Below are 57,671 nucleotides of genomic sequence, written 5' to 3'. Positions count from 1 at the left end.
CACGCGTGCCCGTCACCGGTCAGCGACAACCCGAACAACAGCGGGACGAGGCCGGCGCTCAGGGTCAGGACGCCGAGGACGTCGATGTCCTGCCAGCGGCCCCCCACCTGCTTGAACGGTACGGCGGTCACGGCGAGCAGCGCGAGAGCGGCCAGCGGCACATTGATCCAGAAGACCCAGGGCCAGCCCCAGTTGTCCGTGATGACACCGCCCAGGGGCGGGCCGGCGACCATGCCGAGACCGGCGACGCTGAAGAAGACACCCTGGATCTGCGCCCGGCGCTCGGCGGTGTAGATCTCACCGATGAGAGTGAAGATGTTGGCGGTGAGCAGGCCCGCGCAGACGCCCTGTACCGTGCGCGCCACGATGAGGAGCGCCATGTTCTGGGCGAGGGCGCCCAGCAGGGAGGCGAGGACGAACCCGCCGAGCCCCGCCATCAGCAGCGGTTTGCGGCCGAACAGGTCACCGAGTTTCCCCCCGATGGGGATGACCACCGCGGCGGCCATGCCGTAACTCACGCCGACCCACGAATAGAGGCTGAGCGCTCCGAGGTCGGCCGCCATCCGGGGAAGGGCCGTTCCGACGATGGAGACGTCCATCGACGAAAGGATCAGGGCGAGCAACGCCCCCGCTGTGATGATATGGCGCGCGGCGGGGGGCGCTTCGGCTCCCGGTTCGGGCGTCTCTGCGGTGGTGCCTGCACCAGTTGCTGTCACGCGGTGCCTCCAACGAGCTGTGGTGACCGGTCGCCGCTACATTACGTGTACGCGACATCTTAGGCGGCGATGCCAACTTCCGTGCAACGTAGGCACGTTGTAGCGTGATCGGGTGAGTATGGCTGGGGGCGCCGGCGTTTCGGTGCTCAGTCCTGCGCAGTGCGGCGGAGCCGCGAAATCTAGGGTCGGCGGCCATGACGTCACCTCCCGCCACCGCCCGCGACCCCCGCTCCCACAGCACTGTTCCCCGTCTCGTGGGCGAGTACATCCGTGAGCGGCCCCGCCATGTCGCCCTGGTCGTCGACGGCCGGCGATCCCTCACCCTCGGTGACTGGGACACCGCCGCCACGTCGCTCGCCCGCGGGCTGCACGCCCGTGGCGTCCGCCGCGGCGACCGGGTCGCAGTGCTCTGCCCGCCCGGCGGCTGGTGGGACCATGCCGTCGCCACCCTGGCCCTGCACCGCCTGGGCGCCGCGGCCGTGCCGCTGCCGCCCGGACTTCCCGCGGGGGAGGCCGGACGCAGGATGGCCCATTGCGGTGTCGTCGGGCTCATCCGTCCGTCCGGCGCGCACGAGAGCTGCCCCGGCGGCTGGACCGACACCCTCGGGGAGCTGACGCGGCGCAGCGGCGGCGCCGCGCCGGCGGACGAGGCGTTCCCCGGCGACGTCGCGGACATCCTCCACACCTCGGGAACCACCACCGGGCGGGCCAAGCCCGTCGCGGTCACCCACGCCAACCTCACCCACGGGCGTGCCGCGCGCGGCAGGTTCACCGCGGACGCGCCGCACGTGCTGTGCGCGGTGCCGGTCGGCACCAACGCCGCCCACAGCGCCCTCATGATGGCGTTGACCTCACCGGCCACCGTCCACGTGCTGAGCGCCCCTGACCCCGAGACGGCCGCCGAGGCCGCCGCCGGTCTCGGGACGGCGACCGTGGTTCTGCCGCCCCATGCCGTGCGGCATTGGGCCGCCACCGACATCACCCGCCAGCACGACCTCGCGGGGCTGGCCGCCCTCATGGTGGGCTCGGGACCCGTGGCCCCGGCCTCGGTGGCACGGCTGCACCGTGTGCTGCCCCAGGCGCGGATCCTCGCCGGATACGGCTCCACCGAATCGGCGCCGGCCTTCCTCAACAACCCTCTCCCGACCGGCTACTTGTCGGGCCTCACCCCCTCCGCACGCTCCGCCGTCAGCCTGGGCTCGCCCGCGGACGGCACCGAGGTCATGGTTACCGACGAGACGGGGTCGCCCGTCGGCGCGGGGGAGCGGGGCTGGATTCACCTGCGCCATCCCGCGCCCCGCCGCTCGTACGTGGCGCTGCCCGAGGAGGAGGCGCATACCTTCCGTCCGGACGGCTGGACACGGACCGGGGACCTCGGCCACATCGACGGGGAAGGGAAGGTGCACTTCTTCGACCGGGCGGCCCACGTGCTCGTCAGGGACGGCCACACCCTCTCCTCCTCGGAACTGGAGAACACCCTGTTGTGGCTGCCGGAGGTCGTGGAGGCCGCCGTCTTCGCACTGCCTCCCGCGGACGAGCAGGGGAACGGGCGCGGGCAGATCGTGGCCGCGGCGACGGTCAACGGCCCGGTCCACGAAGGCCGGCTGCGGGAACGCATGGAGGACATGCTCGCCCGGGAGGACCGGCCTGACCGGCTCGTCGTGCTCGACACGCTGCCGCGAGGAGACCTCGGCAAGGTCCTGAAGTGGCGCCTCGCCCGCGAGTGCGCGGACCGGGCGCTCTGACCCCTCGCACCTGGCGCACCCGGGTCGCATCCAGGCGCCTCGCGGTCCGGCTCGGCGCTTCGCTGTCCGGCTCGGCCCTCGGAGAGGATTCCGAGCGCCCTCAATCCAACAGGCCTCGGCCGCCGCGCCCCCCCCGCCCGTGCCCCTGCCTCGTGAGCCCCCGGCCCCCCGCTCACCCCTCCGCAGACGGCGCAGACGGCGACCGATCAGCGTTCCACTCCCGGTCGTACTCCCGCGCCCGCAGCGATTCCTCCGCATTCTGCTCCACCCGGCGCATCGAGAGACGCAGTACGGGCGGTGCCATCAGTGAGGTGGCGACTGCCACCAGCACCACCACCGTGTACGACGTGGTGCTCAGGATTCCGATCTGGAGCCCCACCGTGGCCACCACGATCTCCACCACGCCGCGTGCGTTCAGGCCCGCGCCCAGTGCGATCCCCTCCCAGTGGGTGAGCCGGCTCGCGCAGGCCCCCAGGTACGCGCCCAAAAATTTACTGGCGACGGCGACCACGAGCACCGCGAGCGCCGACAGCAGCACCGGCGGGTCCGCCAGCGCCGTCAGATCCATCCGTAGCCCCGCCGCGGCCAGGAACACCGGCGCAAGAACCGAGAGCACCACCGCGCGCAGGGGAGCCAGCCGGGCCCGCACCTCGGGGCCCGCCGCCCCCACGCACACACCGGCCACGAACGCGCCGAACACCGCCTCCAGGCCGAGTGCCTGGGTCGCCGCGGCGCCGAGCAGGACGACGACGGCGGCGGACGCCAGGACCGGGCCCTGGTCCGGGGAGTCGGCCGATCGCCGCAGTACGGCCCGTACGAGCCGCAGGCCGACCAGTCGCATCAGGAGCAGGAAGCCGACCAGGCCTGCCATGCGCAGCGTCAGGGAGCCGCCGGCCGTCGTCGTCGCCATCGCGGAGATCACCGAGAGCAGCAGCCAGCCCGCGGCGTCGTCGAACATCCCTGCCGCAAGGGTGAGTTGCCCGACGTCCCGGTGGAGAAGGCCCATGTCGGAGAGGGTCTTGGCGATCACAGGGATGGCGCTCACGCACAGCGCGACCCCGAGGAACAGGGCGAACAGCGGCCGTTCGGCATCCTCGGGGGCCAGCGCGGAGAAGAAGGCGAAGCCGACGCCGAGCCCCGCGGCGAGCGGTATCAGCAGAGCGCCGAGGCCCACGCGCACGACGGTTCCCATGCGAGTTCGCACGGCCTTGACATCGATGTGCGCCCCGGTGACACCCACCAGCAGGATCACGGCGAACTGGCTCATGGCGTCCAGGAGATGGGCCTGTGACGGCTCGTGCGGGAAGAGCCAGGCCTGGAGCGACGGGCTGACGTTGCCCAGCAGGGACGGACCGAGCACCACGCCCACCAGAAGCTCACCCGCGACCGCGGGCATTCCCACCCGGTTGGCGAGCCGACCCAGCACACGGGCCAGCAGAAGCAGGAGCGAGACCTGGAGCAGGAACAGGAGCAGTTGATGGGAGGAGAGCGAAGGGACAGGGGCGTACGCGAGCACGGAGTGCCTCCTGGACGAGCTGGACGGGCGGGACGAGGTCGTGCCGAGTGTCCGGTCCGAGCGGGGGTCGGTCTGCTCAACCCTGTGCGCTGGAAGGCCGTGCCCCCTATTGAGCAGCCGGTCGCCGTGCCCCGCCGTAGCGTCGCCGCTGCCCAGAGGTGACGCGACCGAGGAGAACCCGCCCATGAACGCATCGGTCCACGAGCTGACGACCTTCCCGGCGGTACGGTCCGCCGCGCAGCCCTTCGCCGTACCGGACACCTACCGGCGACTCTTCGGCGAACGCCGGCTTCCCCGGGTGCGCCTGCCCGCCGGCCGCACCGCTCACCTGGCGGGCCGGTACGAGGACGTACGGGCCGTGCTGGCGGGCCCCTTCAGCGCGGACGGAAGCCACCCGGGCTTCCCGACGGCGCGCGCCGGCTCGGGCTCGTCCTCGCAGCAGCTCTCCTTCTTCCGGATGGACGGCGCCGACCACCGCCGCTACCGGAGGCTGACCACCGCCCACTTCGCGGTGGCTCGGCTGGAGAGGCTGCGCCCGGTCGTGCGCGGCACTGTCGAGGAGCTGGTGGCCGCGTTGAAGCGCGAGGGCCCGGGTACGGATCTGGTGAGCGCCTTCGCCATGCCGCTGCCTAGCCTGGTGATCTGTCACATCCTCGGCGTTCCGTACGGGGACCGCGAGCGGTTCGGCGTGCTCATCGACGTCATGGTGCGGGCCCCGCAGATGAGCCGCGAGGCCGTCGTCGACGCGGTCACCCAGTTGCAGGAATATGTACTGCGGCTCGCCGACGCCAAACGACGCGACCCCTCCGACGACCTGCTCTCCGACCTGGTGGCGAGCTTCGACGCCGACTCCTCGCTCGACCCCCGGCAGCTCCCGGCGATGGTGCTGCTGCTCCTCGTCGCAGGCCACGAGACGACGGCCAGCATGATCTCGCTCGGCGCGCTCGCGCTCATGCGGGACGACGCCGCGCGGGAGCAACTGACCGCGGACCCCGCCCTGGTCACCGGCGCCGTCGAGGAACTGCTGCGCTACCTCGCCATCGCGCAGTGGATTCCCCGGGTCGCCACCGAGGACACCGAGATCGGCGGTTCGCCCGTACGGGTCGGAGAGGGAGTCGTCGTCCTGCCCATGGTGGCCAACCGGGACCCGGCCGTCTTCGCGGAGCCCGACCGTCTCGACCCGCGCCGTCCCAACGCCTCGGCCCATGTGGCCTGTGGCTTCGGCCCGCACCAGTGCCTGGGGCTCCAACTGGCCCGCATGGAGCTCCAAGAGGTCTTCGCTGTCCTCTTCCGCGAGCTCGTCGGGGCGCGACCCGCCGTCCCGGCCGAGCAGTTGCCCTTCCGCCAGCGCTCCGCCTTCTTCGGCCTCGACGCCCTGCCGGTGACCTGGTGAGGTGAACGCGCAATCTTGAGCGGCCCGCTCGCACACCGGTCTCTAGCGTCACCTACGACACCGATCGTGACGGAGGGCCGTTCATGCCGACCGCACCGCACACACGTCACGGAACGGGGCAGCAGGCAAGCCCCGCGCCGGACGGACGCAGCCTCAGCCAGATCGTCTTCCGTCCCTGGGACTGCCAGGTGGTGGCCACGGCGGTACGGTTCGAGATCCCCGAGCGGCTCGCCTCAGGACCGCGCAAGAGCGCGGAGCTGGCGGTCGCGATCGGCGCGGATCCCGCGACCTTCACCCGCTTCCTGGACGCCTGCGCGATCCTGGGACTCGTCGAGTCCGACGGCGAGGGCACCTACACCCTCACCGAACTCGGCGGCACGCTCGCCCGGGGCTCCGGCCCCTTCCCGGCCATGGCCCTGATGAACATGGGCGAGGGCATGTGGAACCGCATGGCCAAGCTGCACGAGACGATCCTCACCGGCAGGCCCGCCAAGGACGACCGGGGGGAGGACCTCTACCAGCACTACGACCACCACCCCGAGGAACGCCTGTGGCACGCCGAGGCCATGGCAGATCTCAGCAACGACGCCGGCCGCGCGCTCGCCGCGGGCTTCGACTTCGGCCCCTACCACCGGATCGTCGACATCGGCGGCAGCCTGGGCATACTCCTCTCCCACATCCTGACCGGGGCGCCCCACGCCCACGGCACCGTGTTCGACCTGCCGGCCGTCGTCGAACGGGGACGCGCGGCCCGAGCGGACTCCCCGGTCGCGGACCGTCTCGACTTCTTCGGCGGCAGCTTCTTCGAGGACGCCCCGCCCAGCGCCGACCTCTACCTGATCAAACAGGTGCTGTGCGACTGGGGCGACGAGGACGGCGCCCGCATCCTGCGCAACAGCCTGCGCAACGCCCCCTCCGGCAGCAGGCTGCTGGTGGTCGAGTGGACCCGGCCGGCCGGCGGACAACCCGATCACCTCGACCTCATGAGCCTGTGCCTGCAGACCGTCACCGGCGGCCGGGCGCGGACCGAGGACGAGTTCATCACGCTCATCGAGAGCGTCGGGTTCCGCTACGAGAAGACGACCCCGGTGCCGAGCGCGACCAGCCCTCGCCCCTGGCAGGTGCTCCAGGCGGTCCGGCCCTGACCTCCCGCACACCCCGCCGTGACCCCGGACCGGCGGGCCCGTAGACCTCGCGGGGCGGCAGCCCCGCAGAAGTGGAGACAGGCATGATCGCAGAGCGGCTGGTCAGTCTCGGCAACAGGCTGATCTCCGGCTATCCGCCGGAAGGCAGGGAGTACTGGGCCGCCCGGTTCTGGGACCGTGACAGGGCGGAACTGGACCCGGTACTCGGCGACCACTACCGCGCGCAGAAGGCGGTACTGGGCGATCTGATCGACAAGTACGGAGCACGGGCCGACCGCGTCATCGAATTCGCCTGCGGCACCGGCGAGTTCACGAAGATCGTCGCCGATCGGGTCGGCCCGAGCGAACTGATCGCCGTGGACATCTCCGCCGAGGGCCTGGCCCGTACGAAGGCCCGCGTCGCCGACGACCGGCTCCAGGTGGTGCAGGGCGACTTCTGGCAGGACCACGGCCTCGAACCGGCCCCCCTGGTGGTGTGCGTCGACGCCATCCACCACCTCGGCGACGTTCGCACCGTACTGGAACGGCTGCGCACCTTCGTCGCACCTGGCGGCTACCTGATCGGCAACGTCTGGACGCGTGACCACTTCCACGAGTTCCAGCGGCAGCGCTACGGAGCACTGCGCCACGCCGCACGCTCGGCGCTGTTCCTCGCCTCCGCCGTGACCCTGCGCGCCACGAAAGGCCGGATCCGCTGGGCCTCGTACCGCACCCAGCTGCTGCCTTCCGAAATGGTGCTCAGTCTGCTCGGCGACACGTTCCCCACCGTGCTGGAGACCGCGCCGGACCGCTTCTTCTTCGGCTTCGTCTGCCCCGCCTGACGCCGGGAGAAGCGATGAAAGCACTGGTCCTGGCGGGCGGCACGGGCACCCGGCTGCGCCCCTTCAGCGACAGTACGGCCAAACAACTCGTGCCGGTGGCCAACAAACCTGTCCTGCTGTACGGGCTCGAGGCCATCGCGGCGGCGGGGATCACCGAGGTCGGCATCGTCGTCGGCGACCGCGGGGCTGAGATCCGGGCGGCCGTCGGCGACGGCGCGCGACTCGGGCTGCGGGTCAGCTACCTGCCCCAGGACCGGCCGGCCGGCCTGGCCCACGGCGTGCTCATCGCCCGGGACTTCCTGGGCGACGACGACTTCGTGATGTACCTGGGCGACAACGTGTTCACGGACGGCATCGGCGACCTCGTCGCCCGTTTCCTCGCCGGCGGCTGCGCGTCCATGCTGCTGCTGGCCAAGGTCGAGGACACGAGCGAGTACGGCATCGCCGTCGTCGACGGGCAGGGCAGGGTTCGCGGCCTGGTCGAGAAGCCCGAGCGGTCGGTCAGCGATCTGGCGGTCACCGGGGCGTACGCGTTCTCGCCCGCGATCCACGAGGCGGTACGCGCCGTCCGTCCCAGTACCCGAGGGGAGCTGGAGATCACCGACGCGGTGCGCTGGCTGGTCGACAACGGGCACCACGTCCGCGCCGAGATGTGCACCGGATACTGGCGCGACACCGGACGCATCGACGACTGGCTGGACTGCGACCGCACCATCCTCGACACCGTGGAGCGCGATGTTCGCGGACAGGTGGACGCGGAATCCGTCCTCATCGGACAGGTCGTCGTCGACCCCACGGCCCAGGTGGTGCGCTCACGGGTCACCGGACCCGTCGTGGTCGGCGCGGGAGCCACACTGCGCGACGCCGACGTGGGCCCGCACCTGTCGGTCGGACCGCACTCCCTGGTGGAGCGCAGCGCCGTCGCACGCTCCGTACTCCTGGAGAGGTCCACGGTCAGCGGCGTTCGCGGCCTCACGGACTCGATCATCGGGCGCGGCGCCGAGGTCCACGGCACCCGCTCCACCGCGACGCTGATCCTCGGTGACGCGGGCACGGCGACGGTCACGGAATGAGGGACGACCGATGAGAGTTCTCGTGACCGGGGGCGCCGGGTTCATCGGCTCCCACTACGTACGGTCCATGCTGGACGGCCGCTACCCGGGCTGGGAGGAAGCCTCCGTCACCGTCGTCGACAGCCTCACCAACGCCGGCGACCCGCGCAGTCTGCCCGCCTCGCACCCACGGCTGACCTTCGTCCTCGGAGACGTGTGCGACCAGGCGCTCCTCGACCGGATCGTGCCCGGCCACGACGGTGTGGTCCACTTCGCGGCCGAGTCTCATACGGACCGTTCCCCGACGGGCGCCGGAAGCCTCGTCCGCACCAACGTCCTCGGCAGCCAGACGCTGCTGGAGAGCTGCCTGCGCGCCGAGATCCCGAGGCTCGTGCTGGTTTCCACGGACGAGGTCTACGGCACCGTCAGCAACGGTTCGTGGACGGAGGACGCCCCGCTGGAGCCCAACTCGCCCTATGCGGCGTCCAAGGCGTCGGCCGATCTGCTCGCCCGCGCCTACCACCGCAGCCACGGGGTGCCCGTCACCATCACCCGCTGCTCGAGCACCTACGGACCCCGCCAGCTCCCCGAGAAGATCATTCCGCTCTTAGTGACACGACTGCTGACAGGCGGCACCGTCCCGCTCCGCGGCGACGGTCTGCACGTACGCGAATGGCAGCACGTCGACGACCACTGCCGGGGAATCCAGCTCGCCCTGGAACACGGCAGACCGGGCGCCGTCTACAACCTCGCGGGCGGCGCCGAACTCACCGACCGCGAACTGACCGAACGCCTGCTGGCCCTGTGCGGCGCGGACTGGAGCCACGTCGAGTACACGGCCGACCGCAAGGGACACGACCGCAGATACGCCCTCGATGGAACGGTCGCCCGCGACGAACTCGGCTACGAGCCCCGCGTGTCCTTCGAACACGGACTCGCCGACACCGTCCAGTGGTACCGGGAGAACCGCTCCTGGTGGGCCACCTCGGTGGCCGCGCCCGTCCCCGAGCCCCGCCGCCGGGGCACCGGCCGGCCCCGCCCCACCGCCGCGATCGTAGGCGCCGACGGATTCATCGGAGGCAGACTGCTCACCCACCTCGGCCGGGACCACGGGGTCGCGCCCTTCACCCGGGAACGGCCCGCCGTGGACGACGACGGCGCCCCGGCGCCGGAGCTGCGCACGGCCGACACCGTCTACTACCTGGCCACCAGCGTCAACCCCGCCACCGCCGGGCGGGACCCGGCGGTGGTGGCCGCCGACCATGACCACTTCCTCCGCCTCATGGACGTGCTGGCCGCCCTGGAGCGACCACCGCTCCTGGTCCTCGCGAGCTCGGGCGGCACCGTCTACGACGTGGCAGCCCCCTGCCCGTACGGCGAGGACGCCGCTCTGCTCCCCTCCAACGCCTACGGGGCGGCCAAACTGGCCCTGGAACAGGCGCTGTTCGCGCGCCGCGCCGAACTCCCCGGGATCGCTCTGCGGCTGTCGAACGTCTACGGACCCGGCCAGCGCACCGGCACCGGACAAGGAGTCGTCGCCCACTGGCTGCGAGCTGTCGCCGAGGGAACCCCGCTGCGCGTCATCGGCGACCCGGCCACTGTCCGCGACTACGTGTACGTCGACGACGTCTGTGCCGCGCTCGCAGAGGTCCGCGCCGCCCACACAGCGGGCGTGTCACTGCCCGCCGCCCTGAACATCGGCTCCGGCGAGGGCATCTCGCTCAGCGACCTCCTGGCAGTCCTGGAGGCCACCGTCCAACGCGAGTTGTCCGTGGAGTACGCCCCGCGCCGCAGCTTCGACCGCCGCGACGCGGTGCTCGACACGAGCAGGACGCACCAGGTGCTCGGCTGGCGGTCGAGCACCCCACTGCCCGAAGGGCTGGCCCGCACCTGGCGGTCCGTCGCCGGCCCGCACGCCGTGACCGTCGGCACCCATGAGGAGAAACGATGAGGATCCTGGTCACCGGAGGAGCCGGATTCATCGGCAGCCGGGTCGTCGCCGCCCTGCTGGACGCGGGGCACGAACCGCGGATCCTGGACTCCCTCGTGCCCGCGGTCCACCCGGACGGCCCGCCCGCCCTGCCGGACGGGGTCGACCTGCACCACGCCGATCTCACCGACCCCGTCGCCGTGCGGGCGGCCCTGCGCGGAGTGGACCTGGTCAGCCATCAGGCCGCAATGGTCGGCAGAGGGCGCGAGATCCTCGACGCGCCCGCCTACGCGAGCAGCAACGTCCTGGGCACCGCCACTCTGCTGACCGCCATGACGGAGGCGGGGACCGGGCGGATGGTCCTGGGAAGTTCGGTCGTCATCTACGGCGACAGCAGGTACCACTGCCCGGCGCACGGGCGGGTACGGCCCGCCCCGCGCGAGCGCGCCGACCTCGACGCGGGCCGCTTCGAGCCGCGCTGCCCGCGCTGCGGCACCGACGTCACGGCGAGCGCCGTGCAGGAGGACGATCCGGTGGACCCGCCGCGCAACGTCTACGCGGTCACCAAGCTCGCCCAAGAACACTTGGTCGCAGCCTGGGCCAGAGAGACCGGCGCGAGCGCCACCGCGTTGCGCTACCACAACGTGTACGGCCCCGACATGCCGCAGGACAGCCCCTACTCGGGCGTCGCCGCGACCTTCCGTTCCGCGGTGGCCCGCGGCGAGGCGCCCCGCGTCTTCGAGGACGGCGAACCCCGCAGGGACTTCGTGCACGTACGCGACGTCGCCTCCGCCAATGTCGCGGCGCTCGCCCGCGACACCCCCGGACTGCGCGCCTACAACATCGCGAGCGGTACACCCCGCAGCATCGGCGAGCTGGCCGAGGCGCTCGCCACGGCCGGCGGGGCGCCCGCCCCCCGGATCACCGGCGAGTACCGGATCGGTGATGTACGCCATGTGTTCGCCTCGGCCGAGCGGGCGGCGCTGGAGCTCGGCTGGCGGGCGGGGACCGACTTCCTCGACGGGGTCAAGGAGTTCGCGACCGCGCCGATGCGGTCGGCCAGGCAGGGCCACGATGGGTGAGGAGAGGGCATGCGGCTGAGCGCGGACGAGGAACGCTGCGTAGGGGCAGGCCAGTGCGTGTGGGCGCTGCCCGAGGTATTCGCGCAGAGCGAGCGCACCGGCACGGTCGTGCTGCTGCGCGAGCGGCCCGCGCGGGAGAGGGGGGACCAGGTGCGGGCGGCCGTGCGCGCCTGCCCCTCAGGAGCGCTGCGGCTCATCGAGGACTGACCCGGCCGCTCCGGGCCGGCGCGTCCGGCCCGGATCTCGGGACATGCGGCCGGTCAGTCGTCCTTGGCGAAGACGCTCAGCGGGGACCACCACTGGAGCGGGCGCGGGCGCGCGGGCTCGGGCAGCGCCCGCAACGCCGCGATCACCGGCTCCACCAGTTCGCGCCAGACCGGCTCGGGCACGTCCCACAGATACGGGTACTGCCGCGCCTCCATGGCGCCGGCGAAGTCCTCGGGCGAGAAGCCGCGTTCGTTGGGCCCGAGGGCGTACTGCGTGACGGTCCGCAACCCCGCAGCCCCAGCCGCGTGGGCCAGGCCATCGAGGGTGTCCGGGCGCTCCCGCAACGGGTCCAGGGGCGTCATCGCCTCCGTCACATCGGCCTGCGGATCGGCGTAGGTCTCCCCGTGCACGGCCACCAGCCGACCACCCGGTGCCAGTACCCGTGCCGCCTCCCTCACCGCCGTGTCCATGTCGCCCACGAGGTGCAGGACATGGGCGCAGAGCACGTTCGGCACGGAGCCCGGCGCGTACGGCAGGGCCCGCGCGTCACCGCGCACGATCCGCGCACCGAGCCGTTGTCTCGCCTGTCGCAGCATCTCGGCGGAGATGTCCACCCCGTGGGCAGGGTGGCCCGCCCGGGCCAGCGCGGCGGCGACGGCACCGGTCCCGATGCCGACTTCGAGCACCGGACCCGGCACCAGGTGAGGGATGACGAGTGCGGCCACCGCGCGGCCCCGCGCGTCCCCGTCACGGGTCGCGTCGTACGTCTTGGCGATGCGGTCGAAGCTCTTGGCCGGGGCGCTGGTCGGAAGCGAGTCGGTCATGGACACAGCATCGCCGTTCAACGCACGCCCCACTGCGCAGAATTGGGCAGCCGGGGCGGTGGAGACTGCCTAGCTTGCGGGGTGTGAGTACACCGTCAGCGAAGAGCACCGAGACCACGACCACCTCCGGGTTCGCTGTCCCCGATCTGCTGCGCATGCGGGTGTCGGAGGATGCCGACCGGACCGTCATGCGGGTCGACGGGGCGGCGACCATGACCTACGCCGGCTGGAACGCCCGGTCGGACGCCCTCGCACACGGACTCCTCGACACCGGGGCCGCCCGCGGTGACGTGGTGGCCCTGCTGTTCGGGGGAATGGACTGGGTCGACTACGCGGTGGCCTACATGGGGATCCTCAAAGCCGGCTGCACCGCCATCCATCTCAACGACACCATGCCGAAGGCGGAGATCACCCGCCGCCTCGCACAGTGCCGCCCCAGCGGTATGATCCGCGGCAGCGGTATAGCTCCGCCCGACGACCCAGGCTGCTGGGTGAGGACCGTCTCCGCACTGGAGACCGGCGAACAGTCGCCCGTGGACGTGCGGGTGGGGCCAGAGGACATCAGTGACCTCCTGTACTCGTCGGGCACCACGGGCGACTCCAAGCCGGTACGCGTCCCGCACGGCAATCTGACCTTCGGACGCGGACCCGAGGCGTTCGCGCAGTTCGGCGACCCCCGCCCGCTCATCGTGCCCATGCAGCTCGGCACCACTGCCAGCGTGACCACCACCAACGTCGCGCTGTCCCTTCGGGCCACCCTCATCGCGACCCGGCCCGGGGACGTGGAGCGAATGGGAGAACTCATCGCCGAGCACGGCGTCGGTTCCGTCATGGTCAATCCGATGATCGCCGCCCGAATGGTCGCCGCGAAGATCCACGAACGGTACGACCTCAGTTCCGTGCACACCCTCGCCTCGGCCGCCGCAGCCATCGCCCCCGCGCTCGCGGACCGGCTCCTTGCGATGTTCCCCGGAGCCCGCCTCAACAGCTCCTACACCGAGGTCGAAGCGGTTCCCGGTGTCGTCGTCAACACCTACGACCCGGCGCGGCCGCTCTCCGTGGGACGCCCCACCCCCAGCACCGAGGTCCGCGTGGTCGACGAGCAGGATGTCCCCGTACCCGACGGCGACCTGGGCCGGATCCAGCTGCGGTGCGCGGCTCCGCGGCGCCGCTACCTGCATAACCAGCAGCCACCGGGAGACGACTGGACTCGCACCGGCGACCTCGGTTACATCGGCGACGACGGCGACCTCTACCTGTTCGACCGGGCCGAGGACGCCATCCACACTCCCACCGAGATCCTGTCGACCATCGCTCTCGAAGCAGAGGTGTACGAGCATCCCGCGGTCCTGGAAGCAGCTGTCTTCGGCGTCCCGGACGGGAGCGGCGGGCAGCGGGTGGCCGCCGCCGTCGTGCTCGCTCCGGACAGCACTCTCGACGACCTGAACACCTTCCTCGAGCGCCGGCTGCCCCCGCATTGGGTGCCGCGACAGATCGAGCTACTGCCCGAACTCCCCTTCTCACCCAACGGCAAGGTGCGCAAGCGGGTCCTGCGGGACCGGTTGCGGGAGACCGCCGCGCGCCCGGACCAGCCCTGATCCTCAACACACCGCACAGCACACACATCCCTGGCGCCCCACAGCGGCAGGACCCACAACGACGGAAGGACATCCGCCATGGCTGGACAGCAGGCGGCGAAGGCGACGTTTCGAATGCTGTCGTGGGACGAGAAGCCCCTCGGCGAGGAGCAGGAGGGCGGCCCACGCATCGTGCATGCCTCGACGACCCAGAGGTTCGAGGGTGAGATCGAGGGCGACGTCCGCGCCGAGTACCTGATGGTGCGGCCCGACGACACGTTCGCCGACATCGCCGGCATGCTCACGGTTACCGGCACCCTCGGCGGCCGGAGCGGCGGCTTCGCCCTGCGCACCAATGGCACCTTCGACAAGGGCACCCTCCAGGCCGAGCTGTGGGTCGTCCCCGGGTCCGGCACCGGGGAGCTGGCAGGGCTCTCCGGAGGCGGCAACTACCTCTCCCAGGAGGAGGCCGCGGGCACCGTCTCCCTCAGCTACCGCTTCGACTGACCCCCGCTCACCCCGTCATTCCCCGTACGTACAGGCAGGAGACCACGCACATGCCCGTTCCGACGTCCCAGGATTTCTTCATCCCGTCCGCCCAGCACCAGACCACCCTCCCTCCTGAGAAGATCCTGCATTCTGCGAATTCCGGCGTCATCGTCGAACGGGTCGGTCAGCTGCGGGCCGAATTCCGTTCGGAAGGGCGCCAGTTCGGCCGGGAACTCGCCGAATACCTGAACACCAACTATGCGGGAATCGTGTCCGTCTTCGTGTACGAGGAGACGTTCGGCGTCAAGGACCGGCTGCATTTCCTCATGCACCTGAAGTCCTTCGACGCGTACGAGACGCTGGTGCAGATGGGCACCCAGGACGCGGGGTGGCGCGACATCATGATGCGCCCCCGCATCCCCGAGGAGCGCGGCGGCGGCACCTGGGACCGCATGTTCCTCGACGGCGGCCTCAAGGAAGAGGTGCTGATTCCCTCGACCTTCGGCATGTACGGCACGGCCGACAGCAAACTCGACACCGTGCGCGAGGACGGCAGCGGCGGTGTGCGCTTCGACGTCCCCACCGCGCAGTTGCAGACGGACGTCCCGGCCGACGAGATTCTGCACTCCGCCAACTGCGGCATCCTCATGCACCGCACCGGCGAGCTGAACTACGCCTTTCGGGGCGAGGGCCGCATGTTCGCACGGGCCCTGTGCGACGCCTGGAACGAGAGCCTCAAGGGCCACGCGACGATCTTCCTGTACGAGGAGGCCTTCGGGAAGTCCGACCGCATCCACCACTTCATCCACCTGAAGTCGCTCAGCTCCTACTACACGCTGATGGGGCTGCGCGCGGTCAACACCTCGGCCACCCGGGAGGTGTTCACCAAACAGTGGATATCCGACGAGCGGGGCGGCGGCGGGTGGGAGCGCATGTTCGTCCAGGGCTCCTTGGGAGATCTGGCACTGACGCCGCAGCACTGGGGCATGTACGCCACCCAGGCCGCCGAGGGCGAGTGATCGGGTCGTGTACGACGTCATAGTCGTCGGGGCCCGCGCCGCCGGTGCTCCGGCCGCCATGCTGTTCGCCCGTTCCGGCCACCGGGTGCTCCTGCTGGAACGCTCGGTCTTCCCCGCGGACACCCTCTCGACGCTCTACATCCAGCAGCCGGGCGTGGCCCGCTTGGCCCGCTGGGGCCTGCTCGACGCCGTGCGGGCCACCGGCTGCCCGCCACTGGACCGCGTCCTCTACGAGGTGGGCGGTGTCCGGGTGACCGGCTGCTCCAGCGGCATCGACGGCATCCGCGAGGCGTACGCGCCCCGGCGGTACCTCCTCGACCGCATCCTCGTCGAGGGCGCTGTCGCCGCGGGGGCCGAGTTCCGGGACGGCAGCGAGGTCACCGGCCTCGTCCACGACGGTGACCGGGTGGCCGGCGTCCGCTGGAACGGCCCGGACGGCGCCGTGCACACCGAGCGGGCCCATCTGGTGGTGGGAGCCGACGGGATGCGCTCCACGGTCGCCCGGCTCGTCGGAGCCGCCAAACAGGTCGAGCACCCCGCCCTCACCTGCGCCTACTACACTTTCTGGCAGGGGCCGCGCACGGACTTCGAGATGTACGAGGGGCCCACGGGATGGATCGCCGCGGTCCCCACCAACGACGCCACCCTGATCGCCGCCTACCACCCGCAGCACCGCTTCGACGAGGTGCGGCGGGACGCCATGAACGCTTACCTCGAAAGCGTCCGGGTCAACGCCCCGGCCCTGCACGCCCAACTCGACGACGCGGAACGCATGGAACGCCTGTACGGAACGGGCGACCAGCAGAACTACTTTCGCACCGCCACGGGGCCAGGCTGGGTGCTCATCGGTGATGCCGGCCACCACAAGGACTCACTGACGGCCCAGGGCATCGGCGACGCGCTGATGCAGGCGGAGCTGCTCGTCGAAGGGGTCCGGGAGCACGTCGGCGACCCGGTCGCGCAGGCCGCCGCTCTCAGCGCTTTCGCCACCGAGCGGGACGCGAGGCTCGGCGGCCCGTTCCAGGCCACCTTGGGGGTGGCGCAGGCCGATGCCCAGGGCCGCAGGATCGCCCTCCTGCGCGCCGTCTCCACCTCGCCCGAACTGACCCAGCGGTACTTCGACACGCTCTCGGGCGTCGCCCCGCTCGACGGTCTCTACACCCCGGAGCTGCTGCGGCTGATGCAGGAGGTGGCCGCCACGGGCTAGGTCCGCGGGAGCGGGGAGGGGTGCCCGGCGGCCGGACGGAATCCGCGATTCCGTCCGACCGTCGCTGAGGTTGTCGCCTCGTCGGAACCCGCTCAGTGGCGTGCGAACGCGGCCAGCACCTGCTCGGTGCTGCGCACCCGGCCGAGCAGTGGCATGACCCGGGACACCGAGTCGCGGTGGGCCGCCGCGTCGAACGCCGTGGTCGCGTCCTCGATCAGCACCTGCTCGAAGCCGCGGTCGTAGGCCTCACGGGCGGCGGACTCGACGCCGAGATTCGTCGCGACCCCGGCGAGCAGCAGCGTCGTGACGCCGTTGCGACGCAGCAGCACCTCCAGGTCCGTTCCGTAGAAACTGCCCCACTGGTGCTTGGTGACGACATGATCGGCGCAGTCCGTCAGCCGGGGGACGATCTCGGCCCAGTGCGGCGGGACGGGGACGCCCGCGGGCACGCCGGCGTCCGTGCGCGGCGCGGGAAACGGCACCCCCGACAGGCCCATCGACCCGCGGACCATGACCACCAGGCCGCCGAGTTCGCGCAGCGCCGTCGCGGTCCGACGCGCTCTGCCGACCGCGTCCTCGGCGGTATGCGGTCCGAGTGCGGTGGCACCTCCCATTCCCTCGACCACGCCGCGCTGGAAGTCGACCAGCACGAGAGCGGTGGTTTTCGGGTCGATTGCCAAGGCGTCCTCGGTGCTCATGCAATTCCCTTTCGCTCCGTGTGGGCCCGCGAAAAGGCCCGCTGGAAAAGGCTAGGGAATTGCGCGAGACCGCCCTGCTCAACACTGAGCAGCCCGGTCCGGAGCGCCCCCCTAGCCTGCAGGCAAAGCCCGGCCGGAAAAAGGAGCTGACGAAAGAGTGCTCAGCCTTGAGACACGGCGCGCTGTGGCCGAACTGACGAAAGCGGTGAAGGACGTCGGTCCGCTGGCCCACGCGTTGGCGCCTCCCCTGCACGTGGCGCCCGCCGATCGACGAGGGCTCCAGCGTGTCCTGGACCGGGTCACGGAACGGCTCCACGTGCCGCCGATGCGGCTGACCAACCGCAAGAACCTGAGCCCCTTCGACCGGGTCGTCAGCGCCCGTCTCGCACTGGAACGGCTGGCGGCACCGCTCGCGGCCACGACCACGGACGAGCATTCCGACGAGTTCGACGCGACAGTGGACTCCGCCCTCGCCCTCGACTTCGACAGCTTCTGTGAGCGGGACACCGTGCACGCCGCGGACGGCGTCGCGCTCCCTGGCTACGCGGCCGGCGATACGGACGCCCCCGGGGTGGTCCTCGCGTCGGCCTGTGGAATGCCGGCCCGGCTTGCCGAGGTGTGGATGCGCAGACTCGCGGTGCACAACCGAGTGGTCACCTGGGAGAGCCGGGGACTGTTCGTGGACACGGGCGGAGGCGGCGGCGCGACCGACGTCGCCACCCAGGTAGGCGACCTGTTCGCCGTCATGGACCACTTCGGCCTGCGGCGTGCCCACGTCGTCGGCCTCTGCGGCGGCGCGGTCCTCGCGGTGCGTGCCGCCGACGCGCGTCCGGAGCGGGTCGGCTCCCTCAGCCTCTGGCACGGCGACTTCGAACTGGGCGAGCACGCGCCGAAGACGAGCCATCAGCGCAATCTCCAGGCGTTCATGGCCATGGCCGCGGAGAACCGGGTGAGTGCGAGCAGCGTGCACGCCGTGCTCTGCCGGTCGATGCTGACCACCGTCCCGCCGGGCCTCGCCCACCTCGTGCTCTACCCGTACGCCACCCCCGAACTGCTCTTTCGCTACTGCCAGCTCAACGGCGCTCTCATGGGCGCCGACCTCGCCACGCAACTGCCCCGCATCGAACAGCCCGCGCTGGTGGTGACGAGCGTGGACGACGACACCGCCCACCCCGACGGCTCCCGCTACGTCGCCGCGGCGCTGCCCCACGCACGTCTGGTGGTGGCCGACAGCGGAGACCATCTCGGGCTCTTCCGGGCCGGGAACGCGATGCTCGACCTCGCCACGCGCTTCATCACTCAGGGGGAACCGTGAACCGCGACCAGGCCGCCGTCCCGCACGCCCTCGTCCTCTCCGCCTCCGACCCGGCCGGGCTCAAGGCGAGCGCCCGCCTCCTGCGGGAGCACCTCGTCGAAGCCGCCGCGCGGGACGGGCACCGGGAACTGTCGCTCGCCGACGTGGCGTACACCCTGCAGACCGGAAGGGCCGAGCTGGAACACCGTCTCGCGATCACCGTGACCGAACTGACCGATGTGGACGAGGCTCTTGACGCCTACCTCGCGGGCCGGTCACACCCCGCACTGGCTACGGGCACCTCCGACGACGGGGGCGGCGGCGTGAGCGGCGCGGTCCGTGCGTCGGTCAGTGCGGTCGGTACCGCCGCGACGACGGAATGCGAGGCGGCCCGCGTCTGGGTGCACGGCGCGCCCGTGGACTGGCGCGCGCACTGGACGCAGCCGGCCAGACGCGTCTCACTGCCCACCTCCACCTGGGGCGACGAGACGGACGACGCCGGGCGGGAGACCCCCCTTCGGACGACGGCCCCGAACGACAGGGGAGACAGGAATCACGCCGTCGACGCGTCGGCCGCTCTCGCCTGGCTGACCCGGACGTACGCGCAGGTGTCCGGTCTGTCGCCGGAGCAACTCGAACCCCGTACGCCACTGGACCGGTACGGCCTCAGCTCCTTCCTCGTCTCGCGACTGAACTCACGGCTGGAGGAAGAACTGGGCGAGCGGGACCGCACGCTGTTCTACGCCCACGCCGACCTCGCCGGTGTGGCGGACGAACTGGCCCGCCGCCACCCGCACCTGCGGACGGCGGACCGCCCGGGCGACGACACTCGGCACACCACGACACCCGCCGCGGCACGCGGCACCGGCCGGGCCGCGGAGGGGCCGCACGACGACGGCGCCGTGGCTGTGATCGGCATCGCGGGACGCTACCCCCAGGCACCCGACCTCGACATGCTCTGGCAGCGTCTGGTCAGCGGCACCGACTGCGTGACGGCCCTGCCCGCGGACCGGACGCGGGACGACTGGCCCGCCGACCTCGCGCACGGCGGCTTCCTCGATCGCATCGACGCCTTCGACCCCCTGCTCTTCGGCATCACCCCGCGCGACGCCGACCTGATGGACCCTCAGGAGCGGATCTTTCTCGAAGTGGCGTGGGAGGCGCTGGACGACGCCGGATATCCGCGCAGCCGGCTGCGCGAGCGCCACTCCGGAAAGGTGGCCGTCTACGCGGGCGCCATGTACAACGAGTACCCCTACTTCGGAGTGGAGTCGACGCTGCGCGGCGATCCGCTCGACACGGGGACCACCCTGGGCGGGATCGCCAACCGGGTCTCCTACCACTTCGACCTCAACGGCCCCAGCCTGACGGTCGACACGATGTGTTCGTCGTCGCTGGTCGCCATCGGCCTGGCGATACGGGCCCTGCGCTCCGGCGAGGTGGAGGCGGCCCTGGCGGGAGGCGTGAACCTGTCCGTCCACCCGAACAAGTTCCGCCAGCAACAACGCATGCGGCTCACCGCGCAAGGACGGCGCTGCCGCAGCTTCGGCGCGGACGGCGACGGCTTCGTGCCCGCGGAGGGGGCGGGCGTGGTGCTGCTCAAGCCTCTGCGCACCGCGCTGACCGACGGCGACCGCGTCCACGCGGTACTGCGCGGCAGCGCGACCGTCCACGCCGGCCGGACCAACGGCTTCCTCGTCCCGAACCCACGCGCACAGGCCGCCATGGTCGCCGCCGCCCTGCGGGATGCGTCGGTGCCCGCCCACACCATCGGCTACATCGAGGCACACGGGGCCGGTACGTCGCTGGGCGACCCGGTCGAGATCGCGGGGCTCGGCGAGGTCTTCGACGGCCGGGGCCTCGCGCCGGGGACCATCCCCATCGGCTCCGTCAAGTCCAACCTCGGCCATGTGGAACCGGCGGCGGGCATCGCCGGACTCACCAAGGTCATCCTTCAGATGCGGCACGGCCGCTTCGCGCCGTCCCTGCACGCGGAGGAGTTGAACCCCGGCATCGACTGGGACTCCGTGCCCTTCCGGGTGCAGCGGACGGCCGCCGACTGGCCCGCCGGCGAACACCCCCGCAGGGCCGGGATCAGCTCCTTCGGCGCGGGTGGCACACTCGCGCACCTGATAGTGGAGGAGGCACCCCCCGCCGCCCCGCGCGAGCAGAGCGCGGCCACCGCCGCCGGACCGCTCCTCTTCCCGCTCTCGGCCTACGACGAGCGGAGCCTGAGAGCGGTGACGGGACGCCTGGCGGCAGCGCTCGGCGAGCGGGACGGGCACAGCGCGGCCGACCTCGTCGATCTTGCGTACACCCTGCACGTGGGGCGGGAGCCGCTGCGGGAGCGGCTGGCAGTCGTCGCCACGGACCTCGCGGGACTGCGCGAACGCCTGGAACGCTTCGCCGACGGCGGCCCCGAGGCCGTCAGGGACGATCCGCACGCCTTCCACGGCCGCACCCGCGGTGGCCTGGCGTCCTCCTCGCCCGCCTCGAACGACACAGCAGCCCTGGCCCGGCACTGGGTCGACGGCGGCCGGGTCACGTGGACGGACGTGCGCCCGGACGACACCCCGTACGCGCCGCGTCTCGTGTCGCTGCCCTCGTACCCGTTCGCCCGGATGCGCTGCTGGCCGCCACAGCTGGACGCGGCCAATGCGACCGCCACCACCGCCACCGCCGCGGCACCGGTGGTCGCCGACACCCGCGTCGCCGAGCCCCTCCGGGACGACATCCCCCTGTACACCCGCGGCTGGCGGTCCGTCGGGGCCCTGCCCACGGTGTCGGGTGCACCGGACGAGGTGCTGCTCTGCCTTTTCTCGGACGCCTCGCAGCCGGTGGCCCGCGCTCTGGCGCAGCGGCTCAGCGGGCGGCGCGTGCTGCTGGTCCGTGAGGGCAGCGAACTGCGGGACGGTGTACCCGGCTACGTCGACGAGGCCGGGGCGCAGGACATCGTCCGCGGCTTCCTCGACGACCACACCGGGCCCGTCGGCCTGCTCGACCTGGCGGATCTGCACCGTTCGCCCGCCGAGTGCGGACTGTGGCGGGCCCGGCTCGCCGTACTGCGGACGCTGGTGCGCGAGCGGGCGGTCGCCGGACTGCGTGTCCTCCAGGTCACCTCGGGGCTGCAGAGCGTCGACGGACCGTCCACGAATCCGGCGGGCGCCAGGACCGCCGCCTTCGTCCGCGTCATCGGTGCGGAGTACCGCCGCCTCCTGGCCTCGGTTCTCGACACCGACACCGGCACCGGCCACGAGGAGGACCTCGTGACCCAGATCCTCGCGGAATGGTCGGCGAAGGAGGTCGTGGGGGAGGTGTGCCATCGGGCGGGGGCCCGGTTCCTTCCCGAACTGCGCCCGGTCCGCGCGCCCTGGCAGCCCCTGCGCACCGACCCTGACGCCGCCTACGTGATCACCGGCGGAACGCGCGGGATCGGCGCCCGCGTCGCCCGGCTGCTGGCGGAGCGCGGTGCCCGCACCCTCGTCCTGTGCGGAACGCCCCGGCCAGGGGGCGCGGCCGACGACGACCCTGTGGCCACCGAATCGGCGTCGACGGTAAGCGAGTTGCGGGAGCGGGGCGTGGACGTGCGGGTGCACCGGGCGCCGCTCACCGACCGGCAGGCGCTCGGGGCGATGCTCGCGGAGCTGCGGGGGACCGTCTCCCGCATCGGCGGCATTGTGCACTGCGCGGGACGGCCCGCCCGCGCCACCGACGGTTTCGCACACCTGGACCTCGAAGAGGCGCGGGAAGTGCTGGACCCCAAGGCCGACGGCCTGGAAGCACTGCTCGCCACCTTGGCGGACTCGGCGGACCAGGGCGACGACCCGGACTTCCTCCTCCTGTTCTCCTCGGTGTGCAGCGCGGTGCCGTCTCTCGCGGCGGGGTGCACCGATTACGCGGCGGCCAACGGGCTGCTCGACTTTGCCGCCGCGAGCCGATCCGGTACGGACCGCCCCCGAGTGATCTCCGTCGACTGGCCCCAGTGGGCGCAGAGCGGCGGCACCCGGCACCTGCCCAACCCATGCGCCCCGGTGGGTATCGGCCCGCTCACCGACGCCGAGGGACTTCGTGTCCTGGAGCGGGCGCTCGCCCTGCCCTCCGGTTCTCGGATCCTGCCGGCCGCCCCGCAGGAGGGCGCACCGCCTCCCGATCCCGACCGGCTGGTCCTGCTGCGAAGGGACGCCACCGTCGCCATGCCCGAGTCACCTGAACCGTCCGAACCACCCGAGTCCCTGATGGTGCCGCCCCGTTGGCTGATCGACATCTTCGCCGACACGCTGCGCATTCCGGCCGACGGCCTCGACACCTCGACGTCCTTCGGCGACCTCGGAGTGGAATCGATCATGCTCGGCGAACTGCTGCGCATGATCGAGGACCGGATCGAGAGACCCCTGCACCCGGCCGCGTTGCTCGAGCACCCGACCCTCGACGCCCTCGCCGCCCACCTCGGCGTCCTGCGGGCCGAGCCTCCGGACCACGCTGCACCGCCCGAGGAGCGAACCCCGTCCGACCGTCCGCCGTCGCGCCAGGAACGTACGCCGGACAACCGAATCGCGGTGATCGGTCTTGCCACCCGGTTCCCCGGCGCCCCGGACGTGGACTCCTTCTGGGCGGGGCTGCTTGCCGGCCGCGACGCCGTCACCGAGGTGCCTGCCTCCCGGTGGGACGTACGCCGGTGGTACCGGCCGGAGCGGGCCCCGGCCCGCAGCATGAGCAAGTGGGGCGGGTTCGTCGAGGGCATCGAGGACTTCGACCCGGCCTACTTCGGTTTCGGCGACGAGGAAGCCACTTGCCTCGACCCCGCCATCAGGCTCTTCCTCGAAGGCTCCGCGGCCTGTCTCCGTGAAGCCGGGTACGACGACGGCGAACTCGCGGGCCAGGACGTGGGCGTGTTCGTCGGCGCCCGGATGTCCGACTACGGGGCACGGGCCGGCACCTGGTCGGGCGCGCTCCGCTCCGACCAGAACTTCATCGCCGCGCACGTGGCACACCACTTCGACTTCCGCGGCCCCAACCTCGTGGTCGACAGCGCCTGCTCGTCGTCGCTGGTGAGTGTGCAGCTCGCCGTGCGCAGCCTGCTGGCGGGGGAGTCGCGGCTCGCCCTCGCGGGCGGCGTCGAGATCCTGTTGGACGAGAAGCCCTACCTCGAACTGAGCGCGGCCCGCGCGCTCTCCCCCTCCGGCAGATGTGCCACGTTCGACGAGCGCGCCGACGGTTTCGTACCGGCCGAGGGATGCGGGGTCGTCCTGCTCAAGCCGCTCGCCGCGGCCCTCGCCGACGGAGACCGCGTCCACGCCGTCATCGAAGCGGTGGCCGTCAACAACGACGGCCGCACCATGGGCGTCACCACCCCCAGCCCGGAGGCCCAGGCGCGCGTCGTGCGGCGCGCGCTGGAGGACGCGGGTCGGCGCCCCGAGGAGATCGGGATGGTGGAGGCACACGGCACCGGCACCCTGATCGGCGACCCCATCGAACTGCGTTCCCTCACCGACGTGTTCGCCGGGGTGCGCCCGGGATCGTGCGCCATCGGCAGCGTCAAGACCAACCTGGGCCACCTCCTGTCCGCCGCGGGCATCGCGGGACTCGCCAAGACCGTCCTCGCCCTGGAACACGGACTGATCCCCGCCACGCTCTCCTGCGAGCGCCCCAACCCGCGCTTCGACTTCTCCGCCTCCCCCTTCTTCCCCAACACCCGCCTGTCGCCGTGGCCTTCGGGAGCGGCTGAGCGCGTGGCGGGACTGAGTTCCTTCGGGCTGGGTGGCACCAACGCCCACCTCATCGCCGCCGCGCTCGACCCGGCGGAGCGCGAGGGGAGGCCGGTGCGACGCAGCCCTCTGCCGCCACCCCGCTTCCACCGCCGCCGATTGTGGCTGGAACCGCGGCGGGAGGAGCGGACGGCGCCCGCGCCCGCCCCCTCCTCGTTCCTGGACCTTGAACTGACCGTCGACGGACGCGACATCGCGCCCGCCCACCGGTCGAAGGCTGTGTGAGGGAGTCCCATGACCGCAGTTGAGTGCCGCACGACGGTGACCACAGGCGACTTCGTGCTCGGTGCGCACCGGGTGGACGGCGTCGCCGTACTGCCTGGCGCGGCCTTCCTCGACCTCGTGCACCGCATGCTGGCCGCGGCGGGCGAGGACCGGGCCCGAGCGGTCCTGCGCGACATCGTCTTCGTGCGACCGCTGACCGCCGTGGACGACCGCGACCGGCAGATCCACTGCACCGTGTCGGACCCCGACGCGCGCGGCGTCCACGACGTACGGGTACGCAGCCGCGCCCTGCGCGAGGACGGCCAACCTGCCCACGGGCAGGACTGGCAGGAGCACCTCACCGCTTCGCTCCACTACGAGGACGAGCCCCGGCCGCCTGACATCGACCCCGGTGCCCTGTCCGCGCCCACGGCGACCACGACGACGGCCATGGCGGACCGCTACCGGGCGGCCGCCGCCAGGAAAGTGGTGCACGACGCGCCGATGCGCTGTACCGGCACCCTCCACCGGACCGCGACCCACACCCTCGCCGCGCTGCGCCTCGAACAACCGGACACGGCGGGCGCGGCCGGGTTCGCCCTGCACCCCGCGCTGCTGGACGCCGCCACCCTCGTGGCGTTTCCCGAACCCGAGGGCTCCGCACCGGGCGAGCCGTATCTCCTCGTGCACATTCGCGAGTTCAGGGCGCCGCGTACCCCCACGGGCAGCTGCCATGTTCTTGTGCCCGCACCGGCCGGACCCACGGCGGCCGGTGGCGGCGCGGCCCTGACGCGCGATCTGACGCTCTACGACGACGACGGACGGTTCGTGGCCGCATGCACCGGCGTGACCTGGAAACGCGCCGAGTCCCCCGGTCCCCGACGCGGCGCCTCCGCCGAGCCTGCCGCGCCGCCCGCCGGGCGAGCCACCACCACGGACGTAGTGGCGCTCCTGCGGGGGCTGGTCGGCGCCTTCCTCGAACGCGCTCCGGAGACCGTCGACGCCCGTACCGGCTTCTACGACCTCGGCCTGGACTCCGTCGCGCTGCTCGCCCTGGGCCGGGAACTGGAACAGGTCGTCGGCGCACCCCTGTATCCGACCCTGCTGTTCGAGTACAGCGACATCACCAGCCTAGCCGCGCATCTGGCGGCCGAGTTCGACATCAACATCCCGGCGGCCCCTACTGACGTACCCGCCGAGGCACCCGTCGTCGGCGCAGCCGACCACCCCCAGGGCCGGGAAGCCCGCACCCGCTGTCTGGTCGACCGCTGGCAGCGAGAGGAAGTGCCTCGCCGCGACGTGGGGAGTCTCGGCCCACTCGTCGTCATGGGACCGCGCCGCTACACCACGGAACTCCTGCACGGGCTGGTCCCAGCGCTGCGCACCGTCGATACAGCGGAACAACCGCTCGACCAGGACAGTCACTCCACCGCGGCGGCCGAGGCCGCCCGCGCTCTCGACATGCTCGTGGACCTGGACAGTGGCGCGGCGGCCGAAGTCGCTCTCGTCCTGCCCGGTACCGCCGACGAAACCTGCGTCACCGACGTGTGCGTCGCCCTCTGGCGCACCGCACGGGCCCTGAGCGACCGCGGCGGTACCGCAGGCGTACGACTGCACGTCATCTGCCCTGACACCGACGAACACGCGCCCGTCCCCGCCGCCCTCGCGGCCCTGGCCCGTACCGTCACCGCGGAGACACCCCGCCTGCGATGCAAAGTTGTGTCGGCCCCCGCCGCGAGTGGCGGCGCCGCCACCGCCGAGGAAGTCCGCGAACTCATACGGGCGGCGGTGCTCGATCCCTCCGACGAGTCGGAGGTCCGCCACGAGGGCGGTCGCAGGATGGTCCGGCGCTGGCTGCCCGCGCCCCCGCCGTCCGTGGACGTCCCGGGAGCACTGCGCCACCAGGGCGTGTACCTGATCACCGGCGGGGCCGGCGGACTCGGCAAGCTGGTCGCACGACACCTCGTCGAGCGGTACACAGCCCGCGTGGTCCTGGCCGGCCGCGGTTCCTTGCCGGCGGACCTGTCAGCCGAACTCGGCAGCTGGCGCGGGGGAGAGGCCCGGTACGTCCAAGCCGACATCACCGACCCTGAGCAGGCCGTCCGCGCCGCACAGGAGACACGGGCCGCTTTCGGCCGTATCGACGGCGTACTGCACCTGGCCGGTGTCCGCGCGGACGGGGTGTACCCGCGCAAGCGCCTGGAGGAGATCACCCGAGTCCTGGCGCCCAAGGTCCTCGGTGCGCTGCACCTGGACGCGGCCACCGCCACCGACGACCTGGACTTCTTCGCCCTGTTCTCCTCCCTGTCCGCGATCGTGCCCAACCCCGGTCAATGCGACTACGCGGCCGCCAACGCCTTCCTGGGCGCCTTCGCCCACCGGCGCGCCGCGCGTACCGACCGGCGCGGCCGCACCATCGCCATCGACTGGACCTACTGGGCCGAGGGCGGCATGCGGCTCTCCGCCGGCCGGCTCCTCGGCGCCGGCCGGACCACCGGAGTCCTACCGCTGCCCACGGACAAGGGCCTGCACGCGCTGGAATGGGTGCTGCACTCCGGCCATGCCAGAACGGCCGTCCTGCACGGCCTCCCCGACGCGCTCGGCTCGTTGCTGCGCGAGGCGCTGCCGGAGGAGAGGACGCTCGCGCCGGAGAGGCGGCCGCTCATGGCTCCGCCCCCCGCACCGGACCCGGACGATGGCGCGGTCGCCGTCATCGGCATGGCGGGGCGCTACCCCGGGGCGCCGGACCTCGACGCGTTCTGGCAGCGCCTGGTCAACGGCGACGACTGCGTGACCGAGATCCCCGCGGACCGCTGGGACCACAGCCTCTACTACGACCCTGCCAAGGGTGCGGCGGGGCGCACGTACGGCAAGTGGGGCGGCTTCCTCGACCGCGCGTACCACTTCGATCCGCTGTTCTTCGGGATCTCCCGCCGCGAGGCCGAACGGATGGACCCGCAGGAGCGGCTCTTCCTCTCCACCTGCTGGCACGCTCTGGAGGACGCGGGATACCCGCCGCACACCCTGCGCGGCGAGGCCGTCGGTGTCTTCGCCGGCGTGATGTGGAACCACTACCAGCTCGCCGAGGGCGCGTCCGACGGCGTCGCCCCCTTCGCGCTGCACAGTTCGATCCCCAACCGCGTCTCCTACACCTTCGACCTCACCGGCCCCAGCATCGCCACCGACACCTCGTGCTCCTCCTCGCTCACCGCCCTCCACCTCGCGGTGGAGAGTCTGCGCACCGGAGGATCCGCGCTGGCGCTGGCCGGCGGGGTCAACGTCACCACACACCCGCAGAAGTACCTGCAGCTAGCCCAGGGACAGTGGCTCTCCACGGACGGCCGCTGCCGCAGCTTCGGCAAGGACGGCACCGGCTACGTGCCGGGCGAGGGGGTGGGCGCCCTCCTCCTCAAGCCGCTCGCCAAGGCGCGCGCGGACGGCGACCACGTGTACGGCGTCATCCGCACCACCGTGATCAACCACGCGGGCCGCACCGGGGGCGCCACGGTCCCGAGCCCCGACGCACAGGCCCGGCTGGTCGGCGCCGCGCTCGAGCGCGCGGGCTGGGACCCGGCGACCGTCGGCTATGTCGAAGCCCATGGCACCGGCACCGCACTCGGAGACCCCATCGAAGTGACGGCGCTCGCACGGGTGTTCGGGATGAGGCCGCCAGGCGCCGCACCGTGTCTGCTCGGCTCGGTGAAGTCCAACATCGGCCACCTGGAGGGCGCGGCAGGGGTCGCGGGCATCACCAAGGTGCTGCTGCAACTGCGGCACGGCACGGTCGCCCCCTCGCTGCACGCCCAGGAGACCAACCCGCACATCGACTTCTCCGCGACCCCGTTCGAGGTACCGCTGCGGGCCACCCCGTGGCCGCGCCAGGGAGAGCGGGCGCTGCGGTCCGGGGTCAGCGCGTTCGGGGCCGGCGGCTCCAACGCCCATGTCCTGATCGAGGAGTACGTGAATCGGTCCGCCGCGCCGAGGACAGGCGTACAGCCCGCCGGTGCACGGCTCGCCGTACTGTCCGCCAAGGACGAGGACACCCTGAGGCAGTACGCGCGTACCCTGGCCGACCGCCTCCGAGCGACCGCCCCGCCCCGCCGCGAGACGGTTGCCGACGACCGCGCTGTCGACGCGCTGGCCGAAGCGCTCTCCATTCCGCCGGATGCGAGGGACCCCCGCGCGACCCTCGCCGAACTGGGGGTGGACCACACCCAGTTGATGGCCATCCCCGCCCTGCTGCCCACCGCCCCTGACCTGGCCGCCCCCGACCTGACCGGGGTGGGCCTGGAGGAGACCCTCGGCGAACTGGCGGGCCGTTGCGCGGCACCGGCGGACACCGGCCCCGAGGCCCTCGATGACATCACGTACACCCTTCAGGTCGGGCGCACCCCGATGGCCCGCAGGCTCGCGGTGCTGACGGGCTCTGTCGAACACCTCGTCACGTCCCTGGGCCGGTACGCGGACGGCGCCCCCGCGGACCGGGCGCGCGGCGAGTACTGGAGTGAGGACGCGGACTCGGCCACCGTCTCATCCACGGAGAACTGCGTGGCCGCCTTCCGGAACGGACTCCCCCGCCAGTGCGCGGAGAGCTGGATGGCGGGCGTGGACCTGCCCTGGGAGGAGTGCTATGACCCGGCGACCCGCCCGCGCCGGGTGCCGCTGCCGGGCTACCCCTTCCAGGAGGAGCCGTGCCGGCTCGGCGGGTGGCGCGGGGAGCGGGCGGAGGCGGGCGACGGGGCGCCCCGTCCCACGCCGGACGACAGGGTGTCGGACGACGATGCGGAAAGCGACGTGGAGCAGGGCGCAGACATGGAACCTGTTGACGTTGACGCTGAAGCCGTCGAACTGCGGCTTCTCGACGGGGGGATCGCCCTCGTCACCCTGCGGTCGGCCACGTTCGGCGACGGCATGGTCGAGGAGTTGGAGTCGGCCTTCGGCCGCATCGCCGAGGACGACGCCGTGCGCGCCGTCGTACTGACCGGCACCGGCCGGATGTTCAGCATGGGCGGCGACGAACGCGCCCTGGACTCGATCGCCGCGGGCGAGGCGAGCTTCTCCGACGTTCCCTTCCTCTACCAAGGGCTGGCCCGTTGCGACCGGCCGGTCATCTGCGCGATGCAGGGGCACGCCGCCGGCGGCGGCTTCACCTTCGGCCTTCACGCGGACATCGTGGTCCTCGCCGAGGAGGCCGAGTACCGCGCCAACTTCCTCTCCTACGGGTTCACTCCCGGCCTCGGCGCCAGCCACGTTCTCGCACGACGGCTCGGCGCCGTCACTGCGGCCGAAATGCTGTTCACGGGTCGCGCCCTGCGCGGCGGTGAACTCGCCGCCAGGGGCGCGGACCTGCTCGTCCTGAAGGGAAGAGACGTACTGCCCACCGCCCTCGGCCTGGCCCGCGCGGTCGCCCAGCACGCGCCCGCAGCGGTGCGCGCCCTCAAGTCCGAACTGGCGCGGCGCGCGTGGAGTGACCTGGCGCCGGTCATCGAGAGCGAGGTGGCGATGCACCGGGAGGTGCTGGGGGAGGACGCGCGGCGGTTGGTGGCCAAGCGGTTCGGTGCCCTGGGAGGGCAGGGGACGCCTGGGCAGGCCGCTGACCTCCGGCAGGAGTACCCGGCGGAGAAGTCCCGTATCAGCGCGGAGGCGGTCAGGGCCGCGATCGAGGAGAGCGTCGGAGAGGTGCTGTTTCTGCGGCCCGACGAAATCGACGAGACGCGAAGCCTGGCCGAGATGGGGCTCGACTCGGTCGGCGCCGTGGAACTGATCGGCCGCCTCAACCGCAGACTCGGCACCGACCTGGACTCGGTCACCGTCTACGACCACCCGACGGTCCCCGCCCTCACGGAGGCGGTACGAGCCGACTTGGAGGGGGCAGCGGCCCTGTACCGGGAAGCGACGTTTTCCCCTGCGGGGGCTGTGGGGGCGCCGAATGGGGAAGCTGCGGGCGTGTCCGTCGCGGGGACGGACGGGGCGCCGATTGCGGCCTTTGATGAGGCGTCGTCGTCTACGGGCACCATCGGGACGCCGAGCGTGGAAGGAGCTGAGGGGCGGCCCGCGAGGGCCCCGGGGGCGCCGGCCGCAGGAAACGCCGGGGCGCCCGACACGGGAGCCGGCCGGGCGGCGCCCCCCTCCACTGCCCCAGGTGCCGCGCAGGTGGTTCTCGCCCCCGTCGAGCGCGTCGCCGACGAGGCGCGGACCGTGAGCCACGCCGAAGGGGGCCCCGGGCCCGTCTCCTCCCGGTCGATCGCTGTCATCGGTCTGTCCGGGCGTTTCCCGGATGCGGCCGATCCCGAGGCCTTCTGGGAGAACCTGGCCGCGGGCCGGTGTGCCATCCGCGAGGTGCCGTCCGAACGGTGGGACGTGGAGGCTCACTTCGCCGCCGACCGGCGAGCTCCCGACCGGACCTACAGCAAATGGGCGGCGCTGATGCCGGACGTCGACGCCTTCGACGCCCCCTTCTTCCAACTGCCGCCGCGCGAGGCCGAAACCATGGACCCCCAGCAGCGGCTGTTCCTCCAGGAGGCGTGGCGCGCGCTGGAGAACGCCGGGTACGCGGGGCCGGCCGCCGGCCCTCGTCGCTGGGGTGTCTTCGCCGGGTGCGCGGCGGGCGACTACATCGATCTGCTCACCGAGCAGGGGACAGCGGGCACGAGCGGCGCCTTCCTCGGCAACACCCCCTCCGTGCTCGCCGCCCGTATCGCTTACCACCTCGACCTGACCGGTCCCACGCTCGCCGTGGACACCGCGTGCTCCTCCTCCCTCGTCGCCGTCGACCTGGCCTGTGCGAGCCTTCTGCGCGGAGAGTGCGAGACCGCCATCGCAGGCGGAGTGTCCGTGCTGTCCACACCGAAGATGCACATCTGGACCAGCAAGTCGGGGATGCTGTCGCCGACCGGCCGTTGCACACCGTTCGCCGCGGAGGCCGACGGCATCGTGTTGGGCGAGGCGGTCGGTGTCGTCGTCCTCAAGCCGCTGGACCGGGCCGTCGCGGACGGCGACCACATCCACGGCGTCATCCTGGCGTCCGGCGTGAACGGCGACGGCAGGACCAACGGCATCACCGCGCCCAGCGCCACCTCGCAGAGCGAACTCATCACCCGCGTACAAGAACTGGCCGGTATCGGCCCCCAGGACGTCGGTTACATCGAAGCGCACGGCACCGGCACCGAACTGGGCGACCCCATCGAGGTGAAGGCCCTCAACGCGGTCTTCGGGCCGACCGCCGCAGAACCCGGCACGATCGGCCTCGGCTCCGTCAAGGGAAACATCGGGCATACGACCACGGCAGCGGGCGTCGCGGGGCTGATCAAGGTGCTGCTCGCCCTGCGCCACCGCGCGCTTCCGCCGACGCTCGGTTCGCCGCACATCAATCCCCGTATCGATCTGGACGCCGGCCCCTGCCGTGTCGTCCATACGCTGGAGCCGTGGCGCCCGGGACCTGACGGGCGCCGTATCGCCGGGCTCAGCAGTTTCGGATTCAGCGGCACCAACTGCCACCTCGTGATCGCCGAAGCACCTCCCATCGGCCCGTACCCGGTGCGAACCCCGGATGGGGCTGATGAGGAACTGATCGTCGTCTCGGGCCGGACCGACGCCGAACTGCGCCGCCGAGCCGCCGACCTGGCCCATGCGTTCGCCGGGAACCCGAGCGAGGCAAGGCTGCGCAGCATCGCTCACACCCTTGCCACCGGACACCGCCACCACGCCGTTCGCGCGGCTTTCAGCGTCACCGATCACACCGGCCTGATGGAAGGGCTTCGCTCGATCGCGGAGAACGGACCGGATCCCGTACCCGACCCAGCCCCCGCCGCACCGCAGGATGACGCCACGGCCTCCCGTTCGGCGAGTACCGCTGCTGACGTGTACCGCTCGGGCCGACTGCCTCACTGGCAGACCCTCTTCGCCGGTCCGCCCGCGGGCCGGGTGCCGCTGCCGCCCTACCCCCACACCAAGGATCGCTACTGGCCTGCGCGACCGGACCCGGCCGACGGCAGCCGGAAGAAAGAGGCAGGGACCGCCGCCGACGAGGCGCAGGAGACCAGGACGCTGCGGATCGGCCCCGATCACTGGATCGTCGCGGGACATCGCGTCGCGGGCCGCACCGTCCTGCCCGCGACCGCCACCGTCTGTCTCGCGGCGGCCGCGGCCCTGGCAGAAGGCGCGTCAACTCCTCTGCTGATGCGCGGACTTCGCTGGACGCTCCCCCTGGAGGTCGAAACCCCCACCGAGCTCCACCTCACGCTGCGGACCGGGCCCCGTAAGGCAACCGTCGCCCTGTCCACCACGGTCGACGGTGCACCTGCCACGGAACACGCCCGCGTGCTCCTGCCCCGCGACCTCCACGACGTCCGCAACCTCCGCGACCCTCGTGACCCTCGCGACGAGAATTCGGACGGGACTTCGCCCGCGCCCTCCCAGGGCGAGCGTCTCGACCCCGCCATCCTGACCGGTGCCGGGACGCGCAGCTGGAGCGCCGACGAGCTGTACCGCACGTTCGAACGTGGCGGTCTGAGCTACAGCGGCGCCTTCCGTTCCCTGACGGAACTGCGCGCCCACGGACCCGACGAGGCGATCGGAACGCTGCTGCCGCTCGAGCCCGTCTCCTTCGACGGGGCGAAGACGACGACCGTGCCGCACCCGGCCGTGCTCGACGGCGCCCTCCAGAGCGTGGTCGCACTGCTCGCGGACGGCACCGCCGACTCGTCGACGGCCCGAACACCGCTGCTGCCGTTCTCCGTGGACGAGGTGTGCGTCCTCGATCCCGCCGCCGTGCCCCGCTACGCCCACGTCCAGGCCACGGGGCCGGGCACCGGGGCGGACCGTCGGTTCACCGTCCGGCTGGCCGACTTCGCGGGACGCGTCTGCGTACGCTTCGACGGGGTTACCCTGCGCCCCGCAGCGCCGGCACCGGCACCCGCATCGACCCCCGAGCCCCCCGCGCTGTACCGGCCGGTCTGGAGCCCGCTGCCCGCCCAGAACGATCCCGAGCCGGTGTCGGCGCCTCGGCGGGTCGCCGTCCTGGGCGATCCAAGCGACCCGTTGGTGCATGCTCTGCTCGGCCGGAACCCCGGAGTCGTCGTCCGCTGTGTGCCGCTCACCGAGGCGGAGGCGGTCTTCGACGAGCGGGAGGAGCCCTACGACACCGTCTACGCGGTCGTACCGGGACGCGGCCGGGCGGCGCCCCCGCTGGACCGGCCGGCCGCCGCGAACGATCTGACGACGGCTGTGTTCCGTACCGTCAAAGCGGCGCTGGCGGCGGGCCGGGGACGGGCGCCCCTCACCTTCGGGATCGTGCTGCGCGGCGCGGTCGCCGTCCGCGCCGAGGAGGTCCCGTACCCGGAGGCGGCCGCCGTCACCGGACTCGCGGCGGCCCTGGCCGCCGAGTACCCGCGCTGGCGGGTCGGCTGTCTGGACCTCGGGGAGCCGGACGATGCCCGCGCCGAGGCGGACCGGATACTCGCCGCCGACTGGAGCTGCCCCCTGGTCGCCGTGCGCGGGCGACGGAAATACGTCCGTACGCTCGAAGCGGTCTCCGAACCTGTATCTGCGCCGGCTTCAGCGCCGGGCGCGCCCTGGCGCGACGGGGGCACATATCTGATCCTCGGCGGCACCGGCGGGCTCGGGTTGGCGCTGAGCAAGCACCTGGCCCGCCGGCACCGAGCGCGGCTCGTCTGGCTCGGACGACGGGCGCCGGACGCGGGCGTCGAGGCGGCTCGCGCCGAGATCACCGCCCTCGGCGGGAGCGCCCTGTACCTGCGCGCGGACGCCGCCGACGCCGAGGCCCTGCGCGCCGCCGTCGTGACGGCCCGCACCGAGGTCGGCCCGCTCAACGGTGTCGTCCACGCGGCCCTCGACCTGCGGGACAGCACCCTCGCCACCATGAGCGAGAGCGACCTCACGGCCGTACTCGACGCCAAGACCAAGGGCGCGCTGGTCCTGGCAGACGCGGTGCGCGAGGATCCACTGGACTTCCTGGTGTTCTTCTCCTCCGCCGTCTCCTTCCTGCCGGCGGCGGGCCAGGGAAACTACGCGGCGGCCAGTAGGTTCGAGGACGCACTCGCCACGGAGCTGCGTCATGGGGGCGTCCCGGCGTCAACGGTCAACTGGGGCTACTGGGGCGGTGTCGGCGCGGTGGCCACCCCTGAGTACCGGCGCAGGTTCGCCGAGTTGGGCATCGAACCCATCGAGGTGGCTGAGGGGCTGACCGCCCTGGAGCGGGTGCTGACCTCGGCGCTTCCCCAGACCCTCGTCCTCAACGGCGCGGCGAGCGACCTCGTACCGGACCTCCTCAAAACCTGCCGCCCCACGCTCGCCTCGGCCGTGCGCGGTCACGCCGAACTGGTCGCCACGGCGCGCGACCTCCTCGACCGCAGGTTCCGCGGCCTGCCCGGCATCCCCGTGGTGGGCGAGGAGACGACCGTCGGCGGGCTGGCTGCCGCGCTCCATCTCACCCCGGACAGCAAGCGGCTCTTTTACGCACTGCTGGACATCCTGGAACGCAGGGGGACCATCCGCCGGACCGGAGACATGCTCACCCTGCTGCCGCCCGACACTCGCCGACGGAGCGGGGAGGATGAGGACTTCACCGAACGTCACCCCGGACTCACCGCCCATCTGGACCTGCTGCGCCGGTGCGTCGACGCGCTGCCCGACGTCCTCGCCGGACGCGTGAGCGGTGTCGAAGTGCTGTTCCCCAGGGGCGCCACGGACGAACTCGCCCGCGTCTACGGCGGAAACCTGGCCGCCGACCACCACCACGCGCTGCTCGCTGAGGAGGTCGCCACCGAGGCCGCCCGGCTCACGCGGTGCGAGGAGCGGACCGCCCGCATCCTGGAGATCGGCGCGGGAACCGGGGCGGGCACCGATGTCGTCCTGCGCGTCTGCGCCGAGTCGGCGGTCGAGGTGCGGTTCCACTACACCGATGTCTCGGCCGCCTTCCTGAGCCGGGCCAAGGAGCGGTACCGGGACCGTCCGGAGGTGACGTTCGGCCTCTTCGACGTGGAGCGAGACCCGCGCGAACAGGATCTGGACGTGCCCGAGGACGGCTACGACATGATCCTCGCGGGAAACGTGCTGCACGCCACCGCTGACCTGTCGGCCGTTCTCAAAAGGATCGTCTCGCTGCTCCGCCCCGGCGGGCTGCTGCTTGTCAACGAGGTCACCCGGGCGGACGACTTCCTCACCTTGACGTTCGGACTCACCGCTGGCTGGTGGCGGTTCGACACCTCGGACGGCCGGCTCGCGCACGCACCCCTGCTGTCACCCCGGCAGTGGCGTGCGGCTTTGACGGCGGCCGGCACCACGCCCGAGCGGGTCCGCGGTCTGCCCGGCATGCCTGAGGAGGAGCTGGCCCAGGCTGTTCTCGTGGCGCGCCGTCGGCCGGCGGGAGCGTGGAGCACGGAGCCGGATCCCGTCACCGCGGCCCGCGCGCGCCGTTACGTCAAGGACGTCTTCGCCGAGGTACTGCATTTCACCGTCGAGGCCCTGGACGAGACGGCGGGCTTCGACACCTTCGGCATCGACTCCCTGGTCAGTCTCGCCCTGGTGGACCGCTTCGAGCGCGATCTCGGCGAACTGCCCTCTACTCTCCTTTTCGAGCATCTGACCATCACGGATCTGGCTGCCCATCTCATCGAGGCCCACGGCGCGTCCTTGGCGGCCGTGATCGGCCCCGAGGGCCGCGCGAACCCCGCCGAGGAGCCGCCGGACGCGAGCGAGGCGCAGATCGCCACGAAGAACGTGTCGCCCGAGGACGACACGGCCGAACCCATCGCGGTGATCGGCGTGGCGGGCCGGTACCCGGGCGCCCCCGACGTCGACACCTTCTGGTCGAAGATCTCCGAGGGTGCCGACTGCGTCACCGAGGTACCGGCCGAACGCTGGGACTGGCGCACCCACTTCTCCGCGCAGCCCGGGCAACCCCAGCGCACATACGGCCGTTGGGGCGGATTCATCGACGGCGTGGACCTGTTCGACCCGGCCTTCTTCGGGATCCTGCCGCGCGACGCCGCGGCGATGGACCCGCAGGAACGGCTTTTCCTGGAGACGTCCTGGACCCTTCTACAAGACGCGGGCTGTCTGTCGCCCCGCACACGGCAGCCGTCCACCGGCGTCTTCGCGGGCACCATGTACGGTGCCTACGGGCAGCTTGCCGCCGCCGGAGGCTGGCCGCGGGGGCGGTACGGGGACGGCCACTCGCCCTCCTGGTCGATCGCCAACCGCGTCTCCTACACGCTTGACCTGCACGGGCCGAGCTTCACCGTGGACTCCGCCTGCTCGTCCTCGCTGACGGCCGTCCATCTGGCGGTGCAGAGCCTGCGGCGCGGAGAGTGCCGCATGGCCATCGCGGGGGGAGTCAACCTCATCCTCCATCCCGCCCACCTCATCGCGCTCAGCTCGATGAACATGCTCTCGCGCGACGGTGCATGCAAGGTCTTCGACGAGAGCGCCGACGGGTTCGCACCGGGGGAGGGCGTCGGCGCCGTGCTTCTCAAACCCCTTGCCGCAGCGCAGGCCGACGGCGACACGATCTGGGCCGTCATCAGGGGCAGCCATGTGAACGCGGGCGGACGCACCTCCGGTTACACCGTCCCGAACCCGAACGCCCAGGCCGCTCTCGTCAGGGAGGCATGGCGTGACTCGGGAGCCCGCCTCCGCTCCCTCGGCTACGTCGAGGCTCACGGCACCGGCACCGCGCTGGGCGACCCCATCGAGATCGCGGGCCTCGCCAAGGCGCTGACCGGGCCTGAGGCACCCGCCGTGTGCGCGCTCGGCTCGGTCAAGGCCAACATCGGCCACCTGGAGGGCGCGGCCGGCATCGCGGGACTCACCAAGGTGCTGCTGCAGTTGCGGCACCGCCGGATCGCTCCGTGCGCACGACTGAACCGGCTGAACCCGAAGATCGAACTGTCGGGGACCCCGTTCCACCTGCCGACCGAGCTCAGCCCCTGGCCGGGACCTTCGCCACGCGTGGCCGGGGTCAGCTCCTTCGGCGCGGGCGGAGCCAACGCGCACCTCGTCATCGAGGAGTACATTCCCGCCACGGCCTCCGGTGCGACACGGATACCCGAGGCGACCGAGCCGGCCGAGGAAGGACGTCCGTACGCCCCCGAGGCCGAGCGCTGGCTGTTGCTCTCCGCCCGTACGCCTGAGCAACTGCGAGTGCAGGCACGGGACTTGGCCGCGTTTCTGCGACAGCGTGTCGACGTGCCTCTGCATGAGGTCGCCTACACCACTCAGGTGGGCCGCGCGGAGCTGCCGGAACGCCTCGCGGTCACCGCGGGCGACCGTGCGGGACTGATCGACGCGCTGACCGCCCTGGCCGAGGGGCGCACCACGCCGGGTGCCCTGACCGGCACCGCGGGACCCGCGGGCGGCCTCTTCGACGACGAGGACGGCGCATCCTTCGTCGCGGACCTCCTCTCCCGTGGCCGCCCCGCAAAGCCGGCCAGGCTCTGGGTCGACGGGGCGCCGGTCGACTGGCGCGGGCTCTGGCCGCAGACGCCCCCGCGCAGGGCCCCCTTGCCGTCCTACCCCTTCGAACGCAAGCGTTACTGGCTCCCCGAGCCCACCGCAGAGGGGGCCGCGCCCGCATCCGTCCCTGAGCGGTCGGCCGCGTCGACGTCACTCTCACTGTCACCCTCGCCGGAGTCGCCGGAGTCGCCGGAGTCGCCGGAGGACGCGGGGACAAAGGTCACGCTCCTCGCGCCGCGCTGGCGGCCGGAGCCGCCGCCCGCGAGGCAGGGGAACGCGCCCGGTGTCGCCCTCCTGCTGGCCGAGGGGCCGCAGGCCGACAGCCTCGCCGACGGCCTCAGCAGGCTGGGCGCCCGCTGCGTCCGGGTCGCCCCGGCGCAGCATTACGCCCGCACATCGCCCGACTCCTACGCTCTGGACACCGCGCGCCCGGAGGATCTGGCACGGCTCGTCGAGGACCTGCACGCCGACGCCCTGGTGCCCGACGCGGTGGTCCACGTCGCGCCCGACACGTACGACGACGCCGATGTCAGGAGCGGTTTCCACCCCCTCCTCTGGACGGTCCGTACGCTGTGCGCCGTCCGTACGGGAGCGCCCCTGCGCCTCGTCACGGGCCATGCGGACGCGCCCGCGGGCCGCCGCCCCGCGCAGCGGGCACTGCCGGCCCTGTTGCGCACCCTTGCCCTCGAACACAGCGCCTTCGCGGCGGCGGCCGTGACCTTCGACTCGCCCGTCCGTCCCGAGGACGTCGCGTCCGCGCTGATCGCGGAAGTGCTGGCCGCCGATCCGACGGCGGCCCCGGAGAACCGGTGCGTGGAAGTGCTGATGACCCAGGGGACACGCCACGTCCGGGACCTGGAACCGCTGGGCGACCTCCAGGCGCTCGCTCCCACGGCACCCGGCAGCACCGGCCCCGCCCTGCCGCTACGGGAAAACGGCGTCTACCTGCTGCTCGGCGGCACCGGCGCCCTGGGGCGGCGGCTCGCCCGGCACATGACCGATCAGGCCCCCGCGACGGTGGTCCTGGCAGGGCGTTCCGTTGACGCGGCGGGCGCGGGCAGCGGGGCGGCCGAGGGTTCGTTCCCCGGCTCACGGATCGTGCCGTACAAGGTGGACGTGGCCGACGTCGACGACGTACGTCGGCTGGTCGCCGACGTGCGGCGGACCCACGGACCGCTGCGCGGCGTCATCCACGCGGCCGGAACCAGGCGCGACATGCGGGCCGTGCGCAAGACGGCCGAGGACGTCGCCGCGGTGCTCGACCCGAAGATCAAGGGAATCGAGCACATCGACGAGGCCACCGCCGGTGATCCGCTCGACTTCCTGGTCTGTTTCTCCTCCGTCGCGGCCCGCACCGGCAACCTCGGCCAGGCCGACTACGCGTACGCGAACGCCTACCTGGACGAGTTCGCCGCCCGGCGGGCGGAGCGCGAGCGGGCGGGAGAACGCAACGGGCGTTCCCTCTCCGTGTGTTGGCCCCTCTGGGCGGAGGGGGGCATGCAGGTGACGGACGGCACCCGCGCACTCTTCGCCCAGCGCTGGGACAGCGTCCCGCTCGCCACCGACAAGGGGCTGCGGGCGCTCGGCGCGGCGCTGGCGACGGAGGAGAGCTGCGTTGTCGTCAACGCCTCCCCGGCAACCACCGCGGTCCCGCCCGACGTCGCGGAACCGGTGACGGTGGTCGGCACCGCCGAGCGGGACCCGGACATCCTCCGGGAGGCCGCCCGGTCCGCGCTGCGCACGATGGCCGCCCGGTTCCTGCTCGTGGATGAACGGGAAGTGGACCTTGAAGCCGACCTCATGGACACCGGTTTCGACTCGATCTCCTTGACCGAGCTGATCAGTGAGGTGAACGAGCGGTACTCCCTCGACCTGCTGCCGACCGTCCTGTTCGAGTGCGCCGATCTGGACGCCTTCGCCCGGTACCTGGTCGAGAACCACGGCCCGGCGGTGGCCGCGACGCTACCGCTCACGCCGCCCGCACAGGTTGCGCCGATCACCCCGATTGCACCGGGTGCCGCGACCGCCCCGGCAGCAGCGGCCACGGCCGTACCGGCTGCACCGGCCGTCCCGACCACCACGACCACCCCAGCCGTACCCACCCTCCCGACCGATCCCCCGCTCCACCCGGTGCCGGCCCCACCACCCGCGCCGTCCCCCGAACCGGACCCCGACGCCATCGCGGTCATCGGCATCGCGGGTGTGCTCCCCGGGGCTCCCGACCTGGACACGTTCTGGACGCGGCTTGCCGCCGGTGACGATCTCACCGGCCCTGTCCCACAGGACCGCGCAGATCTGCTGGCGGATCCCCGTACGCGCGACGTACGCGGCGGCTTCCTCGAGGACGTACGCTCCTTCGACGCGGCGCTCTTCGGCATCTCGCCCCGCGAAGCAGCGCTGATGGACCCTCAGCAGCGTCTGTTCCTTCAGGCGGTGCGACGCGTCTTCGACGACGCGGGTCACGCGCCGAGCGCCTTCGCGGGAACCGCCACGGGGGTCTTCGCGGGGGTCGCCGCCAGCGACTACGATGACCTGCTCAGCAGCCATGACATCCCCGTCGAGGCACACTCGGCCAGCGGTGTCGCCTCCTGCGTCCTCGCCAACCGGGTGTCGCACGTCTTCGATCTGCGCGGACCGAGTGAGGCCCTCGACACCGCTTGTTCGAGCGCGTTGGTCGCCGTCCACCGAGCCGTCAGGGCGCTGCGCTCCGGCGAATGCGAGGTCGCCGTGGCCGGCGGGGTGAACGTAGTCCTCAGCCCCAACCTCTTCGTGGCCTTCGACCAGTCGGGGATGCTCAGCCCCGACGGGCGCTGCAAGCCCTTCGCACGGGACGCGGACGGTTACGGTCGCGGTGAGGGCGTCGGCGTCGTCCTGCTCAAACCGTTCACCCGCGCCCGCGCTGACGGCGACCACGTGTACGCCGTCATCCGCGGCAGTGCCGTCGCCCACGGCGGCCACGCCACCTCGCTCACCGCTCCCAACCCGCTCGCCCAGGCCCGGGTGATCACGGCGGCCCACCGCGACGCCGGCGTGCCCGTGTCCACCGTCGGCTACATCGAGACCCATGGCACGGGGACCCGGCTCGGTGACCCCGTCGAGATCGAAGGGCTCAAGAAGGCCTTCGCGCAACTGGCCTGTGAGCAGGCGGAAGGCGCACCGTCGGGTGCCACGACCGTGCTCGGTGCCGTCAAGTCCAACATCGGCCACCTGGAGGCCGCGGCCGGCATCGCAGGGTTGCTCAAAGTGGTGCTGAGCATGCGGGAGCGGCAACTCCCCGCCACGCTCCACCTCGACGACACGAACGATTACGTACGGCTCGAAGGGAGCCCGTTCCGCCTCAGCACACGCCTCGAACCCTGGTGTCCGGCGGACGGCCCAGAGGGCACCCTCCCTCTGCGGGCCGGTGTCAGCTCCTTCGGCTTCGGCGGGACCAACGCCCACGTCGTCTTGGAGTCTGCCGACGAACCACCACCCGCCCCGCCCACGGCCGGCCCGCACCCGCTCCTGCTCTCCGCGCCCGACGACACGGCCCTGAGGGGATACGCGGCCCGTCTTGCGGCGTACCTGGAGACCACCCCCACGGGCACACTGCCCCGCCTGGCCCACACCCTGCGGACAGGCCGTGACCCCTTCCCGCACCGCTGGGCCCTGGCGGCCGACACCCCCTCCCACGCCGTCGCCGCGCTGCGCGCCCTGGCAGCGGGAGAGGACTTCCCGGGGGCCCACCGAGGAACCGCACCCCAGAGCCACGAACGGACGGACGGTGCACAACCCGCAAGCCCGGCCTCCCCGCAGGACGCGTCCCCGGCCGTGCCGGACGAGGACCTCGCCGCGTGGGTCGTGGGAAGGCCCACGCGGTTGACCACAGGCCCGACGGCCCTGTCTGCGGGCTCGGTCCGGCGGCTGGCGGGAGTGCCGGGCTTCCCCTACGCCACCACGACGTACTGGTTCGCCGAAACCAAGCCCTCCGCCGACCCCGCGCACACGGCAACCGCCCCGATCCAGGAGAAAACGGTGCACGAAGAAGCAGCCGCACCCCAGCGGCGACGTGGCAGGAAACGTCCCCGGATACGCCTCGCACCGAGCCCGCGGATCGACGACACTCCGGAGCCCGACGACGTTCCTGCCGGGGCGTCGGAACCGCAAGCCGACCAGGAGCGGCGCGAGGTTCGCGAGGCGGAATCGGTCGCGGACATGGACGTGGAACAGATCGTGCGGCACGAACTGGCCACCATTCTGGCGGTGCCGGCGGACCTGCTCGACACCACCGGGCCCTTCGCCGACCTGGGCCTCGACTCGATCTTCCGGATGGAACTCGTCCGCAGGCTCAATGACTCGCTGGCCATGAACCTCAAGGCCGCTGAACTCTACGAGCACGATTCCGTCGAGGCGCTGTGCGCACACATCGCCGTGCAGACCGCAGCGAAGACCGAAGCGGACGACTCCCGCCCCGAGGCGGCCGCGATCCCGCCGTCGCCCTCCGGCCCCACCCTGCACGGCCAACTGCGCACCACGATCGAGGAGCAGACCGGAAGACCGCTTGACCCCGATCGCACCTTCGCCGACAACGGTCTCACCTCTTTCGAGATGCTCCGGGTCATCAGCACCCTCGAAGGAGTGTTCGGGCCGCTTCCCAAGACCCTGCTCTTCGACGAGGAGGACCTGACCGCCCTCGCCGCGGAAGTGGAACGCCGCTTCGGCGGCGATGCACCCGCCGCACTCGCCAGGGCGCGGACGGCGGACAAGAGGCACTGCGGTCCCCACGAGACGGCAGCGACGGCCGCCGACCGCGACGTGCAGGCGCACCGGCTCTCCCAGGAGGCGGACGACACCCTGCTCCTGCTGAAGCGGGACCTCGCCCGCACCCCCGCTGCCGCCGCGCTCCTCGCGGAACTGGACCGCCGCCACGGCAAGGAGAACGGTCTCGCGGGGCGCGACATCGCCCCGTACGCCTTGCTCGGACGCGCACGCGAAGGCTACTTCCACGTCTCGGTCCGGGGCGACGTGCTCTTCGCCTGGAGCTACGTCGGAACCAGTGAGGACTTCCCGGACCTGGCCGCCGAACTGGTCGCCTACGCGCGCCGCCACGCACTGCGCCCCAACTTCTTGTCCCTGCAACCGCTCGAGCGGGTCGCGGGCGAGCCATTCACCGCGACGCGGTTCGGCGCTCTCCAGCGCCTCGACGACCTGCCCTCGTTCACCCTGGGCGGCGGCCGGATGTCCCGGCTGCGTTACATGGTCAAACGCTTCGAGCGCTCCGGGGAGGTCCATACCGTCGGCTACCGCTCGGGCGACGACCCGGCGTGCGACGCGGAGATCGCGGAGCTCCTCGACCGCTGGACCGAGAACAAGAAGATGGTCAATCCGTACATCGAGGTCGTCCGGGAGGAGATCCGCGATGGCCGGCTGGCGGACAAACACCGGTTGTTCCTCACCAGGCTCGACGGGGCGCTGGTCAACGCGATCGTCCTCACCCGGATACCCTCCGAGCCCGGCTACCTCCTGGACCTGGAATTCTATCCGCCCGACGCGCCGTTGGGGGGCCTGGAGCACACGATGGTGCGCATCATCGAGACCTTGGTCGAGGAGGGCTGCACCACTCTCAGCCTCGGCGCGAGTTTCGGCATCACGGAGCAGGACTCCGCGAGCGCGGGGACAGGGTCGGAGCTGGAGAGGGAGCTCGCGGAACTGCGGTCCGTGGGCATCTTCGGGGAGGGCAACTTCCAGTTCAAGAACAAGTTCAGGCCGACGAACCTGCCGCTCTACCTGTGCCAGCCCACCGGAGCGGACCGCACCCCGGCCTCCGACCTGATCTTGATGATCGCGGACCCCGACCTGCTCACCGCCGACGGCGCGGCCCCGTTCGACGACGCCGCGCGGACCGTGCCCCAGGAACCCGGCCCCGGGGCTCAGGACCTCGTAGCCCTGGGCCGGAAGGTCCTCACCCTGCCGCACGACACCATCGGAACGGACTTCCTCACCGACTCCTGGGCGGAGCTGGACGGCCCGGCCGTGGAGCGGAGGATGGCCACGCTCGCCGAAGCGGCGGCAGGCGCCGACGGGCCGGCCGCCCATGGCCTGCCCGCCGCTGACTGGCTGCCCTTCGCGCACGCCGTACTCGTCGGTTCGGGGCGCGCCGCGGAGCGACTGCTGTGCTCCGTCTGGTCCGGCAGCCGCGCTGAGGTGCCGCACAACGGACTCTTCCCCACCCTCGCCTCGACCCTCGTCCTCGCGGGCTTCACCCCGCGGGCGGTCGGCCGCACCCAGGACGAATCCTCTTGGTCCGGCGCGGACCCGGCCACGAAGCCACTGGCCGAGGCGCTGGCCGACCCCGCCCGGGAGATCTCGTTCGTGGCCGTCGAACTCGCCGCGAACGCCTCGGGCGGTCTGCCCGTGTCGCTCGCCGGGCTCTGCGCGGTGCGACAGCTGGCGCAGGGACGCGGAGTGCCGCTTCTCCTGGACGCGACCCGCGTGGTGGAGAACGCCGCCGCGGTCATCGCCCACGAGCCGGGACAGAGCGGTCGCGCACTGTGGAGCGTCGTGCGGGACCTGCTCTCTCTCGGCGACATGGCGACGCTCAGCCTGCCCAAGGACTTCGGCGTCACCGCCGGCGCCCTGCTGCTCATCAACGATCCGGCCCTGGCCGCGGACGCCCGCGCCCGCGTCGCCGACACCGGCCACGACCTGGCGCTGCGCTCCCGTCGGCAGGCCTGCGCCGCGCTGCTCGACACAGCCGGCGTCGCGGAGCTCGTCGAGCGCCGTATGACCGCCGTACGCGCGCTGTGGCGGACGCTGCACGAAGCCGGGCTGCCCGTCGGCGACCGGCCCGGTGGCCACTGCGTGCTTCTCGACCCCACAGCCCTCGACCGGTTCGCCGGCCAAGAGGAACCGGCGCTCGCTTGCGTCGGACTCCTGCACCGCGAGACCGGAGTACGCGGCGCGCCGCACCTCGGCGACACCGACGAACTCAAGCGCCGGGTGCGCTTCGCCGTGCCCCTCGGAACGGAGCCGGAGGAAGCGGAGCGGGCCGGCGCGCGGATCGCCGCACTGCTCGGCGCACCGGCGCAGGGCGACACCGACCGGACCGCCCCGCAGGAGGTCGGAGCCGCCGAGCCGGACGGCAATTACGATGCTCTGCACGCGAGTTGCCCCAGCGCCGAGCGTCACCTCCTCTCCCTCCCCGACGGCGGACGTGTGGAGGTGTACACGGCGGGGGAGGGGCCGGCGCTGCTGCTCATGCCGCCGTTCAACATCGGCGCCGGCCTCTACGCGGGACAGTTCGCCGGGCTGTCCGACCGCTACCGGCTGATCTGTGTCCACCACCCCGGCGTCGGTGCCACCACCGGCATCACGGACCTGAGCCTGTCGTCCCTGGCCGCGACGGCCCGCACCGCGCTCGAACTCCTCGGCGAGGACGGGCCGGTGCACGTGGCCGGAGCGTCCTTCGGTGGCCTCGGCGCCCTCACCTACGCCTTGGACCACCCGGGCCGCTGCGCCTCCCTGACCCTCATCGGCAGCTCCTACCGGATCGGCAACCGCGCGGGCGGCCTCGACCGGCTGGACATCGTCGGCAGGCACGACTTCGACGCGGTGGTCCAGGGTCCCGACGGCGTCCGCCTCGCTGCACAGCGGACGGATCTGGAGCAGACGCTCCTGCGCTGCGAGAGCATGGATCCGCGTACGGGGCTCAGGTACCTGGAGGTGTTCGGTGCACGCCCCGATCTGCTCGGCAGGCTCGGGGACATCGCGGTGTCGACGCTCATCGTGCAGGGCGCCCTGGACACCGTCATCCCGCTCAAGACCGCCCACCTCCTGCACGGCGCCATCCCCGATGCCCGCTACGCGGAACTGCCCGGAGCCGGACACTTCCCCTCCCTCACCCACGCCACCGAACTCAACGAGCTGCTGGCCGGCTTCCTGACCGAGACGGGACGGAAGGAGGCATGACGAGCGCGGAACGCCCGCACGCCCCCGCGCGACCGAAAGCCGCGTGGATCCCCGCCGGAGTGGAGCACGTCGACGCCACCACGGTCGTGCGCACCGAACGAGTCACCCCGGGGATGTGCGGCCCCAACTCGCTGTTCGCCGCACGCCTTGGCGACTGGACGTGGGACGCGGTCACCGCCGCGACCGGCACCGACGTGTACGACGCCCGCGGCGAGGACGGGTCGCCCGTCTACCTCTCCTTCTCCTACTTCCGCATCCACGGGAGCCGGGTGCTGCACCCGCTCTCCCTGGGGTTCGGCGACCGGATCCGCGTGGTGTCCGGAGTTTTCGGGGAGGGCAGCGAGTCGGTCCTCACACTGCACCGTGTCCGGCGCGACGACGGCTCGGCGCCGCGCCCCCTGGATCCGGTCGCCTTCCACACCGAGCCGGACCCCGGCGACCTGCGTGTCGAGAACTTCAACCGCTGGATCGCACGGGGCCGTGAGGGCAGCAACAAGGGACTGGTGCGCGCCGCGCCCGTGGGGTTCAGCCACCATCATCTCCCCGTTGTCCCACGGGAGTTCTCACCGCGTCTGGCCTACGCGCACGCACGGGACAACGGCACCTTCCTCGACGGGCCGCCCGAGGGGCACGACGCCGTCGTCACCGGGTTCACCGTCGACTATCCGGTGGAGGCCAGCCGGGACCTCAACGGGGTGGGGCTGCTGTACTTCGCGTCGTACTTCGCCATGCTCGACTGGGCGCTGCTGCGGCTATGGGCCCATCTGGGGCGCGGCGAGCGGGAGTTCCGCGACCGGGCAGTCCTCGACCAGCGGATCTGCTACCTCGGCAACGCCGACGCGGACACCACGATCCGTATCACGCTGATCTTGTGGCGCAACACGGCCGATCCGTCCGAGGAACGCATTGAGGCGGTCCTGCACGACCTCGGACGGGACACCGCCCTGGCCGTGGCCGAGCTGAAGGTCGCCGGCGGGAAGCCGGGCCGATGACACCCCGTAAGGAGACAGCCGTGACGGCACGCGCCCGGATCGAGGAAGTGGTGACGGAAACGGTCCTCGACATCCTGCCCGGCCTCGACAAGGACCGCGTCAGGGGCAGAGCCCATCTGCGGGACCTGGGGGCCGACTCGGTCGACCGGGTCGAGATCATCGTCGGCCTCCTGGACCGTCTGGCCATCCAGGAGCCCTTGGCGAGCTTCGCCGACCTTCCCGACATCGACGCCCTGACCGACCTGTTGCACGAGCTGCTGGACGAGAGGAGCGGCCGGTGACGGCCCACGACCCGCACGACACCCCCGCCGCGGTACCGGCGGGCGAAGGGGTGCCCGTGCCCCGCTTCGGCATCGAGGCGCTCAACGTCCACTGCGGCGTGGCCCGCATCCCCGTGCCCGCCCTCTTCGCCGGCCGCGGTCTCGACCTTGCGCGCCTCGCCAACGTGATGATGAACAACAAGTCCGTCGCCCTGCCCTGCGAGGACCCGGTCACCCACGCCGTCAACGCCGCCCGTCCGCTGATCGACCGCATGACACCGGCCGGGCGCGAGGCCATCGAACTGCTCGTCACTTCCACCGAGTCGGGGATCGACTACAGCAAGTCGGTCGCGTCCTACGTCCATGAGTACTTGGGGCTGAGCCGCCACTGCCGTGTCCTGGAGGTCAAACAGGCCTGTTACGGCGCCACGGCGGCCCTCCAGCTCGCCGCCGCCCACATCGCCTCGGGGCTGTCGCCCGGTGCCAAGGCCCTGGTGATCGGCACGGACGTCTCCCTGGTCGACGAGGGAGCGCAGTACACCGAACCCGCCATGGGGACGGGGGCCGCCGCCCTCGTCATAGGGGACGATCCTCGTGTACTCGCCCTGGATCCCGGGGCGTTCGGCACCTACAGCTACGAGACCTTCGACTCCGCCCGCCCCGGGCCCACCTTCGACGTGGCCGACGCCGACCGCTCGCTCTTCGCCTATCTGGACTGTCTCAGCGGCAGCTTCGGCGCTTACGCGGAGCGGGTGGAAGGCGCCGACTTCGCCACCACCTTCGACCACCTCGCGATGCACACCCCGTTCGCCGGGCTCGTCCGGGCGGCGCACCGCAAGATGCTCCGGGAGAGTTCCGGAGTACGCTCGCCGGAGGCCGTCGAGGAGGACTTCGACCGCCGGGTCGCACCGGCGCTGGCCTACCCGCGCGAGGTCGGCAACCTGTGCTCGGGCTCCCTCTACCTCGCGCTGGCCGGTTTGCTGGAGACGGCCCGGCCCCGCCCCGGGGACAGAGTGGGCCTGTTCTCGTACGGCTCCGGGTGTGCCTCGGAGTTCTACAGCGGCGTCGTCGACGCACGCGCCCAGCGGGAGGTCGCGGCGCTGGGGATCGGCCGGTCTCTCGCCGCCCGCAGCGAGCTGACGTTCGAGGAGTACACCGAGCTGCTGGGCGAGACGCGTTCCTGCCTCGTTCCCGAACGTGAACGACGCATCGACGTCGACCGCTACGTGCCGCTGCTCGACAGCTTCACCAAGGAACGCGAGCTGCTGCTGCACACCGGCATCGACGGCTTCCACCGCACCTACACCTGGCACTCCGCCGACCGGCCCGCCGGGCGCTGACCCGGACACCCGGTCTCCACCGGCCGAACCGAGAAGAGAGAGAAGGCATCCCTTGGACGAGACCACGGCCTTCGAAGCCGTCCGCAGCAGCACGCTGGAGGTGCTGCCCGAACTTGACCCCGCGGCGGTGACGCTCGACGGTTCACTCAGTGACCTGGGGGCCAACAGCATCGACCGTACCGAGATCACCACCCTGGCCATGGAACGGCTCGACATCACCGTGCCGGTGACCGAGTTCCACGCCGTGCGGAACATCGCTTCGCTGGTCGAACTGTTGCGGAAATACGGCTGATGACCCGGCCCGTGCTGGTCACCGGCCTCGGCGCGCGCTGTTCCACCGCCCGTGACGTGCCGAGCTTCACCGCGGCGCTGCGCGCGGGGACCTGCGGCATCCGCACTGTCGACGGCGACGCACTCGACCCCGGCTCGCACACATTGGCCCCCCTCGACGACTTCGACCTCGACACCGAACTCGCGGCGTTGCCCGGGGTGCCGGCGGTTCTGCGCCGCTCGGCGTCCCGGGCCGCGAGGCGGTCACCGCAGCCGGTGCGCAGCGCGCTGCTGACCGCCCTCGAAGCCTGGCTGGACGCGGGTCTCCACACCGCCCCGGTGCCCGGCGACAGGATCGCGCTCGTCGTCGGGGGAACCAACCTCTCGTCCCGCTACGTCTTCGAGCAGCACTCCGTGTACGACCGGCGGTCGGCCCACCTCGCGGCCCGCTACGCCCTGCACGTCCAGGACACCGACCATGTCGCCACCCTCAGTCAGGTGCTCGGCGTGACGGGGGAGGGGTGTGTCGTGGGGGCGTCGTCGGCGAGCGGCGGGGCGGCCGTCGTCCAGGCCGCCCGCCTCATCGAGTGCGGCGCGGCCGACGTGGCCCTGGCCGTGGGCGCTCTCGGCAGGCTCGGTCCGCTGGAGTGGCAGGGGCTCGCCACCCTGGGCGCCCTGGCCGTACCGGCGGCGGATGGGGCGGACGGCTGGGTGTGCCGTCCCTTCGACGTCGATCGCCGGGGGTTCGTACCCGGGGAGGGGGCGGCGTGTCTCGTCCTGGAGAGCGCCGGCTCGGCACGGGCGAGGGGCGTCGGCGGGCTCGCGCGGCTGACCGGGTACGCGCAGCGGCTGGACGCCAACAGCCTCAGCGATCCGAGCGTCGCGGGGGAGGCGCGCACCATGAACGCGGCCCTGAGCAGGGCCGGGCTGGAGGCCGGGGCCCTGGACTACGTGAACGCACACGCCACCGGCACCCCCGCGGGCGACGACGCGGAACTCGCGGCTCTGCGGCAGGTGTTGGGCGAGTCGGCGGGGCGCCCCTGGCTGAACTCGACGAAGGCCCTGGTGGGTCACTGTCTGAGCGCGGCGGGGGTGCTGGAGGCGGTGGCCACGGTCGTTCAACTGCGGGCGGGGTTCGTGCATCCCAATCCGGCGCTGCGGCGGCCGGTGGACGGGGCTCTCCGCTATGCCGGGCGGACGGCGGAGACCGCCCGGCTCGAGCACGCGATGACCACGAGCTTCGGTTTCGGCGGCTTCAACACCGCGCTCGTCCTGCGCCGTTGCTGAGCCGGACGGCAGCACAGCCGCCCTGGCGAGCCGCGTCCCTCAGCGATTGACCAGCTCGAAGGCGACGGCGGGCACGCCTCCGAACCGCTCTCCCGTCTGGGCGTACTGGCCAGTCACCGGGGCACGTACGTCTCCGGTGAAGCCCAGCCCGGAGAGGTACGTCCGGTGTGCCTCCATCGAGGCGACCGCGGACTCCACGCCGTCGCTCACGTCGATCGCGTGGGTCGGTTCGGGCGACGCCATCATGGCCACGTAGCGCACCCCCGCCCAGGGCTCCTCGTCCACGTCGGGGAAGATCCAGCGGTTTCCGGCGTCGCCGACGGCATCGAGGAGGGCGCGTCCGGCGGCGCGGTGGTCGGCGGTGTTCCATTTGGCCGTGGATGTGGTGTCCCGGTGGTTGTATCCCACGACCAGCTGAGGCCTGGCCCGCCGGATCGCGGCGGCAATGTCACGGCGCAGCCGGGTTCCGTAGGTGAGGGTGCCGTCGGGATGGTCCAGAAACTCGACCGCGGTGACACCGACCGCCTCGGCGCCGGCGCGCTGTTCGGCCTCACGGACCTTCGCGCACTCCTCGGGCGCCAGCCCGTCGATGCCCGCCTCGCCTCGCGTCAGCAGGAGATACCCCACCGACTTGCCCGCGGCCGTCCAGGTGGCGATCGCGCCGGAGCCCCCGAACTCGATGTCGTCGGGGTGGGCGACCACGCAGAGTGCGGTGGTCCAGTCGTCCGGGAAGGGAGTGAGTTGGCTCGTCATGGACGCAGAGTGACGGGCGAAGGGGATGTCGTCTGCCTCAGAGTGAGCAGTACCTGGACGCGGGCCGCGGTATACGTCGCGCAGAGTGAGGTATTGCTCCGCGCAGAAGTAAAAGTTCCCCATACCGCGTACAGCGACGGGTTTGCCAGCGGGCAGCGTAGGGGCAGCTCTCTGAGCATGATCACTACTGTCCGCACGGCATCTGTTTCCAGCAGCATCCTTCCAATCTCTGCTCAAATCTGAGCAGTTGCCGTCGCATCTCAGCCACTAGCCTGCTGCACGTAGGTTGACGCCTTAGGGAAAGGGGGCCGGGATGTCAACAGCGCGGCGTCTCGCGATGAGCGGGTTAACGGCTAAGGCGCCCTTCCATGCCGCGTATCCCCATGGGGTACTCGGCGTGACCGTTTCCGCTGGAATGACCATCCAGGAGAATTGACATGGAACTCACATCCGGCATCCGTGACTTTGCACTCACGCCCGATGAGCTGTCCGGCTTCCATGCCCGCGGGTATTACGGCCCATTCAAGGTTTACGAGGTCGACGAGATGCGCAGGGCGTGGCGCGGCGAGCGTCTGCGCCTGATGGACCGTGAGTACGCCGTGTACCGCTCGGAAGCCGCGGAGTCGGGCAACACGAACATCGCCAACTACGACAGACACCTCGACTCCGCTTACCTGGCCGACCACATCACGCAACGGCGGATCACGGACCGGGTGACCAGCGTCCTCGGCCCCGACGTGCTGTGTTGGCGGACGGAGTTCTTCCCCAAGTATCCGGGCGACGAGGGGACCGACTGGCATCAGGCGGACACCTTCGCCAACGCCTCCGGCACTCCGCAGATCCTCTGGCCCGATGGTGCCGAGGAGTTCGGCGGCACCATCACCGTATGGACCGCCTTCACGGAAGCGAACGAGGAGACGGGGTGTCTCCAGTTCATTCCCGGCACCCACCAGTCGATGTTCTACGACGAGACCAAGCGCATGCACTACGACCCCTCCTCGATCAACCGCAAGGAGAAGGACGGGGTCCGTCGTGGATTCTTCGGCTACGACTACCGGCAGCTGCAGAAGGACCCCGACTGGACGCCGGACGAGTCTCAGGCCGTCTCCATGGTCATGCGACCCGGCGAGGCGGTGATGTTCTGGTCCACGCTGATGCACGCTTCACTTCCGCACGCCGGCAATGTCCCCGAGGCCCGCATGGGTTTTGCGGCGCGATACGTACCCACCTCGGTGCGGGTCTATCCCGACACCGAGGAGATAGAGGAGTACGGCGGGCGCGTGAGTCTGGAGCGCCACGGCAGCGTCCTCGTCTCGGGAGAAGAAAAATACTCACATAACAGACTGGTCGACCGGACGACGCGCGGCCACCGGTTCGTCTCCAACTGAACCGTCGGAGGGGTGTGCATATGGAAGGCTCGCCGTCGAACTCCGATCGCCTCTCACAGATTCTGCAAAGAATCGTAAAAGAAGAAGCCTGGCCCACCTCCCAGTGCACGGTGCGTCGAAACGCTCACGTCTACAACTGTGGGGACACGGGCGCCGACCTATATCTCGTGGAGAGCGGTCGGGTGAAGACTGTCACCAACTCACTGGGCGGGAAGAAATGTCTTCTGTCCATCTACTCAACCGGTGATGTCTTCGGTGAACTGGCCCTGTTGACAAATACCCGTGAGGAGACGGCGGCCGCCATGACGCCGCTCGTGCTCCGGCGCATTCCGGTGGCACGCTTCCGGGCCGCGCTGGCGCACGATGATCTGCTGGAGGCTTTGTTGAAACTGCTCACCGTGCGGCTGGCCGAACAACAGCAGGTCATCACTAATCTCGTGACCATGGACAGCGAGCGCCGGCTCGCCGCGACCCTCCTGACACTCGCCAACAAGTTCGGCACGAGACAGCCGCGAGGGATTTGCATCGAGGAAAGGATCACTCAGGAGGAGCTCTCGGGAATGGTCGGGACGACCCGCTCCCGCGTTGGCTTATTCCTCAAACGGTTCAGCGAGGCCGGGCTCATACGGCGCGAGTCCGGGGCCTACCTCGTGGTGGACGAGAGCAACCTCATGCAGTACCTCAGTGTGGACCTGGGGGTCTGAGAGGGGTCGGGCCCGTGGCCCCCCGCCGCCCCCGACCATGCGTCCTCCCCCGACGGACGACCACCCCGTTATAGGTGTAAGTGCCACCTTGACCGCAGTCGCCCCACCGCGCCCGGCGCTCGGCCGCGCGCGGTCCGCTTCCCGCGCCACCTGCGCGTCCAAACTGGCCGCACAGGTGGCGCCGCGCATCCTCGGACGCCTTCTCGCCCGGGGGCACGCCCAGAGGTGCGCCTGTCGAGAGGATCCCGATGGCCGCCTGGCTCTTTCCTGGTCAGGGCTCCCAGCACCGTGGCATGGGGGCTGAACTGTTCGACGAGCGCCCGGATCTGAGGGGTCGTGCCGACGACATCCTGGGCTACTCGATCGCCGAACTGTGCCGTGAGGACCCCCAGGAGCGCCTGGCGGATACGCAATTCGCGCAGCCCGCCCTCTTCGTCGTCGAAGCCCTGGCACACCTGCGCCGGGCCGCGGGCGGGCAGAGGCCCGAGTTCCTCGCGGGCCACAGCCTCGGCGAGTACGCGGCGCTCTTCGCGGCGGGCTGCTTCGACTTCGACACGGGGCTGCGGCTCGTACGGCGGCGCGGGGAGATCATGGCGCGGGCGTCGGGCGGCGGCATGCTGGCCGTACTGGGCCCCCGCGCGGACACCGCGGGCGCGGTCCTGGCGGCCGAGGGGTGCACGGAGCTCGACACGGCCAACCTCAATGCCGCCGACCAAGTGGTGCTGGCCGGACCCACCGCCGAACTGTCACGGGCGGCCGGAATCCTCAGGAAACACGGCTTCCGGTGCGTACCGCTGCGGGTCGCCGCGGCGTTCCACTCACGGCACATGGAAACGGCCGCGCGGGAGTTCGCCGCCGAACTCGCCCAGGTCGCGTTCCGCCCGCCGCGCATCCCCGTTCTCTCGAACGTGACAGGCCGCCCCTATCCCGCCGACGGCGAGGTCGCGCCGCTCCTCGCCCAGCAGATGCGTTCCCCCGTGCGTTGGGAGCGCGGCATGCGCCATCTGATCGACAGCGGCGTCAGGGACATCGTCGAGGTCGGACCCGGCACCACCCTCACGGGACTCTGGCGCTCCACGCTGCGAGCGGTGTCCTGCGACAGGACGCCGCTCCCGACCGGCCCGGGCACCCCGGGACCGAGCCTCCTTGCCCGACACCCCGCCGCCGTGGTGCCCACCCGCTCCGAGCCGCCGGCGGGCCCGGGTCCGCAACGGCTGGGCAGCGCCGCCTTCCGCGAGGCGTACGGCGTCCGGTACGCCTACCTGACGGGTTCGATGTACCACGCCATCGCCTCCGTCGACCTCGTCGTCCGCATGGGCAGAGCCGGTCTCATGGGCTTCTTCGGGGCGGGTGGTCTGCGGCCCGAGCGCATAGAAGAGGCGATCGAGCACATCACCCGCGCCCTGGGACCCGAGGGAAGATACGGCATGAACCTGCTGGCCACCCCCGGGGATCCCGCACTGGAGCGGGCCGTCGTCGACCTCTACCTGGGCCGGGGCGTGCGCCATGTGGAGGCCGCCGCCTACACGCGGCTCACCGCCCCCCTCGTGCACTACCGGTTCGCCGGCGCGCACCGCGACAGGTCCGGCGCACCCGTCGCCGTCAACCGGGTGCTCGCCAAGGTCTCCCGCCCCGAGGTGGCCGAGGCCTTCCTGCGTCCGCCGCCGGGTGCGCTGCTCGACGCGCTCGTCGCCGACGGCAGGCTGACCCGGCAGGAGGCGTCGGTGGCGGCCCGCCTCCCCGTCAGTGAGGACATCTGCGTGGAGTCGGACTCCGGCGGACACACCGACGGGGGCGTGGCCCTCACCCTGCTGCCCACGATGCGGCGCCTGCGCGACACGGTAGCCGGGGAACACCCCGGCTCACCGGTGCCCCGCGTCGGGGCTGCCGGTGGCCTCGGCAGCCCCGAGGCGCTCGCGGCGGTGTTCGTCCTCGGTGCCGACTTCGTGATCAGCGGTTCCATCAACCAGTGCACGCCCGAGGCAGGCACCTCCGACGAGGTGAAGGACCTCCTGGCGACCGTCGGGATCCAGGACACCGCCCTGGCCCCGGCGGGCGACCTCTTCGAAGCGGGGGCCCGGGTCCAAGTCGTGCGCAAGGCAACCCTGTTCGCAGCCCGCGCGGGACGGATCTACCAGGCCTACCGTCGGTACGGGGCGCTCGAGGAGATCGACGCGGCGACCCGCAGGGCCGTGGAGGAGGACTGTTTCGGCGGACGGAGTTTCGAAAAGGTGTGGGCTGAGACCCGTGATCACCTCGCCCGGCACCGACCCGCCGACCTGGAAGCAGCCCTGCGCGACCCCCGGCGCAGAATGGCGCTCGTCCTGCGCTGGTACTTCCGCCACTCCACCGCACTGGCCCTGCGCGGCGACCCCGATGGCCGCGCCAACTACCAGATCCACTGCGGCCCCGCGATGGGCGCCTTCAACGCCTGGGTGCGCGGCACCGACCTGGAGGACTGGCGTCACCGCCATGTGGACGCCGTGGCCGACCGGTTGATGACGGCCACCGCCGACCATCTTCGCGACGCACTGCGCCGCGTCGAGGACGAACAGACTCCGATCGCCTCGCGGAGCGCTCAATCGTGAGTGGTTTGGCCGCCCGCCTCTTCCTAGGGTCGTCTCGCCAAGGCGCCCCTCGCGTACCGAACCGGGAGAGTGACGTGTTCGCTGACAAGTGTCTGCACGAGATAGTCGAGAACCATGCGCGCCTGACCCCGGACAGGATCGCCGTCACCGCCCCGGAGGGGCGGCTCACCTACGGGGAGCTGGACGCGGGCGCGCAAGACGTGGCGGACGCGCTGCGGGCCGCGGACGTCGGGCCCGGCACCCTGGTGGGCCTGGCCTGCGCACCGGGCACCGCCCTGATCGTCGGAATGCTCGGAATCCTCAAGGCGGGGGGCTGTTACGTGCCCATCGACCCCGCCTACCCGGACGAGCGGGTCGCCTTCCTCCTCTCCGACAGCGGGACCAAGACCGTCGTCGCCGACGCGCAGGGAGCGCGGCGGCTCGCCGGCAGCGGTGTGGATACCGTCCACGTCGGAGATCCGCTGCCGCGCCCCCGCGAAACCGACGGGCCCCGGACGGGGAGGGCGCCGACCCCCCACGACCTCGCCTACGTCATCTACACGTCGGGCTCCACCGGCGTCCCCAAGGGGGTCCTGGTCGAGCACCGCAACGTGACCGCGCTCTTCGACGCCGCCGCGGAGTTCGGCTTCGTGGAGCAGGACACCTGGACTCTGTTCCACAGCGCCAGCTTCGACTTCTCCGTCTGGGAGATCTGGGGGGCACTGCTCCACGGCGGCCGTCTCGTCGTCGTACCCCGAGCCGCGATGCGCGCACCGCGGGAGCTGCTGCGGTTGCTCGTCGAGGAACAGGTCACGGTCCTCTCCCAGACCCCCTCGGCCTTCCGCCAGCTCCTGACCGATGAGGCGGGCGCCCTGCCCTCCGACTCCCGCCTGCGGTTGATCTGCCTCGGCGGTGAACGGCTGGACGTCGGCTTGCTCTCCACCTGGCTGGAGCGGCACGAGCAGAGCGGCCCCGCGCTGGTCAACATGTACGGGATCACCGAGACCACCGTGCACGTCACCCGGCACAAACTGTCCGCCGTGGACCTGCGACGGCCCGACGCGAGTCCGATCGGCACCCCACTGCCCGGAATGCGGATCAGCCTGCGCGACGCCTCGGGCGCCGAGGTCCCGGACGGCACCCCGGGCGAGGTGTACGTCCTCGGCACGGGCGTGGCCCGCGGATACCTCAACCGGCCGGAGCTCGACACCGAACGGTTCACCGGAGAGGGCGACGCGCGGGCCTACCGCTCGGGCGACCTCGCCGTACGGACTGACGACGGCTCCCTCACCTACCTGGGCCGTATCGACGCCCAGATCAAGGTACGCGGCTACCGCATCGAGCCGTACGAGATCGAGACCGCACTCGCCCTGCACCCCGACGTCGCCGAGGCGCTGGTGGGCACGGAGCAACTCGCGGACGGGGACAGCCGGTTGGTCGCCGCCGTACGGCTCGCCGACAGCGCCCGCGAGCAGACCGGGAACGAGGCCGGAGCCGACCTGTGGCTGCGCGACCACGCCGCCGCGCACCTGCCCGCCCATCTGCGGCCCGCCCGGTACCGGTTCGTCGACCGCCTGCCGCTCACCCCTCAGGGCAAATCCGACCGCGCCGCTGTCGGCGCACCACCTTCCCGGCCGGCCGAGGACACGGCCGCCGCCGACACCCGCAGGACCGTGACGGACATGGTCGAGGCCGCCCTGGGCACGGGGCCACTCCCGGCCGACCGGGACCTGTTCGACCTCGGAGCGACCTCCCTGCTCTTCGTCCGCGTCATCGCGGAGGTCAACCAGCGCTTCGGACTGTCCCTCAACGGAAGCGAACTCAAGGACACCGCCTCCGTCGACAACCTCGTCACCGCCGTGGTCGACCGGGTCGGCACGGTCACCTCCGAGAGCCGGTGACCCACGTGCCGGGCGCCTGGGTGCAGCGGCCCCCCGAGGAGACCGGCGCGCCCGTGCGGATGTTCTGCTTCGCGCACGCGGGTGGCGGCAGAAGCTTCTTCGCGC

General features: G+C 71.8%; 30 protein-coding genes (2 of these 30 only partly in view). 25 read left to right on the top strand and 5 right to left on the bottom strand.

The window, feature by feature from the left end; genetic code table 11:
• Positions 1 to 716: the 5' end (the start) of an MFS transporter gene (locus QF027_RS08030; RefSeq protein WP_306984754.1), read on the bottom strand. 799 nt of this gene lie to the left of the window's left edge; only the first 716 of its 1,515 coding nucleotides appear in the window; the start codon lies at positions 714 to 716; its stop codon lies beyond the left edge, outside the window.
• 194 nt (positions 717 to 910) lie between these two features.
• Here QF027_RS08030 and QF027_RS08025 point away from each other — a divergent pair, with 194 nt between their 5' ends.
• Positions 911 to 2,461, top strand: coding sequence for a class I adenylate-forming enzyme family protein (locus QF027_RS08025; RefSeq protein ID WP_307073662.1), 1,551 nt, complete (start codon positions 911 to 913; stop codon positions 2,459 to 2,461).
• Between the two features lie 172 nt (positions 2,462 to 2,633).
• On the opposite strand, the gene QF027_RS08020 is transcribed toward QF027_RS08025, so the two are convergent.
• The gene (locus tag QF027_RS08020) at positions 2,634 to 3,977 is read right to left on the bottom strand and encodes a cation:proton antiporter (protein ID WP_307073660.1); all 1,344 of its coding nucleotides are present in this window, start codon (positions 3,975 to 3,977) and stop codon (positions 2,634 to 2,636) included.
• A gap of 184 nt (positions 3,978 to 4,161) precedes the next feature.
• Between QF027_RS08020 and QF027_RS08015 the strand changes: the two genes are divergently transcribed.
• From QF027_RS08015 to QF027_RS07985, 7 genes are all read left to right on the top strand, one after another.
• Positions 4,162 to 5,370, top strand: coding sequence for a cytochrome P450 (locus tag QF027_RS08015; protein WP_306984759.1), 1,209 nt, complete (start codon positions 4,162 to 4,164; stop codon positions 5,368 to 5,370).
• 83 nt (positions 5,371 to 5,453) lie between these two features.
• Positions 5,454 to 6,515 (top strand): methyltransferase, encoded by a 1,062-nt coding sequence (locus QF027_RS08010; protein WP_306984761.1) that lies wholly within the window; start codon positions 5,454 to 5,456, stop codon positions 6,513 to 6,515.
• A gap of 83 nt (positions 6,516 to 6,598) precedes the next feature.
• Positions 6,599 to 7,336: a class I SAM-dependent DNA methyltransferase gene (locus QF027_RS08005; RefSeq protein WP_307073658.1), complete on the top strand. Its 738-nt coding sequence runs from the start codon at positions 6,599 to 6,601 to the stop codon at positions 7,334 to 7,336.
• A 14-nt stretch (positions 7,337 to 7,350) separates the two neighbouring features.
• The gene (locus tag QF027_RS08000; RefSeq protein ID WP_306984765.1) at positions 7,351 to 8,409 is read left to right on the top strand and encodes a glucose-1-phosphate thymidylyltransferase; all 1,059 of its coding nucleotides are present in this window, start codon (positions 7,351 to 7,353) and stop codon (positions 8,407 to 8,409) included.
• A 10-nt stretch (positions 8,410 to 8,419) separates the two neighbouring features.
• On the top strand, positions 8,420 to 10,339 hold the full coding sequence (locus QF027_RS50010; RefSeq protein ID WP_306984767.1) for an NAD-dependent epimerase/dehydratase family protein: 1,920 nt from the start codon (positions 8,420 to 8,422) through the stop codon (positions 10,337 to 10,339).
• The gene (locus QF027_RS07990) at positions 10,336 to 11,400 is read left to right on the top strand and encodes an NAD-dependent epimerase/dehydratase family protein (protein WP_306984768.1); all 1,065 of its coding nucleotides are present in this window, start codon (positions 10,336 to 10,338) and stop codon (positions 11,398 to 11,400) included. Before QF027_RS50010 ends, QF027_RS07990 begins: the two co-directional genes overlap by 4 nt.
• Before the next feature lie 9 nt (positions 11,401 to 11,409).
• Complete coding sequence (locus tag QF027_RS07985) at positions 11,410 to 11,607, top strand: ferredoxin (protein ID WP_306984771.1); 198 nt, start codon at positions 11,410 to 11,412, stop codon at positions 11,605 to 11,607.
• A gap of 53 nt (positions 11,608 to 11,660) precedes the next feature.
• Here QF027_RS07985 and QF027_RS07980 read toward each other — a convergent pair whose 3' ends face one another.
• Positions 11,661 to 12,431: a class I SAM-dependent methyltransferase gene (locus tag QF027_RS07980; RefSeq protein WP_306984773.1), complete on the bottom strand. Its 771-nt coding sequence runs from the start codon at positions 12,429 to 12,431 to the stop codon at positions 11,661 to 11,663.
• Between the two features lie 83 nt (positions 12,432 to 12,514).
• Here QF027_RS07980 and QF027_RS07975 point away from each other — a divergent pair, with 83 nt between their 5' ends.
• From QF027_RS07975 to QF027_RS07960, 4 genes are all read left to right on the top strand, one after another.
• The gene (locus QF027_RS07975; protein WP_306984775.1) at positions 12,515 to 14,029 is read left to right on the top strand and encodes a class I adenylate-forming enzyme family protein; all 1,515 of its coding nucleotides are present in this window, start codon (positions 12,515 to 12,517) and stop codon (positions 14,027 to 14,029) included.
• Between the two features lie 78 nt (positions 14,030 to 14,107).
• Positions 14,108 to 14,515, top strand: a complete 408-nt coding sequence (locus tag QF027_RS07970; RefSeq protein WP_306984777.1) for a DUF3224 domain-containing protein — start codon at positions 14,108 to 14,110, stop codon at positions 14,513 to 14,515.
• Positions 14,516 to 14,565: 50 nt separating this feature from the next.
• Entirely contained in the window at positions 14,566 to 15,516 is a 951-nt protein-coding gene (locus QF027_RS07965; RefSeq protein ID WP_306984779.1) for a DUF6039 family protein, read from the top strand.
• A 7-nt stretch (positions 15,517 to 15,523) separates the two neighbouring features.
• A complete protein-coding gene (locus QF027_RS07960) occupies positions 15,524 to 16,723 on the top strand; it encodes an NAD(P)/FAD-dependent oxidoreductase (protein ID WP_307073656.1) in 1,200 nt (399 codons plus the stop codon).
• 92 nt (positions 16,724 to 16,815) lie between these two features.
• Here QF027_RS07960 and QF027_RS07955 read toward each other — a convergent pair whose 3' ends face one another.
• Entirely contained in the window at positions 16,816 to 17,421 is a 606-nt protein-coding gene (locus QF027_RS07955; RefSeq protein WP_306984783.1) for an isochorismatase family protein, read from the bottom strand.
• 157 nt (positions 17,422 to 17,578) lie between these two features.
• Here QF027_RS07955 and QF027_RS07950 point away from each other — a divergent pair, with 157 nt between their 5' ends.
• The 8 genes from QF027_RS07950 to QF027_RS07915 are packed head-to-tail and all read left to right on the top strand — an operon-like array spanning position 17,579 to position 50,253.
• Positions 17,579 to 18,736, top strand: coding sequence for an alpha/beta fold hydrolase (locus QF027_RS07950; protein WP_306984785.1), 1,158 nt, complete (start codon positions 17,579 to 17,581; stop codon positions 18,734 to 18,736).
• Entirely contained in the window at positions 18,733 to 24,705 is a 5,973-nt protein-coding gene (locus QF027_RS07945) for an SDR family NAD(P)-dependent oxidoreductase (RefSeq protein WP_307073654.1), read from the top strand. Before QF027_RS07950 ends, QF027_RS07945 begins: the two co-directional genes overlap by 4 nt.
• Before the next feature lie 9 nt (positions 24,706 to 24,714).
• Positions 24,715 to 46,104: an SDR family NAD(P)-dependent oxidoreductase gene (locus QF027_RS07940; protein WP_307073652.1), complete on the top strand. Its 21,390-nt coding sequence runs from the start codon at positions 24,715 to 24,717 to the stop codon at positions 46,102 to 46,104.
• The gene (locus tag QF027_RS07935; protein WP_306984792.1) at positions 46,101 to 47,096 is read left to right on the top strand and encodes an LnmK family bifunctional acyltransferase/decarboxylase; all 996 of its coding nucleotides are present in this window, start codon (positions 46,101 to 46,103) and stop codon (positions 47,094 to 47,096) included. The genes QF027_RS07940 and QF027_RS07935 overlap by 4 nt, the downstream gene beginning before the upstream one ends.
• 20 nt (positions 47,097 to 47,116) lie before the next feature.
• A complete protein-coding gene (locus tag QF027_RS07930) occupies positions 47,117 to 47,377 on the top strand; it encodes a phosphopantetheine-binding protein (RefSeq protein WP_307073650.1) in 261 nt (86 codons plus the stop codon).
• Positions 47,374 to 48,696 (top strand): hydroxymethylglutaryl-CoA synthase family protein, encoded by a 1,323-nt coding sequence (locus tag QF027_RS07925; protein ID WP_306984796.1) that lies wholly within the window; start codon positions 47,374 to 47,376, stop codon positions 48,694 to 48,696. The genes QF027_RS07930 and QF027_RS07925 overlap by 4 nt, the downstream gene beginning before the upstream one ends.
• A 52-nt stretch (positions 48,697 to 48,748) precedes the next feature.
• Positions 48,749 to 48,988, top strand: coding sequence for a phosphopantetheine-binding protein (locus QF027_RS07920; RefSeq protein ID WP_307073647.1), 240 nt, complete (start codon positions 48,749 to 48,751; stop codon positions 48,986 to 48,988).
• Complete coding sequence (locus QF027_RS07915) at positions 48,988 to 50,253, top strand: beta-ketoacyl synthase N-terminal-like domain-containing protein (RefSeq protein WP_307073645.1); 1,266 nt, start codon at positions 48,988 to 48,990, stop codon at positions 50,251 to 50,253. Before QF027_RS07920 ends, QF027_RS07915 begins: the two co-directional genes overlap by 1 nt.
• 39 nt (positions 50,254 to 50,292) lie before the next feature.
• On the opposite strand, the gene QF027_RS07910 is transcribed toward QF027_RS07915, so the two are convergent.
• A complete protein-coding gene (locus QF027_RS07910; RefSeq protein ID WP_306984801.1) occupies positions 50,293 to 51,006 on the bottom strand; it encodes a PIG-L deacetylase family protein in 714 nt (237 codons plus the stop codon).
• A 437-nt stretch (positions 51,007 to 51,443) separates the two neighbouring features.
• Here QF027_RS07910 and QF027_RS07905 point away from each other — a divergent pair, with 437 nt between their 5' ends.
• The 5 genes from QF027_RS07905 to QF027_RS07885 form a co-directional block, all read left to right on the top strand.
• Positions 51,444 to 52,394, top strand: coding sequence for a chlorinating enzyme (locus QF027_RS07905; RefSeq protein ID WP_306984803.1), 951 nt, complete (start codon positions 51,444 to 51,446; stop codon positions 52,392 to 52,394).
• Positions 52,395 to 52,414: 20 nt separating this feature from the next.
• The gene (locus QF027_RS07900) at positions 52,415 to 53,098 is read left to right on the top strand and encodes a Crp/Fnr family transcriptional regulator (RefSeq protein WP_306984805.1); all 684 of its coding nucleotides are present in this window, start codon (positions 52,415 to 52,417) and stop codon (positions 53,096 to 53,098) included.
• Between the two features lie 248 nt (positions 53,099 to 53,346).
• Positions 53,347 to 55,686, top strand: a complete 2,340-nt coding sequence (gene fabD / locus QF027_RS07895) for an ACP S-malonyltransferase (RefSeq protein WP_307073643.1) — start codon at positions 53,347 to 53,349, stop codon at positions 55,684 to 55,686.
• A gap of 74 nt (positions 55,687 to 55,760) precedes the next feature.
• On the top strand, positions 55,761 to 57,566 hold the full coding sequence (locus QF027_RS07890) for an amino acid adenylation domain-containing protein (protein ID WP_306984808.1): 1,806 nt from the start codon (positions 55,761 to 55,763) through the stop codon (positions 57,564 to 57,566).
• A protein-coding gene (locus QF027_RS07885) for a thioesterase II family protein (RefSeq protein ID WP_307073641.1) crosses the window boundary here: on the top strand, positions 57,563 to 57,671 show its start. It continues 692 nt past the right edge of the window; 109 of the gene's 801 nt are visible here — the first part of the coding sequence; the start codon lies at positions 57,563 to 57,565; its stop codon lies off the right edge, out of view. The genes QF027_RS07890 and QF027_RS07885 overlap by 4 nt, the downstream gene beginning before the upstream one ends.

It is taken from the genome of Streptomyces canus, from assembly GCF_030816965.1.
GTDB lineage: Bacteria > Actinomycetota > Actinomycetes > Streptomycetales > Streptomycetaceae > Streptomyces > Streptomyces canus_E.
The sequence above is the reverse complement of the archived record's forward strand: the minus strand, read 5'-3'. Positions and strand labels throughout refer to the sequence as shown.

Excerpts from the sequence above, each read along its gene's own strand:
- QF027_RS07910 (WP_306984801.1), bottom strand. The coding sequence starts at position 51,006 with ATGACGAGCCAACTCACTCCCTTCCCGGACGACTGGACCACCGCACTC.
- QF027_RS07965 (WP_306984779.1), top strand. The coding sequence starts at position 14,566 with ATGCCCGTTCCGACGTCCCAGGATTTCTTCATCCCGTCCGCCCAGCAC.
- QF027_RS07970 (WP_306984777.1), top strand. The coding sequence starts at position 14,108 with ATGGCTGGACAGCAGGCGGCGAAGGCGACGTTTCGAATGCTGTCGTGG.
- fabD (WP_307073643.1), top strand. The coding sequence starts at position 53,347 with ATGGCCGCCTGGCTCTTTCCTGGTCAGGGCTCCCAGCACCGTGGCATG.
- QF027_RS08015 (WP_306984759.1), top strand. The coding sequence starts at position 4,162 with ATGAACGCATCGGTCCACGAGCTGACGACCTTCCCGGCGGTACGGTCC.
- QF027_RS07955 (WP_306984783.1), bottom strand. The coding sequence starts at position 17,421 with ATGAGCACCGAGGACGCCTTGGCAATCGACCCGAAAACCACCGCTCTC.
- QF027_RS07985 (WP_306984771.1), top strand. The coding sequence starts at position 11,410 with ATGCGGCTGAGCGCGGACGAGGAACGCTGCGTAGGGGCAGGCCAGTGC.
- QF027_RS07940 (WP_307073652.1), top strand. The coding sequence starts at position 24,715 with ATGACCGCAGTTGAGTGCCGCACGACGGTGACCACAGGCGACTTCGTG.
- QF027_RS07905 (WP_306984803.1), top strand. The coding sequence starts at position 51,444 with ATGGAACTCACATCCGGCATCCGTGACTTTGCACTCACGCCCGATGAG.
- QF027_RS08005 (WP_307073658.1), top strand. The coding sequence starts at position 6,599 with ATGATCGCAGAGCGGCTGGTCAGTCTCGGCAACAGGCTGATCTCCGGC.
- QF027_RS08000 (WP_306984765.1), top strand. The coding sequence starts at position 7,351 with ATGAAAGCACTGGTCCTGGCGGGCGGCACGGGCACCCGGCTGCGCCCC.
- QF027_RS08025 (WP_307073662.1), top strand. The coding sequence starts at position 911 with ATGACGTCACCTCCCGCCACCGCCCGCGACCCCCGCTCCCACAGCACT.
- QF027_RS07915 (WP_307073645.1), top strand. The coding sequence starts at position 48,988 with ATGACCCGGCCCGTGCTGGTCACCGGCCTCGGCGCGCGCTGTTCCACC.
- QF027_RS07980 (WP_306984773.1), bottom strand. The coding sequence starts at position 12,431 with ATGACCGACTCGCTTCCGACCAGCGCCCCGGCCAAGAGCTTCGACCGC.
- QF027_RS07900 (WP_306984805.1), top strand. The coding sequence starts at position 52,415 with ATGGAAGGCTCGCCGTCGAACTCCGATCGCCTCTCACAGATTCTGCAA.
- QF027_RS50010 (WP_306984767.1), top strand. The coding sequence starts at position 8,420 with ATGAGAGTTCTCGTGACCGGGGGCGCCGGGTTCATCGGCTCCCACTAC.
- QF027_RS07990 (WP_306984768.1), top strand. The coding sequence starts at position 10,336 with ATGAGGATCCTGGTCACCGGAGGAGCCGGATTCATCGGCAGCCGGGTC.
- QF027_RS08010 (WP_306984761.1), top strand. The coding sequence starts at position 5,454 with ATGCCGACCGCACCGCACACACGTCACGGAACGGGGCAGCAGGCAAGC.
- QF027_RS07935 (WP_306984792.1), top strand. The coding sequence starts at position 46,101 with ATGACGAGCGCGGAACGCCCGCACGCCCCCGCGCGACCGAAAGCCGCG.